This window comes from Arthrobacter sp. MYb213 (assembly GCF_002979915.1).
Lineage (GTDB): Bacteria > Actinomycetota > Actinomycetes > Actinomycetales > Micrococcaceae > Glutamicibacter.
In genome coordinates, this window is the sequence record NZ_PCQA01000006.1 from 1 (window position 1) to 57,671 (window position 57,671).

General features: G+C 56.0%; 51 protein-coding genes, 1 tRNA gene and 1 riboswitch (1 of these 53 running past the window's edge). Of the genes, 28 read left to right on the forward strand and 24 right to left on the reverse strand.

Annotation, left to right across the window (positions count from 1 at the left end; translation table 11 throughout):
• Both CQ011_RS13820 and CQ011_RS13825 read right to left on the reverse strand, forming a co-directional pair.
• The coding region (locus tag CQ011_RS13820) for a DUF222 domain-containing protein (protein ID WP_105678303.1) at positions 1-1,214 on the reverse strand (1,214 nt) is incomplete at its 3' end.
• A gap of 240 nt (positions 1,215-1,454) precedes the next feature.
• Entirely contained in the window at positions 1,455-1,826 is a 372-nt protein-coding gene (locus CQ011_RS13825; protein WP_105678304.1) for an ArsR/SmtB family transcription factor, read from the reverse strand.
• A gap of 142 nt (positions 1,827-1,968) precedes the next feature.
• Here CQ011_RS13825 and arsB point away from each other — a divergent pair, with 142 nt between their 5' ends.
• From arsB to pstS, 4 genes are all read left to right on the forward strand, one after another.
• Positions 1,969-3,021, forward strand: coding sequence for an ACR3 family arsenite efflux transporter (gene arsB, locus CQ011_RS13830; protein ID WP_286161203.1), 1,053 nt, complete (start codon positions 1,969-1,971; stop codon positions 3,019-3,021).
• Positions 3,022-3,031: 10 nt separating this feature from the next.
• Complete coding sequence (locus CQ011_RS13835) at positions 3,032-3,445, forward strand: arsenate reductase ArsC (RefSeq protein WP_105678306.1); 414 nt, start codon at positions 3,032-3,034, stop codon at positions 3,443-3,445.
• 21 nt (positions 3,446-3,466) lie between these two features.
• A complete protein-coding gene (locus CQ011_RS13840) occupies positions 3,467-4,969 on the forward strand; it encodes an NAD(P)-binding domain-containing protein (protein ID WP_105678307.1) in 1,503 nt (500 codons plus the stop codon).
• Between the two features lie 96 nt (positions 4,970-5,065).
• Positions 5,066-6,214 carry a phosphate ABC transporter substrate-binding protein PstS gene (gene pstS, locus CQ011_RS13845; RefSeq protein ID WP_105678308.1) on the forward strand — a complete coding sequence of 383 codons (1,149 nt, stop codon included), beginning with the start codon at positions 5,066-5,068 and terminating at the stop codon, positions 6,212-6,214.
• A 64-nt stretch (positions 6,215-6,278) separates the two neighbouring features.
• Here pstS and CQ011_RS13850 read toward each other — a convergent pair whose 3' ends face one another.
• Complete coding sequence (locus CQ011_RS13850; protein ID WP_286161204.1) at positions 6,279-7,799, reverse strand: SulP family inorganic anion transporter; 1,521 nt, start codon at positions 7,797-7,799, stop codon at positions 6,279-6,281.
• Between the two features lie 184 nt (positions 7,800-7,983).
• On the opposite strand from CQ011_RS13850, the gene CQ011_RS13855 reads away from it, so the two are divergent.
• The 3 genes from CQ011_RS13855 (at position 7,984) to nhaA (ending at position 10,015) form a co-directional block, all read left to right on the forward strand.
• Entirely contained in the window at positions 7,984-8,376 is a 393-nt protein-coding gene (locus tag CQ011_RS13855; RefSeq protein WP_105678310.1) for a MerR family transcriptional regulator, read from the forward strand.
• Between the two features lie 117 nt (positions 8,377-8,493).
• On the forward strand, positions 8,494-8,655 hold the full coding sequence (locus CQ011_RS17875; RefSeq protein ID WP_181148151.1) for a hypothetical protein: 162 nt from the start codon (positions 8,494-8,496) through the stop codon (positions 8,653-8,655).
• Positions 8,656-8,737: 82 nt separating this feature from the next.
• Positions 8,738-10,015, forward strand: a complete 1,278-nt coding sequence (gene nhaA / locus CQ011_RS13860) for a Na+/H+ antiporter NhaA (protein ID WP_105678311.1) — start codon at positions 8,738-8,740, stop codon at positions 10,013-10,015.
• A gap of 288 nt (positions 10,016-10,303) precedes the next feature.
• Here the strand turns inward: nhaA and CQ011_RS13865 are convergent, their stop codons facing one another.
• Positions 10,304-11,671 carry an MFS transporter gene (locus tag CQ011_RS13865; RefSeq protein ID WP_286161205.1) on the reverse strand — a complete coding sequence of 456 codons (1,368 nt, stop codon included), beginning with the start codon at positions 11,669-11,671 and terminating at the stop codon, positions 10,304-10,306.
• A gap of 481 nt (positions 11,672-12,152) precedes the next feature.
• On the opposite strand from CQ011_RS13865, the gene CQ011_RS13870 reads away from it, so the two are divergent.
• Positions 12,153-12,476 (forward strand): CHY zinc finger protein, encoded by a 324-nt coding sequence (locus tag CQ011_RS13870; RefSeq protein WP_105678312.1) that lies wholly within the window; start codon positions 12,153-12,155, stop codon positions 12,474-12,476.
• Here the strand turns inward: CQ011_RS13870 and CQ011_RS13875 are convergent.
• From CQ011_RS13875 to CQ011_RS13885, 3 genes are all read right to left on the reverse strand, one after another.
• Positions 12,473-13,873, reverse strand: coding sequence for a mycothione reductase (locus CQ011_RS13875; protein WP_105678313.1), 1,401 nt, complete (start codon positions 13,871-13,873; stop codon positions 12,473-12,475). The genes CQ011_RS13870 and CQ011_RS13875 overlap by 4 nt on opposite strands.
• Before the next feature lie 61 nt (positions 13,874-13,934).
• Positions 13,935-14,426 (reverse strand): universal stress protein, encoded by a 492-nt coding sequence (locus CQ011_RS13880; protein WP_105678314.1) that lies wholly within the window; start codon positions 14,424-14,426, stop codon positions 13,935-13,937.
• A 211-nt stretch (positions 14,427-14,637) separates the two neighbouring features.
• Complete coding sequence (locus CQ011_RS13885; RefSeq protein WP_146112629.1) at positions 14,638-15,600, reverse strand: GDSL-type esterase/lipase family protein; 963 nt, start codon at positions 15,598-15,600, stop codon at positions 14,638-14,640.
• A 270-nt stretch (positions 15,601-15,870) separates the two neighbouring features.
• Positions 15,871-15,986, forward strand: a riboswitch (SAM riboswitch).
• A gap of 10 nt (positions 15,987-15,996) precedes the next feature.
• Here CQ011_RS13885 and CQ011_RS13890 point away from each other — a divergent pair.
• Complete coding sequence (locus CQ011_RS13890; RefSeq protein ID WP_105678316.1) at positions 15,997-16,512, forward strand: hypothetical protein; 516 nt, start codon at positions 15,997-15,999, stop codon at positions 16,510-16,512.
• A 69-nt stretch (positions 16,513-16,581) separates the two neighbouring features.
• Here CQ011_RS13890 and purU read toward each other — a convergent pair whose 3' ends face one another.
• The 6 genes from purU to glyA all read right to left on the reverse strand — a co-directional run bounded on the left by purU (position 16,582) and on the right by glyA (position 23,939).
• Positions 16,582-17,442: a formyltetrahydrofolate deformylase gene (purU, locus tag CQ011_RS13895; RefSeq protein ID WP_105678317.1), complete on the reverse strand. Its 861-nt coding sequence runs from the start codon at positions 17,440-17,442 to the stop codon at positions 16,582-16,584.
• Positions 17,443-17,571: 129 nt separating this feature from the next.
• Positions 17,572-18,192 (reverse strand): sarcosine oxidase subunit gamma, encoded by a 621-nt coding sequence (locus CQ011_RS13900; RefSeq protein WP_105678318.1) that lies wholly within the window; start codon positions 18,190-18,192, stop codon positions 17,572-17,574.
• On the reverse strand, positions 18,185-21,088 hold the full coding sequence (locus CQ011_RS13905; protein ID WP_105678319.1) for a sarcosine oxidase subunit alpha family protein: 2,904 nt from the start codon (positions 21,086-21,088) through the stop codon (positions 18,185-18,187). The genes CQ011_RS13900 and CQ011_RS13905 overlap by 8 nt, the downstream gene beginning before the upstream one ends.
• Positions 21,085-21,384: a sarcosine oxidase subunit delta gene (locus CQ011_RS13910; RefSeq protein WP_105678320.1), complete on the reverse strand. Its 300-nt coding sequence runs from the start codon at positions 21,382-21,384 to the stop codon at positions 21,085-21,087. Before CQ011_RS13910 ends, CQ011_RS13905 begins: the two co-directional genes overlap by 4 nt.
• Positions 21,385-21,402: 18 nt before the next feature.
• On the reverse strand, positions 21,403-22,620 hold the full coding sequence (locus CQ011_RS13915; protein ID WP_105678321.1) for a sarcosine oxidase subunit beta family protein: 1,218 nt from the start codon (positions 22,618-22,620) through the stop codon (positions 21,403-21,405).
• Between the two features lie 2 nt (positions 22,621-22,622).
• Positions 22,623-23,939 carry a serine hydroxymethyltransferase gene (gene glyA / locus CQ011_RS13920; protein WP_105678322.1) on the reverse strand — a complete coding sequence of 439 codons (1,317 nt, stop codon included), beginning with the start codon at positions 23,937-23,939 and terminating at the stop codon, positions 22,623-22,625.
• Positions 23,940-24,090: 151 nt separating this feature from the next.
• Here glyA and CQ011_RS13925 point away from each other — a divergent pair, with 151 nt between their 5' ends.
• The 7 genes from CQ011_RS13925 (at position 24,091) to CQ011_RS13960 (ending at position 31,925) form a co-directional block, all read left to right on the forward strand.
• Complete coding sequence (locus tag CQ011_RS13925; protein WP_105678323.1) at positions 24,091-24,750, forward strand: GntR family transcriptional regulator; 660 nt, start codon at positions 24,091-24,093, stop codon at positions 24,748-24,750.
• Positions 24,751-25,032: 282 nt separating this feature from the next.
• Positions 25,033-25,827 carry a creatininase gene (locus CQ011_RS13935; protein WP_105678325.1) on the forward strand — a complete coding sequence of 265 codons (795 nt, stop codon included), beginning with the start codon at positions 25,033-25,035 and terminating at the stop codon, positions 25,825-25,827.
• Between the two features lies 1 nt (position 25,828).
• On the forward strand, positions 25,829-27,553 hold the full coding sequence (locus CQ011_RS13940) for a BCCT family transporter (protein WP_105678326.1): 1,725 nt from the start codon (positions 25,829-25,831) through the stop codon (positions 27,551-27,553).
• A gap of 272 nt (positions 27,554-27,825) precedes the next feature.
• Positions 27,826-29,079: an aminopeptidase P family protein gene (locus CQ011_RS13945; protein ID WP_105678327.1), complete on the forward strand. Its 1,254-nt coding sequence runs from the start codon at positions 27,826-27,828 to the stop codon at positions 29,077-29,079.
• Between the two features lie 189 nt (positions 29,080-29,268).
• The gene (locus CQ011_RS13950) at positions 29,269-30,612 is read left to right on the forward strand and encodes an MFS transporter (protein WP_105678328.1); all 1,344 of its coding nucleotides are present in this window, start codon (positions 29,269-29,271) and stop codon (positions 30,610-30,612) included.
• 55 nt (positions 30,613-30,667) lie between these two features.
• The gene (locus CQ011_RS13955; RefSeq protein ID WP_286161206.1) at positions 30,668-31,489 is read left to right on the forward strand and encodes an IclR family transcriptional regulator; all 822 of its coding nucleotides are present in this window, start codon (positions 30,668-30,670) and stop codon (positions 31,487-31,489) included.
• A gap of 25 nt (positions 31,490-31,514) precedes the next feature.
• Complete coding sequence (locus CQ011_RS13960) at positions 31,515-31,925, forward strand: cupin domain-containing protein (protein ID WP_105678329.1); 411 nt, start codon at positions 31,515-31,517, stop codon at positions 31,923-31,925.
• On the opposite strand, the gene CQ011_RS13965 is transcribed toward CQ011_RS13960, so the two are convergent.
• The 3 genes from CQ011_RS13965 to CQ011_RS13975 form a co-directional block, all read right to left on the reverse strand.
• A complete protein-coding gene (locus CQ011_RS13965) occupies positions 31,926-33,389 on the reverse strand; it encodes a hypothetical protein (RefSeq protein WP_286161207.1) in 1,464 nt (487 codons plus the stop codon).
• A gap of 133 nt (positions 33,390-33,522) precedes the next feature.
• On the reverse strand, positions 33,523-34,737 hold the full coding sequence (locus CQ011_RS13970; RefSeq protein ID WP_105678330.1) for an NAD(P)/FAD-dependent oxidoreductase: 1,215 nt from the start codon (positions 34,735-34,737) through the stop codon (positions 33,523-33,525).
• A 196-nt stretch (positions 34,738-34,933) separates the two neighbouring features.
• Complete coding sequence (locus CQ011_RS13975) at positions 34,934-36,817, reverse strand: BCCT family transporter (RefSeq protein ID WP_105678331.1); 1,884 nt, start codon at positions 36,815-36,817, stop codon at positions 34,934-34,936.
• Positions 36,818-37,369: 552 nt separating this feature from the next.
• Here CQ011_RS13975 and CQ011_RS13980 point away from each other — a divergent pair.
• The 3 genes from CQ011_RS13980 to CQ011_RS13990 all read left to right on the forward strand — a co-directional run bounded on the left by CQ011_RS13980 (position 37,370) and on the right by CQ011_RS13990 (position 39,576).
• Complete coding sequence (locus CQ011_RS13980) at positions 37,370-38,575, forward strand: S8 family serine peptidase (protein WP_105678522.1); 1,206 nt, start codon at positions 37,370-37,372, stop codon at positions 38,573-38,575.
• A 2-nt stretch (positions 38,576-38,577) separates the two neighbouring features.
• A complete protein-coding gene (locus CQ011_RS13985) occupies positions 38,578-38,838 on the forward strand; it encodes a hypothetical protein (RefSeq protein WP_105678332.1) in 261 nt (86 codons plus the stop codon).
• A gap of 138 nt (positions 38,839-38,976) precedes the next feature.
• Positions 38,977-39,576: an NADPH-dependent FMN reductase gene (locus CQ011_RS13990; RefSeq protein ID WP_105678333.1), complete on the forward strand. Its 600-nt coding sequence runs from the start codon at positions 38,977-38,979 to the stop codon at positions 39,574-39,576.
• A gap of 220 nt (positions 39,577-39,796) precedes the next feature.
• Here the strand turns inward: CQ011_RS13990 and CQ011_RS13995 are convergent.
• Positions 39,797-39,869: transfer RNA gene (locus tag CQ011_RS13995), tRNA-Ala, on the reverse strand.
• Positions 39,870-40,063: 194 nt separating this feature from the next.
• Here CQ011_RS13995 and CQ011_RS14000 point away from each other — a divergent pair.
• On the forward strand, positions 40,064-40,498 hold the full coding sequence (locus CQ011_RS14000) for a VOC family protein (protein WP_105678523.1): 435 nt from the start codon (positions 40,064-40,066) through the stop codon (positions 40,496-40,498).
• Between the two features lie 69 nt (positions 40,499-40,567).
• Here CQ011_RS14000 and CQ011_RS14005 read toward each other — a convergent pair whose 3' ends face one another.
• Positions 40,568-41,812, reverse strand: a complete 1,245-nt coding sequence (locus tag CQ011_RS14005) for an MFS transporter (RefSeq protein ID WP_105678334.1) — start codon at positions 41,810-41,812, stop codon at positions 40,568-40,570.
• Between the two features lie 168 nt (positions 41,813-41,980).
• Here CQ011_RS14005 and CQ011_RS14010 point away from each other — a divergent pair, with 168 nt between their 5' ends.
• Positions 41,981-42,925, forward strand: coding sequence for an endonuclease/exonuclease/phosphatase family protein (locus CQ011_RS14010; protein WP_105678335.1), 945 nt, complete (start codon positions 41,981-41,983; stop codon positions 42,923-42,925).
• A gap of 4 nt (positions 42,926-42,929) precedes the next feature.
• Here the strand turns inward: CQ011_RS14010 and CQ011_RS14015 are convergent, their stop codons facing one another.
• A complete protein-coding gene (locus CQ011_RS14015; protein WP_105678336.1) occupies positions 42,930-43,598 on the reverse strand; it encodes an alpha-ketoglutarate-dependent dioxygenase AlkB family protein in 669 nt (222 codons plus the stop codon).
• Positions 43,599-43,653: 55 nt separating this feature from the next.
• Positions 43,654-44,376 carry a sirohydrochlorin chelatase gene (locus CQ011_RS14020; protein ID WP_105678337.1) on the reverse strand — a complete coding sequence of 241 codons (723 nt, stop codon included), beginning with the start codon at positions 44,374-44,376 and terminating at the stop codon, positions 43,654-43,656.
• 566 nt (positions 44,377-44,942) lie between these two features.
• On the opposite strand from CQ011_RS14020, the gene cobA reads away from it, so the two are divergent.
• Together cobA and CQ011_RS14030 are read left to right on the forward strand one after the other, a co-directional pair.
• The gene (cobA, locus tag CQ011_RS14025; protein ID WP_105678524.1) at positions 44,943-45,956 is read left to right on the forward strand and encodes a uroporphyrinogen-III C-methyltransferase; all 1,014 of its coding nucleotides are present in this window, start codon (positions 44,943-44,945) and stop codon (positions 45,954-45,956) included.
• Positions 45,953-47,062, forward strand: a complete 1,110-nt coding sequence (locus CQ011_RS14030; RefSeq protein ID WP_181148131.1) for a uroporphyrinogen-III synthase — start codon at positions 45,953-45,955, stop codon at positions 47,060-47,062. Before cobA ends, CQ011_RS14030 begins: the two co-directional genes overlap by 4 nt.
• A 105-nt stretch (positions 47,063-47,167) precedes the next feature.
• Here CQ011_RS14030 and CQ011_RS17695 read toward each other — a convergent pair whose 3' ends face one another.
• The gene (locus tag CQ011_RS17695) at positions 47,168-47,374 is read right to left on the reverse strand and encodes a hypothetical protein (RefSeq protein WP_146112630.1); all 207 of its coding nucleotides are present in this window, start codon (positions 47,372-47,374) and stop codon (positions 47,168-47,170) included.
• Positions 47,375-47,547: 173 nt separating this feature from the next.
• Here CQ011_RS17695 and CQ011_RS14035 point away from each other — a divergent pair, with 173 nt between their 5' ends.
• The 3 genes from CQ011_RS14035 to hutU all read left to right on the forward strand — a co-directional run bounded on the left by CQ011_RS14035 (position 47,548) and on the right by hutU (position 51,094).
• A complete protein-coding gene (locus CQ011_RS14035; protein WP_105678339.1) occupies positions 47,548-48,462 on the forward strand; it encodes a carbohydrate kinase family protein in 915 nt (304 codons plus the stop codon).
• 72 nt (positions 48,463-48,534) lie between these two features.
• A complete protein-coding gene (locus CQ011_RS14040) occupies positions 48,535-49,323 on the forward strand; it encodes an IclR family transcriptional regulator (RefSeq protein ID WP_105678340.1) in 789 nt (262 codons plus the stop codon).
• A gap of 100 nt (positions 49,324-49,423) precedes the next feature.
• The gene (gene hutU / locus CQ011_RS14045; protein WP_105678341.1) at positions 49,424-51,094 is read left to right on the forward strand and encodes a urocanate hydratase; all 1,671 of its coding nucleotides are present in this window, start codon (positions 49,424-49,426) and stop codon (positions 51,092-51,094) included.
• Positions 51,095-51,470: 376 nt separating this feature from the next.
• Here the strand turns inward: hutU and CQ011_RS17700 are convergent, their stop codons facing one another.
• Positions 51,471-51,722: a hypothetical protein gene (locus tag CQ011_RS17700; protein ID WP_146112631.1), complete on the reverse strand. Its 252-nt coding sequence runs from the start codon at positions 51,720-51,722 to the stop codon at positions 51,471-51,473.
• A 424-nt stretch (positions 51,723-52,146) separates the two neighbouring features.
• Positions 52,147-54,882, reverse strand: a complete 2,736-nt coding sequence (locus CQ011_RS14055) for an aminotransferase class I/II-fold pyridoxal phosphate-dependent enzyme (protein WP_286161208.1) — start codon at positions 54,880-54,882, stop codon at positions 52,147-52,149.
• A gap of 388 nt (positions 54,883-55,270) precedes the next feature.
• On the opposite strand from CQ011_RS14055, the gene hutH reads away from it, so the two are divergent.
• Positions 55,271-56,815: a histidine ammonia-lyase gene (gene hutH / locus CQ011_RS14060; protein ID WP_105678344.1), complete on the forward strand. Its 1,545-nt coding sequence runs from the start codon at positions 55,271-55,273 to the stop codon at positions 56,813-56,815.
• A 72-nt stretch (positions 56,816-56,887) separates the two neighbouring features.
• Positions 56,888-57,310 (forward strand): aspartate 1-decarboxylase, encoded by a 423-nt coding sequence (panD, locus tag CQ011_RS14065; RefSeq protein WP_105678345.1) that lies wholly within the window; start codon positions 56,888-56,890, stop codon positions 57,308-57,310.
• On the opposite strand, the gene uvrA is transcribed toward panD, so the two are convergent.
• On the reverse strand, positions 57,311-57,671 hold the final stretch of the coding sequence (gene uvrA, locus CQ011_RS14070) for an excinuclease ABC subunit UvrA (protein ID WP_105678346.1). The gene runs 2,105 nt beyond the window's last position; only the last 361 of its 2,466 coding nucleotides appear in the window; the start codon falls outside the window, past its right edge; its stop codon occupies positions 57,311-57,313.

Genomic DNA, 57,671 nt, shown 5'->3' on the forward strand with positions numbered 1-57,671 from the left:
CACCCCGGAAAACGGCAACACTGGTCACGGACCAACAACAAATCTTTTAACGCTGCCGACGGACGATACTTCGCACGTCCCACATCAATAGCCGCCCCAGTCCACGGATCAGTGAGCACCCGCACCATCGAGGGAGCATCCTGAGCTAACTTCAACGCCACTCCCATCGGGATGGGACCGTACCCTTCAAGGTCAGCTAGCCCCCGGCGAGGATTCACCAGTGCTTCCACCGCCGGGATAGTCACCACTACTCGCGGTTTCAACGGTGTCCCATTGGTAGTGGGCCATCCGTCTAAGAGCGCGTCACGCAGAATATCTGCGTGACGTTGTGCTTGGGTCCGAGTATCGTCTGGGTCTACGTCTTGCTGGGCAAAATATTTCACCGTGTTATAAATCGAGTACACGTCCTGCGCTGGTGCGTAAAGCTTCAACGCGGCCATCCCATCAGGCTCATCCCACACGGTCACACACCGTGCCTCCTTCGCAGATTCGTGACGATCAGCAGCCGAGACGGGATCTAATTTACGGTGCAACCGGCGGGCACGCTGACTAAAACTAGCGTCACTGGCGGTCTTCGCAACCGGTAAGAGTGAGTGCTCCATGCGGCGGATATCCTCTGGGGCAAGGTCTTGTGCTTGCTTCACCATCTCTTGGGCGGCTTTAGTGGTGATCAGCCCGCGGGACAACGCGTTCAACGTCTCAGGACATAGGTAGCGTAGTCCTTTGGCGGTGAACAGTTTCGACCGTGTTTTCTCGACCGTTTCACGCAAGGCGACGGCCGCTTCCGCGACGAAGCTGGAGGTGATGATCTGGTCGCTGGCGGGGTCCACCCCGTAGTAGTGTGCGCTGATGCGTTGGTCGCGTTGCTTTTCTGTTTCACCTGCAGGGGCGGTGCTGGTGGTGTCGGCAGTGTATTCGGCGGCTGCGTGGGCGACCAGTTCGATGCTGTCGGTGAGGATCACTGCTTCGGCTGCGTCTAGGGCACGGCGTAGGTGGGCGATGGCTTGGAGTTCGGTGAGTCCTTGGCTGGGGTTGGTGCGTGCCGGTCCGTGGTAGAGGGTGGAGGCGAGTTCTAGGACTTGCGCGAATTCGTTTTCGTGTTCAATCGCGCTAGTGAGTGGTCCGTCGAGGTGGGAGATGTTCCTGGTTCCTGGCGGGTTCAGCGGTAGACGGTGTTCGTCGTCGTCGTTGGTGAATGCATGCTGAATGCTCATAGTCTATTTTCCCGCGTGGTACCGACATTTTGGTGGGGTTTTCACGGGTTGTGGACTGCTCAGAAAAGAACTTTTGCCATCTTGGATTACTCTATTTTTGGTCCAAAGCTAAAACGATGATCTTAGCTAGATACGAAAGAAAACCATCGGCTTTGAACTATGCCAAGCCTGAGCATTTTCATATTGCCTGTTAGTAAGTGACTGAAAAATTGCGTCACTCGCCAAAGGCTGGGCCGACGTTTAGTTCTTGGGCAATAAGCTCGAGGCCAAGGATTCTAAAGCCCCGGGAACTACAGAAAAGTATGCCCACACCCCACGCTTTTCGCGATGCAGGATGCCCGCGTCAACCAGGATCTTCAAATGGTGGGAGACCGTGGGTTGTTTCAACCCCAGCGGCTCAGATAAGTCACAGACGCAGGTTTCCAACTCTTCGCTTGACGACACGATGGAAAGAATCCGCAGTCGGTTGGGATCGCTCAAGGCTTTGAAGCGCGCGGCGAGCAGCTCGGCTTCCGTGAGCTGCAAAACCTTGTCACCAGAAGCTGGAACACAGCACGTCTCATCGGTTATCTGTAGACCCAACTCAACAGTATCTGTGGTGGTTGCACTCATGTGGACGGCCCTTTTCTACACTCTTTACAGAGATTGACAAACGTCGATATAGACAACCATACTCGAGACATCGACATTCGTCGATGTCTACTTTTGGAGCGATGCCTGCGTGACACCTACGACCGCGCCTGACACGGCCCCCGTGTCGGTAAAACTTTCTTTCCTTGACCGATATCTCGCGCTATGGATCCTGCTAGCTATGGGCGTCGGTCTGGGATTAGGGCGTATCTTCCCGCAAATTGGCGCGCTCCTAGATCGTTTCACCATCGCTGGGGTTTCGGTGCCGATCGCTATCGGCCTGCTAGTGATGATGTATCCGGTCCTTGCGAAGGTCCGTTACAACGAAACTGGTCGGGTGTTGGCCGATAAGAAACTTATGATCACTTCACTAGTGATCAACTGGGTATTGGCTCCGGCGTTCATGTTCGTCTTGGCCTGGGTGTTCCTTGCAGACCTTCCCGAATACCGCACCGGTCTGATCATCGTAGGCCTTGCTCGTTGTATTGCCATGGTTTTCATCTGGAACGATCTGGCATGCGGTGACCGTGAAGCTGCTGCGGTATTGGTCGCTATCAACTCCGTCTTCCAGGTGTTTGCCTTCGGCGCTCTGGGCTGGTTCTACCTACAGCTCCTTCCATCTTGGCTCGGATTGGAAACCACTAGCGCAGAATTCTCCATCGCCGCGATCACGCTTTCGGTCTTAGTCTTCCTGGGCATTCCACTACTCACCGGATTCCTCACGCGAACCTTCGGTGAAAAGATCAAGGGACGCGACTGGTACGAGAATAAATTCTTGCCAAAAATCGGACCATGGGCGCTATACGGACTGCTGTTCACCATTGTGTTGCTCTTCGCGTTGCAAGGCGACAACATCATCTCCAAGCCACTGGACGTAGTGCGCATGGCGATTCCGCTATTGATCTACTTCGTTGTGGTTTTCGGAGCCGGAATGCTTATCGGCCACGCGCTAAAGCTCGGCTACCCACGCACCACCACGCTGGCATTCACCGCTGCTGGCAATAACTTTGAGCTAGCCATCGCCGTGGCTATCGCAACCTTCGGAGCTACCAGTGGACAGGCTCTGGCAGGCGTAGTCGGCCCGCTAATTGAGGTACCAATCCTCGTTGCATTGGTCTCCGTAGCCTTGTGGGCCAGAAAATTCTTCCCCACCACTTCGACAACTATTTCTTCCTAGGAGATCATCCATGAGCACCATTGAAAAGCCATCAGTATTATTCGTTTGTGTCCACAATGCCGGCCGTTCGCAGATGGCCGCAGCATTCCTCTCACACCTCTCCGAAGGTCGTATCGAGGTACGCTCAGCAGGTTCGGCGCCGGCCAACACGGTCAACCCGGCCGCGGTTGAAGCTATGAACGAGTTGGGCATCGATATGTCCGCCGAAACTCCGAAGATCCTAACCACTGAGGCCGTCAAAGACTCAGACGTCGTGATCACTATGGGTTGCGGCGATACGTGCCCAATCTTCCCAGGCAAGCGGTACGAGGACTGGAAGCTTGATGACCCGGCTGGCCAGGGTGTCGATGCTGTTCGCCCGATCCGCGATGACATTCGTGGACGTATTCAGACGCTCATCGCAGAGCTTCTACCCACCGCGTAAATCCGTCTTTTAGGAGTCAAAATGACCACGAACTATCCCGTAGTTGTCATTGGCGCCGGACCAACCGGTCTGGCAGCCGCCGCACACCTGATCGAACAGGACCAAGAAGTTCTAGTTCTCGAAGCAGGAGCAAGCGTTGGCGCCGCCATTGAGCAGTGGAAGCACATTAAGTTGTTCTCCCCCTGGCGCTTCAACATCGATGCCGCCGCGCGACGCTTGCTGGAAAACACCAGCGACTGGGCAGCCCCACGGGAAACCAAGTTGCCTACCGGCGCTGAACTACTGGAGCAATACCTCGAGCCTCTGGCAAATCACCCCAAGCTAGCCTCACAGATCAAATACGGTCACCGAGTGACCAAGATCAGTCGCTTGCATCAGGATGGTCGAGGCATTGATAAGGCACGCACCGCAGACCGCGATGAGTCGTTGTTCTTGATCCGCACCGAAACCACGCAGGGCACTGTAGACCTTCAGGCACGCGCAGTCATTGATGCCACCGGCACCTGGAACCAGCCAAACCCGGTAGGACGTTCCGGTATCGAGGCAATTGGCGAGGCCGAAGCCCGCGCCGCAGGCTTCATCACGTCCCCCTTGCCAGATCCATTGGGTGCAGACAGCGAAGATCTTGCTGACAAAACCATCCTGGTACTTGGCGCCGGCCACTCGGCGGCGAACACCATCATCTCGCTGGGCCGTTTGCAGAAAGAACACCCTGACACCAAGGTGTTGTGGGGCTTGCGCGGTCAGGCAAACCCGATTCGTCTTTACGGCGGCGGAGCAGCAGATGAGCTTCCCGCACGCGGGCAGCTGGGCACTTCGCTTCGTCGACTGGTAGAAAATGAGCACGTCAACCTAGTAGAAAACGTGTCCGTTAGTTCCCTGACGGTCGGCGAGAAGTTGAGCGTGAAGCTAGCTGACGGCCGAGTGCTGGAAGTGGACCGAATCGTTCCGGCCACCGGCTTCCGTCCGGATCTGAGCATGCTCTCAGAACTGCGTTTGGATCTTGACCAGACCGTTGAAGCACCCAGTGCCTTGGGTCCTTTGATCGATCCAGAATTCCACAGCTGCGGCACCGTCAGCGCCCACGGCGAGAAGGAGCTTTCCCACCCGGAGAAGAACTTCTACATCGTTGGCATGAAGAGCTACGGACGCGCACCTACCTTCCTGATGGCCACCGGTTACGAGCAGGTTCGCTCCATCGCCGCTCACCTATCCGGAGATCACGAGGCTGCCCGCAGAGTTGAACTGGACCTCCCTGAGACCGGAGTATGTTCTACCGATCTAGGTGGCTCCTGCGACGCGCCAGCGGCGGCTTCATCCTGCTCCAGCGAACCAGCACCTGTTGCCGATTCATGCTGCGGGTCAACCGTTGAGGCTGCTCCGGCCACTGATTGCTGTGGGACCGAAGCTCCGAATAAACAGGCCAACGACTCGCAGGATTCTTGCTGCGGGTCGGCGGAACCGCTGACCATCGGTTTTGCAACTGGCACATTGCATGGCAATGTCGAACTAGCAGAAAAATAACCCTCCGGTGTCACGGTGGCTGTTCGCAGCTGCCGTGACACCACTGCTAACTTTTCTTCCCCCCTCCCTGACTCTCCCAGCACCTCAGGAGCCCTGATGCGCCCAACTAATCCACCTCGACGTTTCGCTCTTCGATCCCCGAGTTCCGTCGCGGCACTCGGACTTGGAATCACCGTGTTACTAACCGGGTGCGGCTCCGACTATCCGCTCGGTGAGGCGCAGAAGGAGGCCGCTAAGGCAAATACCTCCGACTTGCGTGGCACCTTGACCGGTGGTGGCTCCACTGCACAGAACGCTGCCATGAACGCGTGGACTACCGGTTTCTCTGTCCTGCATCCCAAGGTACAGGTGCAGTATGCCTCGGTTGGCTCCGGCGCCGGACGCGAAGGCCTGCTGGCCTCAGCTACAGAATTCGCTGGCTCAGATGCGTACCTCAAAGACGAAGAGGTCAAGCGCTCGCAACAGACTTGCGGACCGGGTGGTGCCATCAACATCCCCGCCTATATCTCCCCTATAGCCATCACGTTCAACCTGCCAGGTATCAATGAATTGAACCTTGACGCGGACACCATCGCCGGTATCTTCAACCGGGACATCCGCTCTTGGCAAGATCCTGCGATCGCCAAGCTCAACCCAGGGGTAGAACTGCCCGATGTCCCGATGACGGTAGTGGCACGCTCCGATGATTCAGGCACCACCGAAAACTTCACCGAATATCTGCATAGCGCCGCGCCGAAGGTCTGGAAGTACGAGCCCGATGGTAGCTGGCCTAACGATATTTCCTTGGAAAAAGCGCAGGGTAACGCCGGCGTCGTAACCACCGTGGCACGCACCGAAGGCACCATCGCTTACGCCGACGATTCACTCGTTGACGCAACCTTGGGCAAGGTAAAGCTCAAGGTTGGTGACGAGTTTGTCGAGGTTAGCGGAGAGGCAGCTGCCCTAGCAGTAGCGGAATCTAAACGCGTCGAAGGCCGAGATACCCACGATATTGCCCTTGAACTAGACCGGAAGACCACAGCACCCGGAGCATATCCGTTGGTACTGGTCTCCTACTTGCTGTTCTGCAGTTCATACGAGGATCCGCAGACCGTGGAGCTGATCAAAACCTTCGGTCACTACGTAGTCAGCGATGAAGGCCAAAAGATCGCCGCTGATTCCGCAAAGAGTGCACCAATGCCAGAACGTTTAGCTAAGGATGCAAACGCCGCGATCGACTCGATTGACGTGCTCGGCGCAAACTAGAAGATTTCTTATTCAAAAGGTGGCGACGGGTTTGATTCCGTCGCCACTTTTTATTCCACTTCGCTTAGTGACCGCCGAGCTTTCCACGCATGCGTTCACGCATATTGGTACTGGCCAGGTTCAGACCTGAAACTTCCACATTTTTCCCATACTTTTCGTACTTGTCCGTAATGGAATCTAAAGCCGCTATGGTCGAGGCATCCCACAGATGTGATTGATGCATATCAATGACGACGTTCTCAGGATCCTCAGCGTAGTTGAACTGCGTGTACAAGTCATTGGACGAAGCGAAGAATAACTCTCCATTGACCACATACTTCGCAATTTCCTGATCAAAATGTTCTTCCACCGTGCGGGTCACCGTCACGAAGTGTGCCACGCGGTTTGCGAAGAGCACCATCGCGGTCAATACACCGGCGCCGACGCCGATTGCGAGGTTGTGGGTGGCAACGGTGAAGATCACGGTCACCAGCATGACGGTGGTTTCGCTCTTAGGCATCATACGCAGAGTGGAGGGCTTGATACTGTGCCAGTCGAAGGTTGCAATCGATACAAAGATCATCACGGCAACCAGAGCGGCCATCGGGATCAGCGCAACAATATCGCCTAAGACGACCACCAAGATCAGCAGGAAGACACCGGCAAGGAAGGTGGAAATTCGTGTACGCGCGCCGGAAGCTTTCACGTTGATCATGGTTTGCCCGATCATCGCGCAACCACCCATGCCGCCAAAGAAACCGGTAATAATATTTGCGGCGCCCTGTCCCCAAGACTCGCGGGTCTTGTTCGAGTGCGTGTCGGTGACATCATCTACCAACTTGGCAGTCATTAGTGATTCAAGAAGTCCCACGAAGGCCATAGCCAGGGCGTAGGGGAAAATAATCTGCAACGACTCAAGGTTCAACGGAATATCCGGGAAGAACAGCGCCGGCAGAGATTCAGGTAGGTCTCCCTTGTCCCCTACCGTAGGAACAGCCAGGGACGCAAAAACGGTGATGAGGGTCAAGACGGCGATGGCGACCAGCGGAGCTGGGATCGCGGTAGTAAGTTTCGGTAGGCCGAACACGATCAACAGTCCCAGCGCGGTCAGTGGGTAGACCAGCCAAGGGACACCTAGTAGTTCTGGGACCTGGGACATGAAAATCAGGATCGCCAGCGCATTGACGAAGCCAACCATCACCTGACGCGGAATGAACCGCATCAGTTTGGCAACTCCTAAGACCGCAAGAAGAACCTGGAAAATGCCGGCCATAATTACTGCGGCGATGAAGTAGTCAATACCGTGACTTTCCACCAACGGTGCGATCACTAGGGCGATGGCACCGGTAGCGGCGGAAATCATGGCGGGACGTCCGCCAAGGAAGGCGATTGAGACCGCCATGGTAAAGGACGCAAAGAGACCAATGCGTGGGTCAACTCCGGCGATGATGGAGAAGGCGATGGCCTCTGGAATGAGGGCCAGCGCGACGACCAGTCCGGCGAGTACTTCGGTTTTAAGTAGACGCGGAGACTTCAAGGTTCGTAGCACCGATTGCCGCTCCACGGGTGTGAGAGCTTGGTGTTCTACGGGTGCTTGTGTGCTCACGAATGAGACTCCATTCATTGATGGATTTAGGGCATAAGCCCTTGGGATTGCATAGAATTCTTGGTAGCGCGTCGTTGCGCTCAGTAGGAGTCAAGGGCTACCTCTTCGGTAGGGCTTGCAAAATCTAGTTCAACTCTAACCTAACGTGAGGGTAGGGTTGTAATTGACGATCACGGAGGATCCCATGACTGAACCCGAACCAATAGCCACCAACACGCGCACCCTACACATTGGTGACATGGTCGAGGCCACAGGACTCTCACACCGCACCATCCGTCACTACGATGAGGTGGGACTCCTGCCGGCCAGTACCCGTAGCGAGGGCGGATTTCGCTTATATACCGAATCAGATTTACAGCGCATGCTGGTCATCCGTTCTATGAAGCCACTGGGTTTCACCTTGGAAGAGATGGGCGAACTGCTAGATACAGTAGACATTTTGGACGCTGAACCGGGCAACAAAACCGCACGTGTTAAGCTCGACGAATACACCGAACGAGCCATCACCAAGCGCAATAAGTTGGCACTAAATCTTGAACGAGCCGAATCATTCATCGCTGACCTGCATACCAAATGAGTGAGCACTGCTCGCGCATTCAGACCATTTCGGGGACATTTTCTAGCTACCAATAGCAGGAAGTAGCGGACAAAAACCGCATTAGGGGCCAGTGGCCCGACACTATAGAGTTGAAGTATGTCCTACTTGGTTATCACGCATGTGCAGCGCTTGACCGCTGCCGTTTTTCCTAAGGGGAAACTGCTGACCAAGCGTGCCAGTGGCACCAACGGGTGGATGAGTTCCTGGGGAACGAACGCGCACGGCGAAATCGCTGGCTGCCCACCACCGCGCTACTAATCGCGCGCCCCACACACTTTTATTAGGTACCTTTCGCGCGCCTTCGCGCCATTTTCCCTTTCTCTAAGAAGGACACCTTATTTTGTCGCACCCATCTTCTGACGCAACCCGTCAAGCACCGCATGCCATCTGGCGCGGAATCAATCAGACGCTCAAACAAGATTCCATGGGTGGCCTGTTGTTGCTTTGCGCGACAATTGCCGCTCTGATTCTCGCCAATTCTCCGGCCGCACCCTGGTATGAGAATCTGCGAGATTTCACCTTTGGTCCCGAATCACTGCACCTGAATCTTTCCGTCGGAGCCTGGGCCGCTGACGGCCTGCTAGCCATCTTCTTCTTTGTGGTGGGCCTGGAGCTTAAAGAGGAGTTCGTAGTTGGCAAACTGCGCAACCCGCGCACCGCGCTAGTCCCCATCGCCGCTGCCGTTGGTGGCGTCGCGCTACCCGCAGTGTTTTACACCCTCGTCATCACCACTTCCGGCAGCAGCGCAATCAATGGATGGGCGATTCCGGCGGCGACCGATATCGCCTTCGCCGTAGCCGTGATTGCGGTGGTCGGAAAATTCCTACCCCCGGCCCTGCGCACCTTCTTGCTGACGTTGGCGGTAGTAGATGATCTGCTCGCCATTTCGATCATCGCCATCTTCTACACCGATGATCTGGCGTGGCTCCCACTGCTCATTGCACTACTTCCGCTAGCACTCTTTACTATTGCAGTGCAGCGCGGAGTCCGTGCGTGGTGGATCCTCATACCTCTGGGAGTGAGCGTGTGGGCGTTAGTTCATGCTTCGGGTATTCATGCCACTGTTGCCGGAGTGCTTTTGGGCTTCATGGTGCCCGTTATCGCTTCTAAGCGTGCACGAGTCAACGTTGGAAAGAACAAAGACGGGGAACCAGTCTACGAAGGATTAGCAGCTCATTTTGCTGACCGTTGGAGCATTGCCTCCTCGATCATCGCCATCCCAATTTTCGCTTTCTTCGCCGCCGGCGTTGCTATCGGTGGTTTTGCGGGACTGCGCGAATCCTTGCTCAGCCCCGTTGCACTAGGCATCATCGCGGGCCTGATCCTGGGCAAATCTATAGGCATTACCACCGCGACCTTCTTGGTCACCAAGCTTCCCGGTATCGAGTTAGACCGCAGCATCAAGTGGATCGACTTGCTCGGTATGTCATTTATCGCCGGCATCGGTTTCACCGTTTCACTACTGGTCGGAGAACTAGCCTTCGGCGCGCAAGGTGAAGAAGCCCAATATGTGAAGGTCGGTGTGCTGTGCGGCTCGCTGCTGGCAGCATTCATCGGCGCACTTATTCTTGGTGCGCGCAACCGCACATACCGTGCACTACAGGCGGACATGAAGTAGGCCTATTTCTTTCGCGTAACAGATCGTGAGTCCCCGTCATGCTAAGTCGTCTTGCATCTTTGCGTGGGTCTTTCACGCAAAGGTGTTCACGATGACGGAGGAGTTCCTAGCCCTGAAATCACTGCAATTTTGCGGCCAGCGGTATCACTTCTGGAGAGTCCTTGTTGAGACCATCTAAAGCGCCAACATTTCAAAAGTTCAGTGCTTGAGAAACCAGCAATGCCAGCTTGATAAACCATAAGGCAAAAGGTCGGTCCCGCGGGACCGACCTTTTGCTCATGCTGCTAGTTATTTGACCTTGGCTGCCTCCTTGAGCAGCCCGGTCTGGATTCGGTCCTGCTCATCGATGTCGGCAAGGCTGATGCCCTTGGTTTCCTTCATGAAGTACACCGCCACCATCGTGACTATCGCGGCAAACACGATGTAGCCGGCCACGGGCACCCAGGATCCGTAGACCTTCAACAGGAAAGTTGCGATGATCGGTGCCATCGAACCTGCCACGATCGAGGTGACCTGGTAACCCAGTGATACACCGGAATAACGCATCCGAGTGGGGAACATTTCGGCCATAATGGCAGGCTGCCCGGCATACATCAATGCGTGCACCGCCAAGCCACCGGTGATAGTCAGCAAGATGATGAAGTCATTGGAAGTGTTGAACAGTGGGAAAGCGATGACTCCCCAGACTGCCATCAGGATCACTCCGGTTGCGTAGACCGGGCGGCGTCCACGGGTGTCGGTCATCCGGCCCACCAGTGGAACGACGATTGCGTGGAATATATGTGCCAGCAGCATCAACCCAAGGATCTCGGAGGTATCCATTTTCAGTTGGGTGGCCATATAGGTAATCGAGAAGGTGACGACCATGTAGTACATGATATTTTCACCAAATCGCAGTCCCATGGCGGTAAATACGCCTCGTGGGTAACGTTTGAAGACCTCTTTGACGCCGTAACCGGCTGCCGCGTTTTCTTCCAGTTCTGCTTTGGCTTCTTGGAAGATCGGGGCATCTGAAACTCGGGTGCGGATGTAGTAGCCGACGATCACGATGATCACCGAAAGCCAGAAACCTACACGCCAGCCCCAAGCCAAGAAAGCTTCTTCGCTCAGTGTCGATGAGAGCACAAGCAGCACGACGGTGGCCAACAGGTTACCGATAGGAACCGCAGCCTGTGGCCAAGACGCCCAGAATCCGCGCTCCTTATTTGGTGCGTGTTCGGCGACAAGCAGCACCGCTCCACCCCATTCGCCACCGACGGCGAAGCCCTGCAGGAAGCGCAAGACGATCAGCAAGATCGGAGCCGCATAGCCAATGGAGTCGAATGTTGGGAGGCAACCCATGAGGAAGGTGGTGGCACCAACAAGTACGATGGCGATCTGTAGCAGGTGCTTGCGACCGTATTTATCACCAAAGTGGCCGAAGACGATGCCGCCAATAGGGCGGGCGATGAAGCCGACCGCGTAAGTCAGGAAGGCTTTGATGATGTTGTCTAGCTCGTTGCCCGCGTCGGGAAAGAAGATCTTGTTGAAGACCAATGTGGCGGCGGTGGCGTAGAGGAAAAATTCGTACCATTCCACGACGGTGCCGGCCATGGAGGCGGAGACGACCCGGCGTAAGCCTTTACGTTCGGCCTTGGTTGAGGTTTCGGATACCAATGGTTTTCCTTCCAGCGTGAGGGTCCGAACCCGAACCCACCAGTGATGACTAAGAATGAGTATGTCCTAGGTCACAGTGTGATGGTAGGTAAAAACGTCCCAAACCAGTAGCCTCTTTCGCACATCAAGGGTGCACCAGTGCACAGCATGCGTCAGGTTGTTAGCGAAAATTCGCTGCACTCCATAAGACACTCAGTCGGTGGTGCAGCTGCGCAGTGTTCAATAAGCGGAGCCGGTGGGCCGGTGAGTTATGGTCAGGATTGACGAAATCAGCGAAAACTTATGCCGACATCTCTTCGCGGTCATCTGAACGCTAAGAGCCACACAGCTTGAAAGCACGCCCACCACGCGTCGGCAGCTCGTCGAATGTCCGAGATCGCGTGCTGCGTCTAAACAGCGAGTTGTCCTCCGTCGAGGCAACGTAAAATTTGGCTCCTGGACTTCAGCGACAAGTAGTCTCGGTGTAGGGACAGGAGAACTCATGAGTGAAAAACCTGAGGTTTATGGGGTTGACGTAGATGCGCAGACTCGGTGCGCGCACTACCGCCAAGACATCGACGTCATTGCGATCAAGCATTACTGCTGCGGTAAGTACTACCCATGCCACCTATGCCATGAAGAAACTGCCGGGCATCCGGTAGTGCTGTGGCCAGCCGAGAAATTTACAGACCCCGCAGTACTCTGCGGGGTCTGCTCACTGCAGCTAAGCGTCAACGAATACCTCAAGACGAACACTTGCCCAGCCTGTGATGCGCTATTCAATCCAGGGTGCAAGCTACATCTTAAGCTGTATTTTGAGGTCTAAAGCAAGCCCGAGTCAGGGACGTCCAACCCGAGAAGCGCGTTCTCCACAACTTCCATCAGCGCCGGGTGAATCCAGTACTGACCGGTGGCCGCGGTGTGCGCGTCAATATCCAGGTTCATCGCCATGATGACCGGCTGGATCAGGTTGGAAGATTCAGGACCCATCGCGTGGGCACCAACCAGCTTGCCGGTGCGCTTGTCAGCCAACACCTTAAACAATCCGGTCTGTTCTTCCATCGCCCAACCGTAAGCAGTATCCCCGAACTTCTGCGTCTTCACCGTAAGGTTTTCCGCGCCAAGCTGTTCACGTGCTTCATCTTCGGTGAGCCCAATGATTGCGATCTCCGGGTGAGTGAACACCGCAGCCGGTACCGCTCGGTTTGAGTTTTTACGCAAAGATCCTGGGTGTTCTAGGTTGTAGGCGACCAGGCGTGCCTCGTAGTTGGCCACATGCTTCAGCTGCGATGCGGAGCTAATGTCACCGAGTGCGTACAGACCGGTGACAGGTTCACCTGCGCGTAGCACCCGTTGGTATTCGTCAACCTTGAGTCGGCCGTCTTGGTGGAGGTCCAGCCCGGCTTGTTTGGCACCAATCTTATCGGTGTTAGGGATTCGCCCAATAGCGACCAATACCGCGTCGGTGCGCAGAGTTTCATCACCCAAAACCACATCCAGACCGGAATCTGTTTGACGAATTGCCTGCGCCTCGGTGTGATAACGAACCGTCCAGTGAGCGGCGGCTTCCTTGTTGTAGGCTTCGGAAATTTCGGTGTCTAGCTGGCGCATCAACGCACCAGAGCGCACCAGCTGGGTGACCTTGGTGCCGAGCCCGGAGAACATGGCGGCGAACTCGCAGGCAATGTAACCGCCGCCGACAATCACCAGAGACTCTGGCAGTTTGTCCAGACGCATCACGCTATCCGAGGTATGCACCGCGTCAAGGTCGATACCTTCGATATCAGGCATGCTTGGGCGGGAGCCGGAAGCAATGACGACCTGCTTAGCGGTGACGGTGGTGCCGTCCTGAGCGGTCAGCGTATTGTCTTGCCCTAAGGTGACGTACTGGGAGATGAGTTCAACGTTTTCTAACCGTTCACGGTAGTCCTCACCGCCCGAAGATATCGCATCAATTCGGCCAAAGATCCGGTCACGCATGGCTGGCCAGTCAACATTGTTTACCGACATTTTCACGCCGAGACGTGCAGCCTCTTCCACACCGCGCGCCAGATGGGCCGGGCGAACGAACATCTTCGTCGGGATACACCCAACGTTCAGGCAGGTACCGCCGAAGGTCGAGCCTTCGGCGATAGCCACCTTCTTGTCATCCCAGTAATTGGTAATTAGCGAGTTGCCCGAACCCGAGCCAATAATAGCGAGATCTACGTTGTGCGAAGTCATGGACTCATCGTAATTCAGCGCGAGACGTTGGACCGAGTTTTCGCCTCGAAGCGAAGCTAGGTTACTTCGCTTCGGCCGGGATATCAGATAGTTGCGGGCTTTGCGGCACTACCAGGACCGGACGGCTTTGTTTGTGGCTCAGCGCGACAGCGATTGACCCGTCCATGAGCTCTTCCATGCGGCTACGTATCCCCGGTCGCCGGGTGCCAATGGCTATTAGCTGGGCGTCGAGCTGTTTGGCAACGCGAGCCAATGCCTTGGCCGGATCTCCAGCGACGCTGCGAGCTTCCCAGCGCACGTTGTGGCCTTCGAAGGACGCGGTGAGTTGTGCAGCCAGGTCTGGAGAGAAATCCTGTGGGATCTGTTCTTCGCCGTCGAAAGTGGTGTCGGCGATGATTTCTCCGGTGGGTAGCCGCTCGGTGACAAAACGTCCGGAATCTACGTAGATGCACATAATTTTTGTGTCCGTCGGCGCTGCCAGTCCAATGACGGCTTCCAGCACCGAAGGCGACTGTCCAGGCTCAACACCAACGAGAAAAATACGCTCGGTCATCTGTACTCCCACTGATCAGGCCGAGTTGATCTTCGGCTTCACTCACGACTTACTTTCGCCGTTAAACCCATTATGACAGGGAGTTTCTACGTTGTCTGCAAAAGTCTGGAAACCTCTAGAGCGGCCTAACCGGACTAGACTACACCGGCTTAAAGTCATGGTGTTGGGGTCCCGGACATTCTCCGGAACCCCAACATGCTCGCGCTCGATTTTAGCCGTGATGGCCCGAGTGTGAATTCTTCTGCTCGTGCTGATACCGGTCGTGATGTGCCAATTTTTTCAGGTTAATGTGGCGTTTGACCGCGGGGTAGTATCCGTGGAGATAACCGGTGGAGGTTGGGTGCAAGTTGAACGGGTCTTCAAGGTTGGCCAGGTTAAAACTGATCCAAGGTTGGGTGGCACCCAGTCCATGGTTCATAAACGCTCCGGTTACCGAAACGAAGGAGCTGTCCGTGTCTCTAGTGGCAGCCTTGATATTTCGGTTAAGCGCGTCTCCTAGCTTATTCAGTGCCCGTGCATTCTTGGCCGTAATCAAAGGCTGGTCACCGTGAGAACTGGTGAACAGTTGCGGATATCCCAGCACAAGGATCTTCGCACTGGTAGCCGCATCGATCTGCTTGAGCGTGGATCGTACATCCGCACGCAGCGCCGGCATGGACGCGTAGCCGCTCGCCAGCATCGCCTGGCACGCCTCGGCGGTGCTCCCGTTGGCACAGGCCGCGACGGTTTCACCCCACTTCAGATTATTTCCGCCCAAGGTCAGGGTCACCAGATCTGCTTCCGCCAGTTCTGGTGCTATCAAGGAGGCGGCCTGTGCAATCAGTGCAGTGTTAAACCCTGCGCAGGACACGTCCGCGGTGAGTTCTACGCCGGGCAACTGATCGATTTTGGTCACGTGTGATGGGCCGGTGGCTTGGAAACAACTGTCTAAGGGACCTGGTTTGATAGATCCCGAGCCGAAGCCGGCAGAATACGAATCACCCAAATTTACGTAGTTGATGACCCCGTCGCTATGGCTTCGCGTGGTTGGAGTAAGTGCCGTGGCCGGTGCCATGCCGGCCACCATGAGGCCGGCACTAGCGATGCCGGCGGTGATGAGCGTCAATAATCTGGACTTCTTGATGCCGTTCATTGGATTGTCCCCTGTTTCCAGCGTGCGCAGTGTCTGGAACACGGCGCGAATTGCCCGTACGGCCGGGCCACCATCATGGGATTATGCCTTAGGGTGCGAATTCCCGAAGCCCTTGATCCCCACGATCTAAGGCCACCACCGGGCAAAAACAGCACCGGATGACACACACGCAACCAGATAAAGACCCATGGCTACGTTTGCCATATCCTACGCCGAATCTTCATGCCGGTGAAGATCAATACCGAGTTCCATGGGCGCGACAAAAACCGATCAAGCTAAAGTGTCGGTGCACTAGCTTAGGATGTTTATCAGGTTCAAGAGCCGTAGTCGTAAGTACCTGGCTGACTACGCGGCAACCCTCCTCCATCAGTGGGGTGCCCCAGGGGAAGAACCGGTCCGCGGTGAACATTCGAGGACAAGTTGATGAAAGGAACCACCATGTCTAATTCAGAGCTAATTGACGCATATGGATTGCCACAAACCGAGCTAGCAGCTAAAAATTCCAGGCTGGCCTGGGAGCGCCGGTGGACCGCGGTGCTACTAGAGCACAACTACACTCCGGCGGGACCCTACGACAATAAGTTTTCCCAGTTTATGGGTCTGAACAGTGTCAGTCGCGGTTTGCTTCATGGAACCTCGGCACTGCGTTCTGAGCTCTGGCGCGACTATGCGCAGCGGTGGGAAAAAGTTGGGGTGAACCCAGAATTGTTCGCCTTGATTCTTTCGCTGCTGCCAGGTGCGGTGGACACCGCCTTGCAAGACGCTACGGATCTGGCCAGTGAGTTCGCACTGCATGACCGGCTGCGAACACTGAATATCGACGGCGGGCTGTGGGGTTCAGACAGCCAACAGCTGATCCCCGAACAGTGGTCCGACTTCGCATATCTGGTTCAGAAGGTCGGTCCGACCCGTGCGTTGAGGCGTTTCCTCAACACCGGCGGCGACCAGAAATAGCTACGTAAGACGTTAACCCAAAACTTGATGCCCGGCACTATGTGCCGGGCATCAAATTCTGACCAGTATTTAGCGCAGCACTACGGTGCGGTTGCCCCAGAGGAACACGCGTCCTTCACAGTGCCACTTCACCGCATTGGACAGCGCCTTGGCCTCGGTATCGCGCCCGGCGATCACCAAATCTTCGGCGGTGTAGGTGTGGTCCACCTCTTGGACCTGCTGGGCAATAATCGGTCCCTCGTCCAGTTCTGCGTTCACGTAGTGCGCCGTAGCACCCACGGTTTTCACTCCGCGGTCCCAAGCCTGGTGATACGGCTTGGCTCCCTTAAAGGAAGGCAGGAAGGAGTGGTGGATGTTAATGGTGCGCCCCGAAAGCTTGGTGGATAGCTCGTCAGAGAAGATCTGCATATAGCGTGCGAGCACCACCAGTTCGGTGCCGGTCGCGTCGATGATCTCTTCCAACTTCGCTTCGGCTTCAGGCTTGGTGTCCTTAGTAACCGGGATGTGGTGGAAAGGTACCTTGTGCCATTCCACCAGCGAACGGTGATCCGGGTGGTTTGAGACCACACCAACGATGTCAATAGGCAGCGATCCGGTGTGCGCCCGGTGCAACAGGTCGTTGAGGCAGTGCTCAAATTTAGAGACCATGATGAGCACCTGGGTTCGTTGTCCGCGCTCACGTAGCTGCCATTCCATCTGGCGCTCTGCGGCGATCGGCCCAAATTCTTCGCGCATCTTTTCCAGCAGCCCAGGGACGTCGTCCCCGGCGAAGTCCACACGCATGAAAAGGCGCTGGGAGGACATATCGTCATACTGTTTCAGCTCAACGATGGTGCGTTCGTGTTCTACTAAAAAGCCGGTGACATCGTGTGCGATGCCCATGCCCTCGGGGCACTGCAACGTTAGTACGTGTCGGATCTGGTCGCCCATCAAGGTCCTTCCATGGTTCGTCATTGAAACCTAGTGCAAGCAACTATTGGGTCGGCCCAGCGTGTGGACCGACCCAACGGTTGCAACCATTCTCCCAAGCGGGCTTGGGAGGTGGTGGTCGTTCTGTGGCTAGATTACCGGTTCCGAAGCAAACTCGTTCATTGCGTCGACCAGCCAATGCACCACATGCTCGGTGAATGATGCGCGTGGCATCAGGTACCAACCATTTTCGGTGGTGCGCCAGAGCAAGATGGGCACGTTAGCCAGCGTGGTGGTGATGGCTTGGTTGACCGCAAAACTGCGTGGGTGCAGGTCTGCCGGGCAACTCTTGCGGAGCACCAAGGATGCTGCCTGCCCGGTGAGCTCAAGCACCGTACGGTTTGCCGACAGGTCGGTGACTTGGCCTTCATGCTCAGCCAAGGCAGCTTCCAAGGTGGGGCTCAGATCTTCGCCGGCGGCGTTGAAGACCGAAAATTCATCCGGTCCCAACCAGAGCACCGCGGTGCCTGACACCTCTCCGGCTACCTGGCCTACCTTTTCCGGCAAGCCCACACCGGTAGCCTGTGCCAACGCTTGATGGCCAGCACTGCCCGGAACCGCACGCAGCGAGACTTGGGTAGCGAAAGCAATCTCGCGTAATGCGACGGCACGTGCTCCGGTAACGGTGGCTGCGGCCATGAGCTGGTCGAGGTGCGCTGCCGGTGAGCGGCGTAGCTCGGTGGTTGATTCGATAACACTGTGCTTAGCCATCTCGGCGGCTGCCTTCCGGATCGTAGAGGACGGTTTCTGAGACCACCACGTCGACCAGCTGGCCGCCGTATGGGGTTTTGAGCACTTCGCCGATGCGATTGCGCCCGTTCTTGATCAGTGCCAGGCCAAAGGTGCGGCCCAGTGCTGGGGAGTTGTAGGAGCTGGTGACCCAGCCTTCCATCGGGGTGATCCCGTTTTCGCTCAGCGCCTGCGCGGACACGAGGGCCGCGCCTTCTGGCAATCGCAGGGACTTGTCCACCGGCAACACGGAGACCAACTGCTTGCGGTCCTCGCGCTGATTATCTTGGCGGCTAAAGGAACGATTACCAATGAAGTCCTTGAGCTTGGAAACAACCCATTCCATGCCGGCATCCTGCGGGGTCACCGTGCCGTCGGTGTCCTGCCCGACGATGATGAAACCCTTCTCGGCGCGCAGCACGTGCATGGTTTCGGTGCCGTACGGGGTGATGTTGAATTCCTGACCGGCGGCGTACACCGCTTCCCAGGTGCGCAATCCGTACCAGCTTGGCACCGCGATTTCGAAGGCTAATTCACCGGAGAAGGAGATTCGGCTGACCCGGGCCGGGGTGCCGTTCTCCAAGGTGGTGTCCACAAAGGCCATGAATTTGAATGCCTCGTTGGAGACGTCCAGGTTCGGGGCCAGCTTGGCGATCACCTTGCGGGAGTTCGGGCCAACCACCGCAACGGTGGCCAGTTGCTCGGTGACCGAGGTGAAGACGACATCTAGTTCAGGCCATTCGGTCTGCGCCCATTCTTCCATCCAGTCCAGCACGTCTGCGGCGCCACCGGTGGTGGTGTGCAGCAAGAAACGGTCCTCGGCCAGACGCAGGGTCACCCCGTCGTCGAAGATCATGCCGTCGGCCTTGCACATGACACCGTAGCGGCCCATGCCAACCTTCAGCTTGGAGTAGCCGTTGGTGTAGATGCGGTTGAGGAATTCTGCTGCGTCCTTGCCCCGGATCTCAATTTTGCCCAGTGTGCTGGCGTCGAGCATGCCCACCGATTCGCGTACCGCGGCGCATTCACGGTACACCGCTTCATCCATGGTTTCACCGGCCTGTGGGTAGTACCAGGGGCGCTTCCACTGACCCACATCTTCAAATTCTGCGCCCTGGTCAAGGTGCCAGGAGTGCATCGCGGTGATGCGAGCAGGGTCGAGCAGTTGACCGCGGTTACGCCCGGCAAGTGCCACGAAGGACACCGGGGTGTAGGGGGCGCGGAAGGTGGTGGTGCCGATTTCTGCAGGGTTTTCGATACCTAGTACCGCGGCGATCACGCCGATCGCTGCCACGCCGGAGGTTTTGCCCTGGTCGTTAGCGGTGGAGATCGAGGTGTAACGCTTCACGTGTTCTACCGAGCGCATGCCGGCCCCGGTGGAGCGCAGCACCTCGGCGACGGTCTGGTCGCGTTGCAGGTCCACGAAGTGGAATTTGTAGTGCACCGCGTCTTCGCCGTGGCGTGAGGCGATCAGCCACACCGGGCGGGTTTCACCGAGTGTTTCCTCGATGGCTTGGGGAATACGCGCGACGGTGTCAAAACCTGCTTTGCTAGCTGCCGCCGCACCGGCGCTGGCACCGGTAGATAGTGCGCCGGCGGTATCGAAGCGTCCGGTGAGTGAACCGGCTAGGTGCTGGTTAGCCACCGCGGTATCCGGGAGGAAGGCGTGCACGGTGGTATCCCAGACGAGCTTGCCCTGACGCTGGGAGTGCAGGTGCACTACCGGGTTGAAGCCGCCGGAAATCGCTAGGGTATCGGCTTCGAAGCGGGTAGCCTCACCGATGTTGTTCTGTGCATCCAGGCTTGCCACCCAGGCGGCGGACAGTTCGCCGTTACTTCCGGCGTCGGTGTCCACGATGACCGATCCGGTGAGCACTCGCACGCCGGCGCCAACCGCTTCCGCGGCGGCAACCGAGACGTTTTCACGGGCATCGATGACCGCAACCACCGAACCGCTGGAAGCCAACTCGGTCACCAGTGGGTATACCGAGTCATTGGTGGTGGCCACCAAGATCTGCTGGCCAACCCGGACACCGTAACGGTTCAGGTAGGAACGCACCGAACCGGCAAGCATAATGCCTGGGCGGTCGTTGTTCTCAAAGACCATCGGGCGTTCGTGTGCGCCGGTGGCGAGCACGATTTGGCCTGCGCGAATATGCCAGACGCGTTCACGTGACACACCGTCGGCGGCAGCCGCATCGAGGTGTGCGGTACGGCGCTGCACGGCGATCACGTAGTTCGCATCATAGCTACCCAGTACGGTGGTGTGCTGCAGGTGAGTGGTCTCTTCGGCCGCCGCTAGTTCTGCGGTGGTCTGCACAACCCAGTCCCGAGCATCCATGCCGTCGATCCGCTCATCAGCCGCATCAAGTAACCGGCCGCCGGCTTCGTGACGCTCGTCGAGCAGCATCACTCGGGCTCCGCTACGCGATGCTTCGCGGGCTGCGGCTAGGCCGGCCGGGCCTGAGCCCACAACGAGCACATCGGTGTGCACATGTACGTGGTCGTAGTAGGCCTCATCCTTGCGTGGATCCATGGTGCCCAAGCCAGACAGTGTGCGGGCGCTGAGCCCATTAACCGCGGTGACCACGGGAGCTGCCAGCATCGATTCGCCGACGTCCTTGGCGTGACGGGCGTTCACGTGGACCAGCGCGTTTGGCTCTTCCACCCCAGCTGCAAAGATGCCACGTGGGCGCTTGAGGTAGAGCGAGTCCCCCACCCGGCGGATGCCGGAGGCGAGCATGGCGCTAGCTAGGCTGTCACCACGTAGCGCTGCCAGTGGCTGTTCGTTGAGGGTGACGTCGAGTTTTTCCTCGAAGTTCACTCGGGCGCCGGCAGCCTGCGCGGCGTCCAAGCGGTATGAACCGGTGTTGCTCATCGGGTGCCTCCGTCGGTGCTTTGTAGTGCCGGGCGTTCTTCGCCGGCTCGGTAAATGGCTTTGAATTCATAGGTGACGGTGTCGCGCAGGGCGTTGAACCACTTGCGGCAACCCATTGCGTGAACCCACCGTTCGGCGTTGATGCCCTTGGGATTCTTGCGGTAGAACAGGAACTGAGCCCATTCCTTATCGCTGAGCGCATGGGGGTCCGCCGGGTAGGCGACGTGCGCCTGTCCCCCGAACTTAAATTCTGTTTCATTGCGTGGCCCGCAGTTTGGGCAGTCAATCAGCATCATGAGTTGGTTCCCCTATTCTTAGTGGGCCACGGCTGCGGCGCCGTGTTCGTCGATGAGGTGGCCGGTTTCGAAGCGTTCCAGCGCGAACGGTGCGTTCAGCTTGTGTGGCTCGTCGTTGGCGATGGTGTGAGCGAAGGTCCAACCGGCACCCGGGGTGCCCTTGAACCCGCCGGTGCCCCAACCGCAGTTGACGTAGAGGTTCTCAACCGGGGTCTTGGAAATAATCGGCGAGGCATCCATGGTGGTGTCCACAATGCCGCCCCAGGTGCGTAGTACGTGGGCTCGGGCGAAGATCGGGAAGAGCTCGACGGAAGCTGCCATCTGCTCTTCGATCACGTGGAACGCGCCGCGCTGGCCGTAACCGTTGTAGGAGTCGATGCCCGCACCCATAACTAGTTCTCCCTTATGTGCTTGGGAAACGTAGACGTGAATGTGGTTGGACATGACCACCGTAGGGTGGACCGGTTCGAAGAGTTCGGAGACCAGTGCCTGCAGTGGGTGGGACTGGATCGGAAGATCCACGCCGGCCATCTCTGCCACCACCGAGGAGTGGCCTGCACTGGCCAAGGCGACCTTGCCGGCCAGGATGGTGCCACGGTTGGTTTTCACCCCGGTGACCTTATTGCCGTCCTTGATAATTCCAGTGACTTCACAGTTCTGGATCAGGTCTACGCCCATCTCGTTGCATTTACGAGCGAAGGCCCAAGCCACGTGGTCGTGCTTGGCAATGCCCGCACGTGGCTGCCAGGTGGCACCCATGACCGGGTAACGGATATCGTCACTGGTATTGATGATCGGGCAAGCTTCCTTGACCTGATCTGGGGTCAGCCATTCGGCGTCGACACCGTTGAGCTGGTTCGCTTCAACCCGGCGCACCGACTCGCGGACGTCTCCGAGGGTGTGGGCCAAATTCATTACTCCGCGCTGGGAGAAGAGGAAGTCGTACTCCAGCTCTTCGGGTAGCTGCTCCCAGAGCTTCAGAGAGTGCTCGTAAATACCTGCCGATTCATCCCACAGGTAGTTCGAACGAATGATGGTGGTGTTGCGGGCCATGTTGCCGCCAGCCAGCCAGCCTTTTTCCAACACGGCAATGTTGGTCATGCCGTGGTTCTTGGCTAGGTAGTAAGCGGTGGCCAGTCCATGTCCGCCACCGCCAACAATCACAGCGTCATAGGATTTTTTCGGGTCCGGATTGTTCCAGAGGAATTCTGGGTGTTCAGGTAGCAAGTCAGCCATGATTATTCTCCGATCTTCGGCAGATTTGGGTAGAGCGGGTGAGCGTCAGCCAGAGCGGTGACGCGAGATTTGAGGGCCGGAAGTGCGGCGGTATTGCCATCAGCGCCAGCAATCAAGGTCTGCGCAATAATCTCCGCAACCTCAACAAACGCAGCCTCAGAAAAACCACGAGTCGCCAACGCCGGAGTACCAATACGCAAACCCGAAGTAGTCATCGGCGGACGAGGATCAAACGGCACCGAATTACGATTCACCGTAATCTCCACCTGAGCCAACAAATCCTCACCCTGCTGACCATCAAGCTCCGAGTTACGCAGATCAACCAACACCAGGTGCACATCAGTACCACCGGTCAACACACTAATACCCTTAGCCGCAACATCCGCCTGAGTCAGACGCTCAGCAAGAATCTTTGCACCAGCCAAGGTGCGCTCCTGGCGCTCCTTAAACTCCGGAGTACCAGCAATCTTGAACGCCACAGCCTTACCAGCGATCACATGCTCCAACGGACCACCCTGCTGACCAGGGAACACCGCAGAATTCAACTTCTTCGCAATATCCGCATCATTGGACAAGATAATGCCGCCACGAGGACCAGCAAGAGTCTTATGCGTAGTGGAAGTGACCACATGCGCATGTGGTACTGGCGAAGGATGCAACCCTGCTGCGACCAGACCAGCGAAGTGCGCCATATCCACGAACAAGTACGCGCCGACCTTGTCAGCGATCTCGCGGAAGCGCTTGAAGTCCAACTGGCGTGGGTAAGCAGACCAACCAGCAACGATCATCTTCGGCTGGTGCTCCACTGCGAGGCGTTCCACCTCATCCATGTCCACCTCATAGGTGTTCTCATCCACACCATAAGGAACGATGTTGAACAAGCGCCCCGAGAAGTTCAGCTTCATCCCGTGAGTCAAGTGACCACCATGAGCCAGGTTCAAACCCAGCACGGTATCGCCCGGACGGACCAATGCGTGATACACCGACGCGTTAGCCTGGGCACCGGAGTGAGGCTGCACGTTAGCGAACTTCGCACCAAACAGGTCCTTCAGACGCTCAATAGCCAACGTCTCAACAACGTCAACTTCCTCGCAGCCGCCGTAGTAACGGCGGCCTGGGTAACCCTCGGCATACTTATTAGTCAGTACCGAACCTTGGGCCTGCATTACTGCCTGCGCCGTGTGGTTCTCCGAAGCGATCATTTCCAGACCACGCTGCTGACGAGCCAACTCGGCATCGATACGCTGCGCAATCTCAGGATCTAAGGTCCCAAGGTCCTCGGTCAGCGATGTCGCTGCAAGAGAGGTAGCTAAAGTCATGACTCATTCCTAAATGTATGAATTGCCGACAACTGATATATCAATCTGCTTCTCACTGTATGATGGAAGTCACAGCCCGGTCAATGAGTTAGTCGAAATTACTTCGACAGGTAACAAACGGACAGAATAAAGCAAAGGCAGCAGACACGTAATGACCACGACAGCACAGCTCGTTAGCAGTAGTGAATCTCTGGCCGAACGCGCATACCTTGTCCTTCGTGATCGTCTGATCATGATGGACATCGCCCCTGGCGAACCCATCAATGAGGGGCAACTAGTTGATGAACTGGGCATCGGACGCACGCCACTTCGCGAGGCGCTCAAGCGGCTAGAAGTAGATCACCTGGTGCAGTCTTACCCGCGACGAGGCACCTTTGCGACCCGAGTGGACATCACCGAATTGGCCGCCATTACCGAAGTTCGCAAGGCGTTAGAGCCACTCGCTGCGCAGAAAGCTGCGAATCTTCGCGGCGGAATCGTTCGCGCCGAAATACAAACAACAGTTGATGCCGTCGGATCATTGGGTTCACACACCGCGCGCCGAGAACTCATGGAAAACGATCTTGAAGTACACCGACTCATCTACCGCGCGGCCGGCAACCACCATCTAGAAGAGACGCTGATCCGTCTAGACAATCTGGCTACAAGAATTTGGTGCATGGCACTTGATCGTTTGCCGACGGTAGAAGAACATATTTCAGAACACGCTAGCTTGCTTCAGGTAATCCTGGATGGGGATGCGCACGCAGCTAAAGAGTTAGCACTGGAGCACATCGTGCATTTTGAAGAGTCGGTGCGCGCGGTTCTCTAAAGAGCGAATCTCCAACTCCCCAAGGGACTCACCTCCATGAGGTGGGTCCCTTGCCGTTTGTGACCACCCGCCTCAGCGTGCACAGTGAGAAGCGCTGATCCCGGCCGCGCAGCCATGCCGACCCAGTGGACCTTAGTCTTATTGCCTAAAAGCTTGACTGTGACCGACGCCACTGTCATGATTCATTGCAACAGTGTTGCAGGTAACGCAACCATCACTCCGGAATAAGACCACACACGCCTCGCTGGCACTACCTGTGCTCCACGGGCCTAGGAGATCTCAATGCATTCAGTATTCATCGACGAAATTGATGCCCAAACTTACGCCGAGCACGTGGCCCGAGCCGGATCGACAATTATCATCCCTGCGGGAGCCACCGAACAACACGGCCCCCACATGCCACTAGGCGTCGACGCGATGCTTTCACGGTCTATTGCCGGCGCCGTCGCCGAGAAGACCGGCGCACTTGTCGCGCCGGCACTGAGTTACGGATACAAATCTCAGCCGCGTTCCGGTGGTGGAAACCATCGCATTGGAACCACCAGCCTCGGCGGAAATTCGCTCAGCCAAATGGTTGATGATGTGGTCGCCTCATTTATCGCCCAGGGGTTCGAGAACGTTGTCATCCTTAACGGCCACTTCGAAAACTACCAATTCATCTACGAGGGCCTAGACAATGCGGTCGCTCGAAGCAGGGCCTCCGGCTCCTCAGCTCGCGCAGTCCTTCTTTCCTATTGGGACTTCGTCGATGAGGACACGCTTTCCAAGGTTTTCCCCGACGGGTTCCTCGGATGGGATATAGAGCACGGCGGAATTCTAGAAACTTCGCTCATGCTGTTACTGCATCCAACGTTGGTCAACATGGATCGAGTCATCGATCATCCCCCTGCACAACTAACCACCTACGATGTCTTCCCCGAAGATCCCTCGCGTACCCCACCCAGTGGCTGCCTCTCATCTGCTAAAGGTGCCACCGCCGAACGTGGTGAATTGCTTTTCACGACGGTGACCACGCAGGTTGCCGATGCGCTCAAGAGCGAATTGTTGCTTGGCGATATCACCTTGGAGGTGAACTAACATGTCATTGGACAAAGCAACTCCCCAAGGCGTCGATAACGCCAAGTCCCAGGAAGAGCCGGTAGAACTTCCACGTTTCATGGGACGGCATATTCCGCCGATAGATCGTTTACTGATCCGGGTTATTCCACCGGTACTCATCGTTGCCGTCATGATCTGGGTACTTGGTAACCCAGAGGCTGCTTCCGCCACAATCTCGAAGATGCGCACTTTTGTGACCGGTAAATTTACCTGGCTATTCGTCCTCTACTCGGTATTTACGGTTGGCGTATGCGTCTGGTTATCCGTCAGTCGCGTAGGAAAGATTCGCCTTGGCGGACCCAAAGCAAAACCACAGCACAGCAAATTCGCCTGGTATTCAATGCTCTTCGCCTGCGGACAGGGAATTGGACTGATCTTCTGGTCAGTTGCCGAACCAATCATGTTGCGCGATGAAAATCCCGTCATCCCCGCGGGAGCCAACGGTGGCGGAGAAGAAGGCGCCATCGTATGGACCTACTTCCACTGGGGTCTGACCGCTTGGGCGATGTACTGTGCGGTGGCCGTATGCCTGGCCTACTCACACCACAACCTAGGTAAGACTCTGACTTTCCGTGAGGCTACGGTTGACATTCTTCCGCGATGGTCCCGCCGCGGGGCCGGTGTTGTGGTCGAGCTACTGGCGATTATCGCCACGGTACTTGGCCTGGCAACATCCTTCGGCTTTGCGGCCATGCAATTCTCTTCGGGGCTCTCTTCCTTTACCGGGCTGAGCGCTAGCCCCATGATGTGGTTCATGGTGATCTTGATCTTCGCCGGCATCACCTCCATCTCCGCCATCGTTGGAATCAATAAAGGCATGGCAAGAATTAGTGGGCTGAACTCAATTTTGAGTATTGTCTTGCTCGCCGCCGTGCTGATCTTCGGACCGTCGCTGTACATTATCTCGAATATGTCGCAGACCTTTGGAAGCTTCTTCACGAACTTTGCAAGTATGAGTTTGTGGACCGATTCAGGCCTGGCAGCGACCACCATAGATAGCTGGCAAGATAGCTGGAATGGCTGGTGGACGGTATTTATCTGGTGCTGGGTCATCGCGTTCTCACCATTCGTTGCCGGCTTCATTGCCCGAATTTCGCGCGGCCGCACCATCCGCGAATTCGTCCTGGGCGTCACCATCATCCCTTCTTTGATCGTCATGGTCTGGGTAGCCATCATTGGCTCGGCTGCCATCTACTACGATGACCAGTCCAACCGCTCAATTAGTGATGCGGTAGCAGCGGATACTTCCTCAGGATTATTCGTCATGCTCGATTCGGTGCCGGTTATCGGCACCATCTTGCTAGTGATTGCCACGATCTTGGTTGCCACCTATTACGTCACCTCGCTGGACTCCGGAATTTATGCACTGAGCGAGTTCGTCTCCGCACCGGGTAAATCAGGCCCTGTCTTCCGCGTAGTCCTGGTACTTTCCGTGGCGACGGTGACCACCGTGTTGCTGACCATGGGAGGAACTGCGGTAGTCGATACCGTGCAAACCGGAACGATCATCGGCGCGTTCCCGTTCTCCTTCGTGATCATCTTGATGATCATCAACTTGATTCGCCGGCTACTTAAACGCGACAAGGCGATCAGGCAACTAGAGAAGGACATTAACAATCCAGATCCGTCCCTGGTCTTTGTCCCGGATCCCGATGGTGAGGGGGCAATCCGCAAGACGGATCAGCATCCCGAAGCACAGTCCTAGTACTTCGACACCCAAATAGATGAAGGCCGTGGCGCTTGAAAAACCGAGCTCCACGGCCTTTGTCGGCTTAGTTCATTTTGAACTCGCAGCAATATTTCACTAAATCGACCTCACCTCTTGACAGTGAGCTGAGACACACATAATCTATTTGCAACGGCGTTGCAGTCAGCGCAACACGTATATTCTTCTCCGGCGATTCCCATGAATCCTCGCAATCCTTCTGATTGGGCCGGCTTCCCTTGACACTTCATTTACTCCAAGGAGCCAACACCATGACCGCCTCAAACATCGCCACTAACGTTTCTGAACTGGCACGCCTGAAGACCCTACACAACGGCGTGAAGCAGCAGCTCACTTTCTCGGACGCAGAGTTCGAGCGTCGCTTGTCCGGCCTGCGCCGGATCATGGCAGCAAAGTCCCTAGACGCTGTCATCCTGACCAGCTACCACGGCATCAAGTACTACTCGGATTTCCTGTACACCACCTTCGGTCGTAACTACGCACTGGTGGTCACCCAGTCCAACTCCACCACCGTCACCGCGAATATCGACGCCGGCATGCCATGGCGCACCAGCTACGGCGAGAACATCGTGTACACCGACTGGAAGCGTGACAACTTCTTCTACGGACTGCAGGAAGCACTGAAGCGCGACGGGGTGAAGGCATCACGCATCGGCGTGGAAGATGACTTCCTGCCAGGCCTGACCCGTCAGCAGATCCAGGCAACCTTTGACGGTGCCACCCTGGTTGATGTCTCGCAGGACGCTATGCGCCAGCGCATGATCAAGTCGTCCGAGGAAATCGAGGTCATCAAGCATGGTGCGCGCATCGGTGACCTCGGCGGTGAAGCCATCAAGGCTGCGATCCGCGAGGGTATCTCCGAATATGAGGTCGCACTGATCGGTACCGAAGCTATGGTGCATGAGATCGCTAAGACCTTCCCGCACCGCGAAGTGCGCGACACCTGGGTCTGGTTCCAGTCCGGCATCAACACCGACGGCGCCCACAACTGGGCCACCACCCGCAAGCTTGAGCGCGGCGACATCCTCTCACTGAACTGCTTCCCCATGACCAGTGGCTACTACACCGCGTTGGAGCGCACCTTGTTCCTCGGTGAACCAGATGCACGCAGCTTGGAATTGTGGAACGTCAACGTCGAGGTGCACAAGCGTGGTCTGGAACTGATCAAGCCGGGTGCAGTGTGCAAGGACATCGCCGCGGAGCTGAATGAAATCTTCATCGGCCACGGCCTGCTGCCTAACCGCACCTTCGGTTACGGACACTCCTTCGGCGTTCTCTCGCACTACTACGGCCGCGAAGCCGGACTGGAACTGCGCGAAGACATCGACACCGTGTTGGAGCCAGGCATGGTCGTTTCAATGGAACCAATGATCACCGTCGCCGACGGCGAGCCAGGTGCCGGCGGTTACCGCGAGCACGACATCTTGGTCATCGGCGAAGACGGCGGAGTCGAGAACATCACCAAGTTCGGCTTCGGTCCGGAAAACAACATCATCGACGCGTAACCGCGTGCGGTAGCCGTGGGGTGGGTCTGGTGTCTTCGACCCACCCCACGGGCATTCTTTTAGTAGTCTCGCAGCAAGCACGGGCGCTGCCCCAAAGTCCTTACGCCCCAGACGTTTGGACACTCCGTATCCCTTCAGCGGCAACGTAGCCAAGAGCCCGAGCCGCTTCCCTTACCGAGGCGATTTCTGATGACCCAGCCCAATGAATTGACATCATCGACAACACCGGCAGCCCTGAATAAAGGTGCATCAGCAGCCGACACCATAGATCCTCAAATCCGACGCAAGGTCGTAGCGGCCAGCTTCATCGGAAACTTTGTGGAATGGTTCGACTACGCGGCCTACGGGTATCTGGCAGTAACCATCGCAGCAGTGTTCTTCCCCGAGTCGGCCCCTCAAACAGCGTTACTACTGACTTTTGGCTTGTTCGCTATTTCCTTCTTAGTCCGCCCACTGGGCGGGTTCGTCTGGGGCCACATCGGTGACCGTATTGGTCGACGCGAGGCACTGAGCTGGTCAATCCTACTGATGTCTGGCGCGACCTTCGCAATTGCACTGTTGCCTGGATATCTCACCATAGGCGTTGCAGCTCCCCTGCTGTTGCTTGCGTTGCGACTGATCCAAGGCTTCTCTGCTTCTGGCGAATATGCCGGAGCTTCCGCTTTCCTCGTCGAATATGCTCCAGCCAACCGCCGCGGACTTTATGCGGCTGTTGTACCCGCGAGTACGGCGGCAGGGTTGCTTCTAGGCTCACTCATGGCAGCATTGCTTACCGGACTTTTGGATCCGGAACAGATGCAGAGTTGGGGTTGGCGCATCCCGTTCTTGCTGGCCGCACCAATGGGTCTGATTGGCCGCTACATACGAACCAAGCTAGAAGATTCGCCGGTATTCCTAGAACTTTCTGAGGATGAGAGCGCGTCAAAGACTCCAGTTTCTTCGCTTTTCCGTAACCACTGGAAACAGCTTCTCCTAGCCGCTGGCGCAGTTCTTCTTAATGCGGTGGGGTTCTACGTCATTCTCAGCTACATGCCCACCTATCTTTCCCAAGAGCTGGGCCTAGCTAGCTCTTTGGCCTATCTCGCCACGACGGTAGCGTTGGCAACCTATATCGGATTCATCTTTATCACCGGGATGTTATCTGACCGTTTTGGTAGGCGTCGTGTACTCATGACTGCATCGGTTCTTTTCATCCTGTTTACGGTTCCGGCATTTATGTTGCTCGAAACGGAAAACTTCGCGATGATCCTGCTCGTGCAAGTTCTACTGGGAGCGATGTTGACGCTCAATGACGGAACTTTGCCAAGCTTCCTCGCAGAGATGTTCCCAACCCGTGTCCGCTACTCGGGATTCGCAGTCTCTTTCAATCTATCCAATGCACTGTTTGGTGGCACCGCTCCATTTGTCGCAACTTTGCTCATCGCTACCTCCGGTAGCGTGCTCGCGCCGGGCTGGTATTTGATGGCCGCAGCTATCGTGTCACTCGTTGCAGTTGCGCTCTCCGTCGAAACCAGTAAGAAGCCGCTGACCTAGAAATTCTTGCGACTAGGATAAACAGGAACGCCACCGGTCAGTAAAGAAGGAAATAATGACTGCATCACAAGACACCGAAGACGACATGCCACGCGGGGAACAAGAGCGAACCGCCGATAATCGCGGCGCTTCGGTCATCGTTAATGTCATCGATGTGTTGCGATGCTTCACCGTCGAGCGGCAACTAGTAGGTGTCACCGAAATCGCGGCCGAAGTGGGACTACACAAATCAAGCGTGTCGCGGATTCTTGCCACCTTGGTGCAAGAACGGGTGGTGGAGCGTGATGAGCCGACACGTAAGTTCCGACTTGGGCTCGGCTTGATCGCTATTGCCGGACCGCTTCTAGCCAATCTGAATGTGCGTCAAGCCGCTTACCCACCGCTGAAATACTTGGCCGAGAAAACCCAGGAGACCGCGGTACTCAACATTTGGGACGGCAATGAATCCGTCTCGGTAGAACAGATCCCTTCTCCTCGACCGGTCAAACACACCTCTGCGATGGGAAGTCGGTACGACACCGGGTTGAGCGCCACAGTCCAATTATTCTTAGCCTACGAATCCCCCGAGCGTACGCGCGAGCTAATCGCGTCGGGAAATATTCAACTGCCCGAGCAACTCGGTGCTGAGCAATTCCTCGAACGTATCAGTGTGGCTCGTACTCAGGGCTACGCGGTGAACTACGGCGAAACTTCTACCGAAGAGGTCGGCGTCGCGGCTCCGGTCTTTGATCATCGCGGAAACTTGGTGGCCTGCGTACTTATCGCCGCTCCGTTCTATCGAATCACTCCTAAGATTCTTGAGGAACTCATCGACTCGTGTGTAAAAACCGCACAGAAAATTTCCTTGCGCATGGGCTACGCACATCAGCCTGCCTAGCGCCTGCCAAACCGGGAGAACAGCAATGCTTGAGAAACGTGATGCCCACGGCTTCACCTACCGCTTACACGAGGGTAGCCAAATGGTGATGCACCATCATTTTGCTGGCCAGACCGGGATGCCAGTTGCAATTCAAACGTGGGTCATCCCGCCCGGTGGTTTTGAAGGTTCGCACCAACACGGCGAAGACGCACAGTTGGTCGAGTTTTATCAGGTTCTGGAAGGTACCGGACGCATGCACGTTGGCGCACAGACCTACGAGGTAGGTCCTGGAGATTCGGTGCTCGCTGGCCCCCAAGACGTACATGAGCTGATAAATACCGGCAACACCGACCTTCGGGTACTGGTGGTGTGGGGCCCGCCGGGCGAAACAGACTTATCGCCCTACGGGTCCCACCAGATTTCACAGCGACTGCGTGCTGAACTACCCGAATAATTACTGGGCGGGAATTCGGTTGTGCAATTCCTTCACGATGGCCTCATGCAGGCTCTTGAGCTCATCGTTGCTTAGCGTTGAGGGGTCTAAGAGGTCCCCTGATTGCTCACCTTCTTGTTCGGATCCCGAGTTCTGCCCGGCGTCGGAGGAGCACCGAAGCTTCTCACCTGCTGCGGTCAATAAGCATGAAGATCCGTCGGCGTTCAGCTGGACACGATAATTTACGTTCTGCTTCTGACCGATACTCGCATGCCACACCCCTTCGCCACCCGGAACGATCTCCATAACGGTCATACCGGTGGCCCAATCGCTGAGTGAGGAATAGTCGGCCTTGATCTTGTCTGCGGTCGCCGCATTTGATTGCCGAGGAGTTTTTAGCGTGTGCAGCGTGACGTTCGCGTTGCTTCCGGCGCTGACTTGCGAGCTATCCAAGACCGCCACCTGATCGATGGTGCGTGAGGAAGCACGAGAGGTAAAGGGTGAGAAGAAACCGTAGTGTTGCTCCCCGTAGCTCAGACTGAAGTTTGAGTGACTACCCAAATTTGTGTCGTCTTCATCCTTGGGCTCATCGGTAATGCCTGTGGACTTCAAAATTTTGGTGGTCCACCAATTTCCGTTCAGTGTCTCCAATGACTTGTTCACGCGTCGTGATTGCGAAATTGAGATGGCAGGACCAGGTAGTTCCCCGGTAGCCACATCCTTCCTATATTCCAAGGCATTGGTTTTTCCGTCATAGATCACCACTCCTGCAGGAACATCATAAGGAGCTAACCAATTGGTGAGCTTGGTGACCGGAACGACGATTTGCGGGCTCCCCGCTTCGCAGTATGCCCAGACATCGTCTTTTTTGGCGATGAGCCCACTGTCGATTGAAGCAATGGCCCGCGTCAGGCTATTGCCGAAGATACCGTCTATCCGTTTATTAGCTTCGGGATTAAAATCGCAACGTTCGCCTTTAGCCTGTCCGGTGAGCGCGAGTTTCTGCACGATGGCAGTCTCATATCCGGGGCGGAAAATCCCGCGACGTTCGACAAGAGTCGAGTAGCTGTTATCCCCTGCCAAATAGGTGGTTCCGCTAATGTCACCCACGGTGCCGGAGCTATTGGACGATGCTTGGCGTTCAGCAACTAGATAAGGTGCACGCAGTCCGGTCTGCGGAAGCAGCTCTTCTTCGGGCGCAACTTCTTTCACCGAATCGCGTAAGGCAACCTGCGAAGACCAATTCGCGGCGAACGCCACCGGAATAGCCAACAGCGCAATGACCACCCCGAGCTTCAGAAGCCATTTTTTCGTCCCAAGGCCAATCAGGATCAGCAAAATGCCGACCGCGGCTAGGGCTAGTTTCAGTCCACCGCCGAAGATGATCCCGGTGAACAACCTCGCCCTGGTCAGCGGGTCCAATAGTGGAAGGGCCAAGATGGCCAGGACAATAATGCCGAAGAGCAGCGACAGTGCGCGTTTCACTGAAAATATTCCTTACGACTGGACAAAAGAAGTGTCTCAGCAATAGTTCCACAAGCCACAGCGCAAACGGTAATGTGCTAACTCTTTAATAAAAGCAGTTCCGCCCGCAACTAAAGGTTGCGGGCGACTGCATTTAGAGATCGGTTAAGTCCACCGACTGATCGGTGAGCCGCTCGTGACCAATGCTCCGACCAAGCAACCCACGCAGGGTGTCGTTCACATCCCAAATATTCACGTTCATCGCCGCGGTGACCTTGCCTTCGCTCAACCAGAAAACAATGAACTCCCCCGTCTCGGTATCGCCGCGAACCACGCTGATATCCTCGGGTGCTGAATAGCCCACGTATTCCATACCCAGATCAAATTGATCGGTAAAGAAATACGGCGCCCAATCATAATTTTGGTCTTGGCCGAGAAGGGTTGCGGCGGCAAGTTTGCCCTGCCGGATCGCGTTATCCCAGTGTTCTACCCGAAGCTGGCGACGCAGGGAGGTATTGAAGGCTTCGGCGATATCCCCAATGGCTAAGATCTTTGGATCAGAACTGCGCAATGAAGCATCAACGATTACCCCACGCTCCGTTTTAAGTCCTGCTTCGTGGGCTAGCTCGATATTAGGTACTGCTCCAATGGCTAGCAACACCACATCGGCGCGACTAGTTCCGGCGCTACTGACCACTTCCAGATGACCATCGGTTTCTTGGATCGAATCAACTCGAGTAGCAGTGCGCACATCTACCCCATTACGTTGATGCAATTCGAGCAGGTGATGTCCGAACCGGTCGCCAAAAACCTTGGCTAGCGGAACCTCGTCCGGGGAATATACGGTGACTCGTGCACCACGCGAACGTGCGCTGGCGGCTACTTCCATACCAATCCAGCCCGAACCGATTACCGCTAGTTGGGTATCTTCGCTCAAGGTTTCGCGTAGTGCCTTAGCTTGTTCCACGGTACGCAACAGGTGGACACCGGGCAGATCATGGCCTTCGAAAGGCTGCTTTCCACCAAGATTTGGGCGGGCTCCGGTGGCCAAAACCAGTTGGTCATAGTCCACGGTGCTTCCATCGCTCAGGCTTACCTGCTGGTTTTCGCGGTCTATTTTTTCGGCACGTACCCCGAGGTGTAATTGCACGTTGTGCTCTTGGTACCACGACGCCGGATTGACCGTAAAGTCCTCAAGCTTGTCGTTGCCTTGCAAGTACCCCTTAGATAGCGGAGGTCTTTCATAAGGAAGTTCTTGTTCCTGGCCGATCAGCGAAATCGTTCCCGTATGCCCTTGCTCGCGCAGTTCATTCACGGTCGTAGCGGCGGCAAGGCCCCCACCAACGATGACTATTGAATCCTGTCCCATTGAACACCCCTTAGCTTCTGTCAGTGGTCAATAGCTCGCCCCTGACAGTGATTAGTGCTGTCACCTCGATCTTCACACCCGGATGCCACTGTTGGCAAGATCAGTCCATCTCAGGTGCCCCAAATGACAAAACCGGCGAACCGCGCGCTCAATGCGCGCAGCTCGCCGGTTGGGCAGGGCCTACCCCTTCGGGGTGTTACTGTTCGTCACCTCGTTTACGGAATGTCTTGGCGCCGTTTTCATCGCGGCGGCCAAAAACTCCCTTGGTACGCGAAACCCGGTAGTCGATGCGGTCATCAACGTAGCGGCGAAGTTCTGGCTGATCCTCCAAGGTGCCCCAGAGCTCGTCGGAGATGTGTTCGGTAACCCGATCCAACCTGACCTTCTGCTCACTGAGCTCTAGCGCGCGGTTTTCGTAGCGCAGTCCCTTAATCGTGGCCACCGCCATCAAAATCAAGATGATGCTGAATGGCAATGCCGTGGCCAGAGAGCCAGCTTGCAGTGTCTGGAGACCACCGGCGATCAACAAGGCCGCGGCCAGAACGCCTTCAAGCGCCGCCCACAAAATTCGTGACCAAGTTGGCGGGTTCGGGTGTCCGCCGGAGGCGAGCATATCGACGACCAACGAGCCGGAGTCTGAAGAAGTAATGAAGAAGATTGCGACCAAGATGATTGCCATGACGGACAAGATTGTTCCGAACGGCAGATCCCCCAAAATCTGGAACAAGGATCCTTCGGCGGAGACTGCGCCGTCCTGAACCATGTCGCCGGCTCCAAAGAACTGGCGGAACAGACCTGATCCGCCCATTACGGAGAACCAAAGGAACCCCACAATGGTCGGTACCAGCAGCACTCCGGTGACGAACTGACGCACGGTGCGTCCGCGTGAAATACGGGCGATGAAGATACCGACGAATGGGGCCCAGGCGATCCACCAACCCCAGTAGAAGACCGTCCAGCTGGAGAACCAGGTTTGCGATTCTTCGCCCTGCTGGAATGCTCCTACGTCGAAGGTCATGCTCATTAAGTTAGCTAGGTACACGCCGAAGGACTGGACGAAGTTCTGGAACAAGAACAAAGTTGGGCCCAGCAACAGCACACTAATCATCAGCAAGCCTGCCATGGATAGATTGATATTCGACAGCCACTTGATGCCTGCACCAAGACCACTGACCACGCTCATGGTGGCCAGGAATGTGATGACCACGATCAATATGACAAGCAGCGTATTATCTACCGAATCCACCAACCCTATGGCTTTCATACCCGAGCTGATCTGTTGCACGCCCAAACCCAGTGAGGTGGCCACACCGAAGACGGTGCCAAAAATGGCAAGCACATCGATTACATCGCCCAGCCAGCCCTTGACCCGATCGCCGAGCAACGGTTCCAGTGCCCAACGGATGGAGACCGGACGGCCACGACGGTGGATTGCATAGGCTAAGGCGAGCCCGATGACCGCGTAGATGGCCCAAGGATGCAGTCCCCAGTGAATGAAGGTCTGAGCCATGGCCAGTCCCGCGAGTTCTGATTCGGTGCCTTCCCAACCTGGTTTGGGGTCCACGGTTGCGTACATCAGCGGTTCCCCGACACCGTAAAACACCAGACCAATGCCCATGCCGGCGGCGAAGAGCATAGCGAACCAGCTGAACAGACCGTATTCGGGCTTCTCACCATCGTTGCCTAAGGTAATCCGTCCTAGTTTGGAGAATCCGATTGCGATCACCAGCGCCACGAAGCCACCGACGATCAACATGTAGTACCAGCCCAGATTCGTCACAATCCAGTTCTGGACCGCATTGAAGACTGTATCGGCCACGTTAGGAAAGATTATGGCGAAGGCCGCCACGGCGACAATTACGATCAGTGCTGGCCAGAAAACCGCCGGGGCGATCCCACCCTTGCCCAGACGCACACCTTGTCGGCGGAGCTTAGCCGTAATTTCTGCGTCGGTATCATCCTCCGCAATATGCATGTGCACCGGGATCGGCGCAGTGTGTGGTGAGTCCTCCAGCGGCTCGTCCATGCCTTGCACATCATTCGTTCCGGGAGGTTCAACCTCGTCTATATTCTTTGTCATCCTCATCATTCCCTCGCTACGACTGCTGCACTTATTTCAATACCCTTGCCTGCATCCGATGCAGAAACAAGGGGCTTCTTGGTACTTAGGTCCCATCGACGGCACCGGATTCGCTGAACCGGCAGATACTTTACTTACCGACTCACAGGCTCGTATGCATTACATCAGATCTCCATCCTACTGATCCCAAGTGAAAGATGACTTGGCGCTTTGTTAATATTCGGAATCAGGGGCGGCCATCTTCTCACCTTCCACGGTACGCAATTTCAGCGCCGCCCACACACCTTTCGACGAATTTGAACATCAGAATATTGAGCATAAATTTATTCAACTGCTCGATGCGATCCGCGATATATGGTCCAGCAAACGGACGCGATTCTCCGGCCCATGGCGGCTACACGTTGCTGCGAAGGAAGACCGAAAATTTCCAAACTAAAACATGGTGGCGCAGACCCAATGGCCGGTACAGTGCTAAGTACCCACAGCTTCGGCAATGGTTTTTGCGGTAGTTCCTCGGAGCTGGAAGATGACCCGATCTCGAAGGAGTCGACCATGTTCACCCCAGAGGTTCCTTTTCTCCGTTCTGGTGCCACTGCTATCCCCGGCCGTTACGTGCTGGTCTTTGATTCGCCCGAGCACCTCGATTCACCGTCTATGAGAATCCGTACGTTGACCGAAGATGTGCCACAGATCCTCGAATCCCAAGGTTATGGTGTCACCGAATACTTCCCACGTCTTGGTATCGCCGTGGTGAGCAGCGAAAATGATCAGCTTGACGAATTTCAGGCGCGTTGTACCAGTGAGCGGATGCCAGCGCGGGTGGTTCCGGAGATGATTTACTACGCGTTGACTGACCAGCCGGTAGCACCGTTGCCAACGACTTATGAAGACACCGACAAGTTCACCTGGGGCTTGCAGGCAGTACGCGCAGCCGATTCCAAATACACCGGCGCCGGTATCAAGGTTGCCGTGTTGGACACCGGATTCGATTTGGCTCACCCAGATTTTGCCGAACGCACGGTGGTCTCTAAGTCTTTTGTTGATGGCGAGGATGCTCAGGATGGGCATGGCCACGGTACCCACTGCATAGGTACCTCTTGTGGCCCGCGCACCGTGGCGGATGGCCGCGGTTATGGCGTGGCCTCGGGTGCAGAAATCTACGCTGGCAAAGTGCTCGGGTCCAATGGGTCCGGTTCCGACGCGACTATTCTGGCAGGAATCGATTGGGCTCTGGAAAACGAATGCCAAGTCATCTCAATGTCTCTTGGCGCCGATGTGCAGCAAGTTCACCCTCCCTATGTGACCGCCGGGCGCCGAGCCTTGGAACTTGGTTCACTGATTATCGCGGCGGCAGGTAATAACGCCCAGCGTTCCCAAGGCAATCCGGGATTCGTCGGGGCCCCGGCAAACAGTCCCTATATTATGGCCGTCGGCGCCTTGGACAACACCTTAGACATCGCAGATTTTTCTGCTCGTACTCTGCCCGGTCGTGGTGGCCAGGTCGATACTTCCGGTCCTGGCGTGAACATTTACTCTTCGTGGCCGGGAGCCGAACGCTACAACACCATCAGTGGCACTTCGATGGCTACTCCACATGTGGCAGGCATTGCCGCGCTGCTCGCAGAAGCTACCGGCTTCCGCGCCCGCGAGCTCTGGGCCGAGCTGGTTCAGGAAGGCCGTCGCTTGGAGTTATTCTCCGTGGACGTGGGCTCCGGGCTCACCCAAGCACCTCCACCAGCCGCGGACGCAGGAGCCTAACCATGAATCAGGCCTCACCGGATTCGGTATCGCATACCTATATCGTGACGGTCACCGCGACCTACACCGCCCAGATGGCGCAAGTAGTCAGCTCGCTTGAATCCTCAGGACTGCGGGTAAATAAAGTGCTCAATACTTTGGGCCAGGTGATCGGGCACGGCAATGAACAGTTGCGCGGCCAGCTCGAACAAATCGAAGGAGTGCAGTCGGTAGATGAGGATAAAGTTTATCGTCTGCCTTCCCCCAAAGACCCACTACAGTAGGCATTGACCTGAGCATTTCCAGCATGACGCGCACCGGTGGTGCGCGTCGCTGAGTTGCGCTTCAGGGCAAGTCAAGGCCACCTTGCACCTGCATGAAAGTCCTAGACGTGGACGCGGATCGGTGCTGAACTAAGAGCTATGAGACAGTACAACATTGGCTATTTTGTCGGTTCGCTAGCCACGAAATCCATCAACCGTACGTTGTCCAAGGCCCTGATCAAATTGGCCCCGGAAAACCTGAGCTTCACCGAGATCCCGATTAAGGATCTACCGCTGTACAGCTACGACTATGACGAAGATTTCCCTGCCGTAGGTAAGGAACTCAAAAGCGCCATCGAAGCTTCAGACGGGCTGCTCTTCATTTCCCCAGAATACAATCGCTCCATTCCAGGCGCATTGAAAAATGCTATCGATTGGGCGTCACGTCCATGGGGTACAAATTCGTTCGCCGGTAAACCCAGCGGACTTGTCGGTGCCTCCATGGGAGCCATTGGCACCGCCGTCATGCAGTCCTCAATGCGTAGCGTGCTCAGTTTCTTGGATTCACCTCAGCTGAACTCCCCCGAGGTCTATCTAGCCTTTAATCAAGAAGACTTTGATGTTGAAGGCAATGTACTGAATAAATCCACCTCGGATTTTTTGAAGCACTATATGGGTGAGTATGCCGGGTTCGTAGCCCGCGTGCTCGATGCAAATGCCGAAGGACATATCGGGGATCTCAATCCACAGCACGGATAAGTAGGTTCACCGCGAACCATGGGTTAGTCTACATCGGTAGTACGAGCAACGTGGATCCTTCTCTACCTGCTAGTCAAACCGTGCAGAGTCCAGCTTATCCAACGAACTCTTTTGAAAGATAGCGATCAGTGTTAGATCTGCTGAGCTTCAATCACGAGCTACTGGTGAAACGAGAAAATCCCAACATCACTCGCAAAAGTGATGCCGGGATTTTAATCTGTGGAGGTAAGGGGATTCGAACCCCTGACCTTCTGCATGCCATGCAGACGCGCTACCAACTGCGCCATACCCCCAGATGAAGGTTTGATTCCCGCGATCTTTTGGACCGGTGAACCGAGATATAACTCTACCGGAGCTTGTTGAAGAATTCCAAATCGGACCATAGAGAGGCCAGTCATAGCAACTCTTCCCATAGCTGGTTCCCGGTGGAAGAATGTGCATGGTGGACTTATCGGTCCAACAAACTTCGGCGAAAGGCATTGCCCCAATGACTACTGCTATGACTCCTTACTTGGTATTTGGTGGTGTCGCCCGAGAAGCGATGGAGCATTACCATTCGATTTTTGGTGGCGAATATTCCGCCATGACCTTTCAAGAAGGCATGAATGACGGCAACCCTGCCACCGCCGACCTAATCATGCATTCTTCATTATTCGTCGACCGTGGATTGCATCTGATGGGCTCCGACGCCCCCATTGAAATGAACGTGACCGGCAACGGCACCATCGCACTCAGCAGTGATGCCACCGACCCTGCCGACGAAGCAAAACTCACCGGATGGTGGGAAAAGCTCTCGGTTGATTCGCGTATTGATGAACCACTGGCCAAGGCTCCATGGGGAGATTCCTTTGGGATGCTCACCGACAAGTTTGGGGTGCGCTGGATGTTCAACATCAGTGCGGTGCGAAGCGAAGAAGGCTAACTAGCAGCTCAGGTAATGCGAGGGGCGAGGATCCTTTGATCCTCGCCCCTCGCATTACCTGCTGCATGACTATTTTTCTGCCGGTCCGTCGATTCGTTCCAGCACCGCGTCAGCACCGATAACTAGGCCGATTTTTTGTGCTCGACGCTGGGTGATCCACGCGATGAGCAATCCAAGTGCTGCCAGAATCGCGCCCACTATGGACGGTGCACGATAGCTGAAGCCTGCGGTAATCACCATGGCGCCTAAGGCAGCGCCCAGGGCGTTGGCCACATTCAATGCTGAGTGGTTCAGCGAAGCCGCCAACGACTGCGCGTGCGGGGCAGAGTCCATCAATAGCGTCTGCAAGCTCGGAATGAGCAATGATCCGACGGCTCCGAGGACAAACACCATAATCAAGGTCGGGATTACCCACGAGGCAACCGCGGCGAAAGTCAGCATACTGAAAACCATCAACACGCTGGCAAGCTTGATCGCGCCGAAGATGGACCAGTCGGCAAGCCGGCCTCCGATGAGTGAACCGACCACCATGCCTACACCGTAGAGTCCCAAGGCCAGCGGCACGAGGGCGATATCCAGCCCGGTTTCGTCGGTAAGTGTGGGCGAGATATAAGAATAAACCGCGAAGAAACCGCCGAAGCCAACAATGCCTGTAGCCATGGCCAACCACACCTGCACGCTCTTGAGAGCTGAAAGTTCCCGGCGCATGCTGGCACCTTGGGTAGCTTTACGCATTGGCACAAAGAGGCTAATCAAGACAAAGGTCAGTACGCCCACCGCGGCGACCACGAGGAACATTGAGCGCCAACCGGTTGCCTGACCAAGCAGAGTCACCAAGGGAACACCGGCAACGTTCGCCACAGACAGGCCAAGCATGACCCAGGCAATGGCTCGGCCACGCATACTTGCCGGGACAATGTTTCCAGCCAGCACACCGGCCAGACCGAAGTAAGCACCGTGCGGTAAGCCGGAGAGGAAACGAGTAAACAACATGGTGTTGTAGTCCGCAGCAAAGAACGAGGTAAGGTTTGCGACGGCGAAGAGCAGGATCAGAATTTGCACCGCTCGTTTTTTGGAGATTTTTGCAGCGAGGGCCGTCAGTAGCGGAGCGCCAACCACCACTCCGATGGCGTAGGTACTAATCACTAGGCCCATCTGTGAGTTGCTCACACCTAGATCGGTGGCACCTTCTTGCAACAAACCCATCATGGCAAACTCGGTGACACCAATGCCAAAGCCACCCATGCCTAAGGCGATAATCGCGAAGAGCAGGGCTCTGCCTTCTAAATATCGTGGTGGCGTTAATTGATTCATGGTGCCTCTAACTTTGCTGCGAATGGATTTTGCACTTCGTACGACAACGTTGGCGCCAGTAACAATCGTAATGACTTTCTCTCTAGCTTGCCCAACGCATAACTCGATATCAGTATTCCGCGGTCAATCCATGGCTCTGCCAGCAACGTGTGGCAATCTGGAATCCTCATGTCCAATGCAGCCCAACATCGTCTGACCGCCGGCCGGCTGGCCGGGAGGTTATTGATAGTTCTCTTGTCCCTAGCACTCACGGTAGTGCTTGTAGCCCATCGAAGCTTTCCAGAGCGCGCTGGGCTTGGCTTGTTCCTCGACAATTTGACCCCGTGGCTCGGCTTTGGGATACCTGTGCTGCTACTTTTAGCCATGCTGGTGCGTGGCCGGATCACCTTCCTAATCTTGTTATTACCCGCCATCGCGTGGGCATGGATCTTTGGTGCAGCTTTCATTCCCGCAAACCCGCCGGAACCTGTAGATAAATTCACGGTGGCCACACAAAACGTGCATCAAGATGGAGCGGCTGCCTCCGCTCAAGGATTAGTGGCTGAGGGTGCAGATTTAATCAGCCTGCAAGAACTTGGTGAGGGACAAGCCGAACAGGTGGGACAGCTCTTAACTGATTCTCACCCACATCAGTTCTCGGTAGGAACCGTAGGCGTCTACAGCAAGTATCCAATCCTGGATCAGCAGCCTTTGGATCTTGGCTTGGGCTGGTCGCGAGCTGCGAAGTTGCGCATACAAACGGAAACTGAACAGGTGACCGTATATGCGGTTCATGCGGCGTCGGCACGCCCCTTGGACCATGAAGAGCGAGATACGATGCTCAGGAATTTGGGGCAAATCATGGCTCGCGACCGTAGCTCAAAAATCATTGCGCTCGGCGATTTTAATGCGACCAGCACCGACAGGCATTTCACTCCGATCTCTGACCAGCTCGAAGAAGTTCCACACGAATCCTGGGGATTCGGCATGACCTGGCCAAATCGCCCGGTGCCCGTGCTGAAAATTGATCATGTAATGGTTCGTGGCCTTGATACGGGATCGGCTAGTACACTGTCGCTCGGCGATTCTGATCATCGAGCAGTGTTTGCCACCCTCGATTTGGCGTCGTCCTGACGACCTAGCTCAACCCTGTTTCGCGCAGGGTGATGTTGATTCGTCCGCCACCCAGTTTCCAGTGTGCAGGCCCGGTGCCCGGATAAATCTTGGTCACCGCGTGAAAGGCCCAGCGGGCGGGACCTTCAAAAACAAAAAGATCTCCTGAAGCCAACCTCACATCCTGATAGGGCTTGGTCCGCGTTTCATTGTTTCCTAGACGGAAATTTGCACTGTCCCCAATAGACAGTGAAACGATAGGTGCATTGACCTTCTCCTGCGCGTCCTGATGCATTCCCATGGTTGAACCGGGCGGATAATAATTGATGATCGCCACATCTGGGTTGTATGCCTGTGCGTTAACCGGATCTGCGGTGGCCTCGGCCACCGCGCGCCGACCTAGTGCAACAAGCCAGTCTGGCATTGGCGGGACTGGCGCCCCGTTGAGGTCCTCGGCGGTACGGGTGTATTGATAGTTGCCCCAATGCCATCCAAGGCACACGGTTTTGACCTTCATAGGATGCCCGTTGACTAAGGTGGAATGCGGCGGCACTGGCCCTTGTCCCCAGCTAAGAAACTGCTCGGTGATCCAATCTTGTTGCTCGGCTGTGAGCCATCCGGGTACATGTACTGCGCCGGGCCTCAGGGTCTGCGGCTCGCGGCCGAAAGCACCGTCGTCAAAGAGGGACTGCATAGCTCCACTGTGCCGTGTTTTGGCTTCGGCAGGCAACTACCGGCGCAATCCGGGGTTACTCGCAGGCGGCGGTAAAACGTTCTAGTACCAGATTCACTAGTTCCCTCGGCGCTTGCTCATCTGCTGCCAGTAACGGCCCACTGACCAGCTCGGCGCCGCAACGCTCGATCAAGGATTGAAAATATCCGGGCGCCAGCAGGTAGCTGGCCACCACCACGCGGCGCTGCGGCGCAGCGTCCCGTGCCGTGGCAACGGCTTGTCCTAGTGCAGGTTCGGCCGCCGCAACGAAAGCTGCACTCACCGGCACTCCTAAACGCTCGGCTAAAAGCGCCGCGGCTTGGTGGCAGTCCTGTGTACCTTGGCCCAGACGAGTTCCGGCCCCGGCGAGAATTACGGGTTCACCAGGTAACCAACCGGCCTGCACAAGTCGGTGCTCGATTACCTGAGCGAGCAACTTGTGCGGACCGAGAGCTGCGGCCACGCGAGTAGCCGGTCTAAGGACGGCCGCCTCGGTAAGGTCTTGGTCGACGTGTACCCCACGCGAGATTAGCAGCGGAACGAGAACCGATGACTGGTTTCCCTCCGGTAATCCGTGAAGCAGTGCGCCTACTCGGGGTTCTTGCACGTCAACAAACGCCTGATGTACCTGGAAGTCGGCTACGCGGCGCACTTGCGCAACAAGGGCGCTGACGGCACGCTGGCCTGCCGGATCATTTGTGCCGTGTGAGACCGCGACCAAAGAACATTGCCGAGTTAAGGTTGCACTTGCAGCGCTCATGCGGTTCTACCGGTATCGGCCATCTTTGGAGCCATGCTGCGTGTATGGCTTAGCGATAAGCCCCGACTGTCTATTGGTTCGTGGTTTTTGCATGGGTTCACAACTCGTCCCTTCGCTAGCTACGGCCTGTGCGGTACGAGCCGATGTGCTCAGCCTACGAGGCATGTGTTTCAGTCAAAGGCTTCGATTGTTTCACCGGGGTAAAACGATTTTCACCCCTGCGGCAGTCCATCCAGTCCGCAAGAAAATTTCCAAAGTGGTCTGCCTTCACCCACGTCAACTTTATAAATGAATTATTCCAATGGAAACAATTGGGAAATTTCAGGGTAAACCCCGCCCTATAGTCTTTTTGACATCAAGCCACACCCACCCAAGTGGAGATGAATTCCCATGTCAAGCCATGCACCTGAAAAAATATCGCATAAAACTAAGGTCCGCTTATCCACGCATCAATGGATAGAAGCAACACAGGGACAGATGATTTTACACGTCGGAACACCGTTATTCGCCCCGCTATCTAGCGCTGTAGGAAGCGCCGGATACGAGTTGGCAATCGAGCTACGACGATGAGCAATGAAAACTTTGACATCCAGGGGTGCACGATTCTGCTCGCCGGGGATCCTGTGGGCCTAGGCAAGGCCAACGCGCACTACTGCGCACGCGGAGCCCGCGTGCTTTGCGCTTCTAGCCCGGAGAACGGACTTTCGCAGCTGAACACGTGCACCTTGCTCGTCATTTGCGACGCATCCCCCGAAAGATTCACCGCGTTACGGAAGGCCGCCCGCGAACGCGGACTACCGGTGATCACCCGTAGGCCTGTCGCTGATACCGGCCAGATCACGCTGATCGGTGGCGGACCCGGTGCACTAGACCTGCTGACCGTGCGCGCAGTGAATGCACTGGGCGACGCAGACCTAATCTTCGTTGATCGGCTGGGTCCCGCGGCCCGGGTGCAAGAGCTTGCTCCGCAAGCACTGCTCGTAGATGTAGGTAAACGCCCTGGCCACCACAAAGTTACCCAAGCCCAAATTGAACAGCAAATGCTTTCCGCGGCTCTCGCCGGATCAAATGTGGTCAGGCTCAAGGGTGGAGATCCTTTCGTTTTCGGCCGTGGCTTCGAAGAGCTCACAGCAGCGACCAAGGCAGGCGTCGCGGTGAGCGTCGTTCCAGGGCTTAGCTCCTGCATCACCGTTCCCGCCGCTGCCGGGATTCCCGTCACCGCGCGCGGGGTAAACACAGTGTTCTCCGTAATCTCGGCTCATGACCCGCTTCAAGAACAACAGTTTAAACACCTGACAGGTCTGGACGGCACCATTGTCATTCTGATGGGCATGGCCACCTTGGAGCACACGGCTTCCGGGTTCCAGCACCATGGCATGTCCCCTACGATGCCCTGCGCGATCATCGAATCCGGCACCACCGGCGACCAACGTACCACCCATGCAACGCTTGGAACCTTGGCGCAGGTTTCGCGGGCCGAACGATGCGCCAACCCGGCGGTGATCGTCATCGGCGAAGTAGCGGCGCTACCGCAACGCCTACTGTCCGAGGAACTTGCCGGATTGCGGGCCAACGCATGAGCCCGCAATTAGCGCTGCCATTGTCAGGATTTCGAATCGCAGTAACCAGCAACCGGCGATCCGAGGAGCTGGTCGAGGCGCTGGAACGCCGTGGAGCCGAAGTCACCCACGCACCCCTGCTGAAGCTTGCCCCGTTAGATGATGAGGCGGTGCTGGTGGAACAGACTAAGAAGTTGATCGAGTTACGCCCCGAAACCGTCATTATTTCCACGGCATACGGGCTGCGACGCTGGTTCGATTCTGCCGAGGCTGCCGGGCTCGGACATGAGCTTTGCCAATGTTTGAACTCGGCGAAGCTCTATGTGCGCGGGGCGAAGGCTCACGGTGCGGTCCGTGCTCTGGGCTTTCACGCCACCGCGGTAGCCAAGGACGGAACCACCGCCGGGTTGCTAGACCAACTGGCGAATGAAATTACCGGTCAGACCGTGGCAGTACAGCTACATGCAGACAGCGATCATGGGTTGCAGTTGGCGCTGCGTGAACTCGGCGCAGCGCGAGTGCTCAAGGTGGAACCGTACCGGTGGCTCGATACCAGTTCAGAACAGCACCTCTCCAACTTGGTCGAGGGTATTTGTGCCGCCCATTTTGACGCGATCACCTTCACTAGCGCACCGAGCGTGCACGCCTTACTCGCCGCCGCCCGCTCGCGCAATCGTACTGCGGCGCTGATTCGTTCGTTAAGTGAACGAGTCGTCGTTGCTACCGTTGGTCCGGTCACCGCTGCTCCCTTGGAAGCTGCCGGAGTGACCGGCACATTGGTTCCCGAGCGCCACCGTATGGGTGCGATGATCCTGCAGTTGGTCGGTCATCTCAGTGAATTAGGCACGTTGAGCACTTCGACGGTATTTGGCGACTGCGCCCTGCGTGGCCGCACGCTAAGCCTGAATGGTGAACGTTGCGAACTTTCCCCGGCACAGACCGAGATTCTGCGCCGGCTCATGGAAGCCAGCGGCTCGGTGGTAACCCGAGAAGAGCTTGTCTCGGTGTTGCCCTCCACATCTTCGAATCACGCGTTGGATATGACGCTAAGCCGCTTGCGGCGCACGCTGCCGCACCCGGACCTGATCACTACCGTCATCAAACGTGGTTACCGGATAAACGTGTAACTAAGCGTTATGACAAGCAGTTGGCCCACTGACCGATAAGGGCATTTTTTCGGTCAGTGGGCCGACTGTCTTGTGTTTCGCTGCTTCCAGCGGATCAGCGCCAGATTAGAAATGCATCGTAGCGCCGATGTCATTAGGGCACCGCCGGCCACCGAGTACCGGAAATTGATGCCAGCCCAAACGTTGAGCCGCATTCGCGTTACTAGTTTTTGCCGTGCCTACTGTGGTCGCCGTGTCGATTACAAGATGTGGCTTGGCGTAGGACTTCGGGCGCCTTGCTTCGCCATCGATACGGTCTGTATCCCACCGCATTACTCTTATTTTTCGAGCCTCATTTGGTGATTTTTTGGGGCCATTGCGCCCCAATGCCCCTTTGGGTAACCGATTGTTCTTTCACCGGCGGTGCCGGTGTGAGGTGCCCAGCCACACACCTTGGTTCGAGAGTCGATTGTGGCTATCTAAGTGATTATCCGTAGTATCGAGTCATGGCACAGATACAGGTGGTTGGCGAAGCTCTAGCCGATATCGTTGATGGCGTAGCACATCCAGGTGGTTCCCCGATGAATGTCGCGGTGGGGCTAGGCCGTTTGGGCCATGAGGTCACCTTGACTACCGACCTTGGCGATGATGAGCATGGAGCATTAATTTCAGCGCATCTAGCCGATTCCTCGGTAAAACTTGCGGCCGACTCTTACTCTCAAGAGTCCACCAGTTACGCAACCGTCTCCGTAGACGGAGTGGGCGATGCGACCTACGAATTTAGTTTGTCTTGGGACTTGCCCCAGGGAGTGGCCTCCTCCGAGGCACAACTTTTACACACCGGGTCCATCGCTGGATGGCTGGCGCCAGGTTGCGAAAAAGTCCTTGAAGCCTTTGAAGCGTCACCTGCAGATCAGTTGCGCAGTTACGACCCCAATGTGCGCCCCCAGCTCATCCGCAAGCGTTCCACTGCGGTGAAGCAAATCGAAAAGATGATGAGTCTGTCCCATGTCGTCAAGCTCAGCGATGATGACGCCCTGTGGCTATATCCAGGATGGGATTGCCAGCGGATCCTTGACCATATTTTGGAACGTGGCGCGAAACTCGCGGTCATGACCTTCGGCGCGCGCGGCGCCACGGCCCGCGCGAAAAACACCGAGGTGATGGTTCATTCACGTCCGGTAAAGATTGTCGACACTATCGGTGCCGGTGATGCTTTTATGTCTGGGTTGCTTCATGGGCTGCTTAATAGCTCTTTGGCTCAGGCGCTGACCGCCAAGGGTGCCGCTCTAGATCAGAGTGAATTGGAGTTCGCGTTGACTCAGGCGACTCGTTGCTCCGAGCTCACCGTGCTCACTTCTGGTGCTAACCCACCGCGACTTGAAGCACTCAACGAGTCCCTGCAGGCACAGATTTCATAGTCCCATCCGGCAGTTGACGCTCAGTGTTGCTAGAGTTCCCTAGCAGGTATGCATTTCGACTAAGGGGTAATCATGGGCAGCAAGGTACCGGCAGCTGAAAACACGCTGCGCGTCTTGCGTTTACTGGCAAGCAGGAAATCGCCGACCCCCGCAGCAATGATCGCTAAACTGCTGGAGTTACCGCGCTCGAGTGTCTACCAGCTACTCAACGTCATGCTCGAACAGGGCTTTATCGCCCACTACCCCGAGGAGAAAGCCTACGGGCTGGGGGTTTCCTCATTTGAGCTTTCCAGCGCCTACACGCGTCAGGAACCCTTAGCGCGCTTCGGCGCTCCTTTGATTGCGCAGCTGGTTGACAAGGTGGGCGAAAGCGCCCATCTTGCGGTCCTACACGGCGCGGATGTGCTTTACATTGTGGAGGAACGAGCCAAGGGACGGCCCTCATTGGTGACCGAAGTCGGGGTGCGTTTACCTTCGCATTTGACCGCCTCGGGGCGGGCCATTCTTGCTGCACTCCCAAAATCTCAGGTGCGTGCGTTGTATCCGGGGTCCGCAAGTTTCAGTAGCCGGGCTCAAGACAGCGGGATAAATTCTTATCAGCAGTTGCGCCGCGAATTAGACCAGACCGCCACACGTGGTTTCGCGGTAGAGCGTGAAGATGTGACCGCAGATTTCCATTCGCTCGCGGTTGAGATATTAGATGCCAATGGTTGGCCGGTTGCAGCGGTCGCCGTCACCTTCCTTGGGGACCGAGTTCCGGAAGATCAATGGGATCCGCTACTAGAACAAATACGCCAAACCGCCGCGCAGCTGACCTCGCGGATTCAAGGTCGGCGCAACAGCCCCGCACCCGCAGTCTGAAATTCCGGACAGCACCGTGAAAACCCCCGTGTGCTAGATGCGCCCTATGGCCAATGATGGAAGCAGTTAGTTACTTCACTTACCGCTAAAGGAGTCCATCGTGAGCCATGAACCACGAGTCGTCCGCGCCCCCCGTGGCACAAAGCTCAACGCCAAATCTTGGGCTACCGAAGCCCCGCTACGGATGCTGATGAACAACCTCGACCCAGAGGTTGCCGAACGCCCGGAAGATCTAGTCGTTTACGGTGGCACCGGCAAGGCAGCACGCTCATGGGAGGCCTTTGACGCCATCCTTGAGACGCTCAAGGATCTGGAAGAAAACGAAACCCTACTCATCCAGTCCGGTAAGCCAGTGGGCGTATTCCGTACCAACAAGTGGGCACCGCGTGTATTGATCGCTAACTCAAACTTGGTTGGAGACTGGGCGAACTGGGAGCACTTCCGCAAACTCGAGGCCGAAGGCCTGATGATGTACGGACAGATGACTGCAGGCTCCTGGATTTACATTGGCACCCAAGGAATCTTGCAGGGTACCTATGAAACCTTTGCCGCCATCGGGCGCAAACGATACAGCGGTACGTTGGCAAACACGCTCACCTTGACCGGTGGTTGTGGTGGCATGGGTGGGGCTCAACCACTGGCGGTCACGCTGAATAATGGTGCATGCCTGATCGTTGACGTCGATGAAACACGGCTCCGTCGGCGCGTATCCAAGCGCTACCTCGACGAGGTAGAACTAGACCTAGACAAGGCGCTGGCCAAGGTCTGTGCAGCGAAGGCTGAAGGCCGCGGACATTCCGTTGGGTACGTCGGCAACGCCGCCGAGGTCTTCCCCGAGCTGTTACGACGCCATAAGTCCGGCGAAGTGGCTTTCGATATCGTCACCGACCAGACCAGCGCACACGATCCACTGAGCTACCTACCAGTGGAATACACCTTGGAGCAGTGGTCCGAAGCTGCGGCCACCGACGCCGCAGATTTCACCCACAAGGCACAGGCTTCGATGGCCAAACATGTTCAGGCAATGGTTGAATTTCAGGATCTTGGCGTTGAGGTATTTGATTACGGAAACTCGATCCGCGACGAAGCCCGAAAGGGTGGCTACGATCGGGCGTTTGAATTCCCAGGCTTCGTTCCTGCATATATTCGACCACTATTCTGTGAGGGACTTGGCCCATTCCGTTGGGTAGCGTTATCCGGTGATCCAGAAGATATCCGCGTTACCGATCAAGCATTAAAAGAACTGTTCCCAGAAAACGAACACCTGCACCGTTGGTTGGATGCCGCCGCGGAACGCGTGGAGTTTGAAGGACTACCAGCACGTATCTGCTGGTTGGGCTACGGCGAACGTGCCAAGGCAGGGTTGCTCTTCAATCAGTTAGTTGCCGAGGGCAAGGTTTCGGCACCAATCGTCATCGGCCGTGATCATCTAGATTCCGGTTCCGTTGCTTCTCCTTACCGTGAGACCGAGGCTATGGCTGACGGTTCCGATGCGGTAGCCGATTGGCCACTACTGAACGCACTCACGGCAACGAGCTCGGGGGCTTCTTGGGTTTCCATCCACCATGGTGGCGGTGTGGGCATGGGCCGCTCCATCCATGCAGGTCAGGTCTCCTTGGCTGATGGTAGCGAGATGGCTGCCGCCAAACTAGAAGCACTGCTAACCAATGATCCAGGTATGGGCGTCATCCGCCACGTTGATGCCGGGTACGACCGCGCAATCGAGGTCGCTGCGGAACGCGGTGTGCGAATCCCGATGCAGGGCAAGTAGCGAGAACCGGTCAACAGGCGCGGGCCGTGGAAGTTTAGCAGTAGCACTGCAGGCTTTTGTGGCCCGCGTTTTGTGCGCGTGAGAAAGCACCGGCCAAGTCAGGATCTCGTATCCGAGTAACTACTATGGAGTAGTTTGGGAATTTTGGCTGGCTCACCTAGGTCCATCAGGTTGTTGGCAACCTAGGGAAACTCGCGGATTTGGACCTCAGCGTTGAATCCTTGAAGTTACAGAATAGTTCCTCACGCTACGTACGCCGAGCTCGTTACAGCAGTGGCCCGCCACTTCGTTAATTGAAGCGACGGGTCATTGGAGTACAACTAGATGATCTGAACCTTGGCATGCGAACTGGCCAGATGGGGTGCGCTAACTCCTCTTAGGAACCAGCATTGGTGCCACCATTAAAATGATCTAGTCGGCTGGGTCCTGCAATCATTCGGAATATACCCCAGCACATGAGCATTGTTCCCCAGGCAACGATGATCCATAAAGGATTCATACTAGGGACCACTCCCATAGGCACCCAAAATATGGCTACCGAGAACATGATCGCGAACAGGGCCCCACCTGCGGCTAATCCCAAGCCTAAGTGGGTATTGAGTTGAGACGCTCCGTGAATCGTTGGCATGGCGTCACTCCATTTCTGCCCGGGAATTCCGGGATAGAATCGGCTTTCTTCCATTGAACTGACGGCAATGAAACTTGTCCGCCAGTAAAGCGAAGTGGACTGTTGTCTATTCGCCTGTGCTTTTGCGTGATTCCATATTCTGGTCCCTTCCAGAAGACTTTTCGCCCAGTAGCCGGCTAGTGCAACGATGCTCTCGCCTATAGCCACTGCTTCTCACCATACGCCGGAATTACACTCATGGCGCAGCTTCATACCAAACATTCAGGGGACGGGAAATAACCTCTGCGACCGGTTGTTCTCAGCCACCGGCGCTATCTAATTTGCCGCGCAGATTCCTACTAGCTCGCGGGCTGATTAGGAACGTGCCAACGGGAAATGATGTGACCAGTGTAGGAGCCTGCAAGCAGACTCCTACACTGAAGACCTATAGTCGCTTTGCGGCTACACTGGCCAACGCTTCGGAAGTGAAGACCTGATATCCGAAGTCACCGTGGTATCCGTGAATCTCTCGAGTATCCAGAACATCCATGTAGTCAAGAATTTCAGTTGAGACTACCTGACCCGGAACCAGCACGGGGAAGCCTGGCGGGTATGGTGTCACGAAGGCAGCAGAAACTATTTGTTCCCCACTTTGAATTCGTTGACGGATCTCAGGCGAAAACATGAAGTGCGTGGCCGGGTCTTGGTACGTCAGGTAGTAGGCCGAACGCATATCACCACTTCCACCGCCGCCACTAAATTCGTCGGCGAAATAGCTGAAGTCAGGCATCGGCACTTCAGTTGCAGGAACCTTCTTGCCGTCACCCATGGCACGCCCATCGAGGCGGCGCTCGTGCTCCAGCTCCTCGGCGATCTTCACTAACACTTCAATCAAGTGCGCAACTGCCGAACGGTTGGTACCAATGTTTGTCATCAGCAACACCGAGGTACGGCTGGTCTTATTCACCTGAATTGAGTGACCATCCATCAGGTAGGTGTGCTTAAAGGTGTCTCCGTCGACTCCAGTGCGACTGATGTCTAAGGTCAGTCGTGACGGGTCGACAACAAACTCATCTTCGGCCCATGACCGGTCCCAAACTTCCAGCCCGTCGCGTACCGGACTAGCGGTATCACTGCACCGATATGCACCAGGGATTAGCTCTTGAGTATCAAGCACACGGAAATATTTGCGCAATAGTTTATTGCGTGTCATGGCTCGGACGATTGACTGCGCCAAATCGACTTGTCGCTGCACCAGCGCGTAGCCCTCAAGTTCCGCCTGACGTCGTCCAATATCCAAAGATGCGAGGATCTGATAGTTCGGGGACGTAGAGGTGTGAGTCATATAGGCTTCGCGGAAGGTATTACGGTTACGCTCGGCAAAATCCTGATCATGAATATGAATCATTGAACCCTGGCGCAATGAGGTCAGGGTCTTATGCGTCGATTGCGTCGAATAGACTCGCAATCGAGTCTTTGCAGGATCCGCCAGCAGGCGTGTTTTTATCCAAGCATCGTCATTGGACGGATCATCCAGGGTTCCGGGCTCGGGCAATACTGCCTGTTGAGCGGCAAAACGCTCGCGGTAGTCTTTGGTCTCGAACGTGGTTCGGATTCGCTCGGCCGCGGCCATACCTGTGCGCTGACGATAAATCGGGTGGAAACCAGCAAAAGCGAACCATGCTTCGTCCCAAAGGAAGACTAGGTCAGGCTTGATTGCCAAGCACTCTTCCATGACCCGGCGTGGATCATAAATAATTCCGTCAAAGGTGCAGTTAGTCAGCGTCAACATTTTGACCTTGTGCAACAAACCTTCACGACGCAGTTGCAGCAGGCGACCCTTGATCTCTTCCAGAGATACTGCCCCATACATTGAGTGTTCGTTCAGCGGGTAAGCCTCTAGGTAACTGACGTTTGCCCCTGCAAGCACCAGTGAGTAGTGGTGCGATTTGTGGCAGTTTCGGTCAACGAGCACAATATCGCCTGGAGCCAGAATTGACTGGTGGACAATCTTGTTTGCGGTGGAGGTGCCGTTCGTAACGAAATAGGTCCGGTGGCTGTTGAACGCGCGAGCCGCTAGTTCATGAGCTTCCTTAATGGAGCTCTGCGGATCAAGTAGTGAATCGAGGCCACCGGAGGTGGCCGAGGTTTCAGCCAGCAAAAGGTTTTTCCCATAGAAATCTACGAGGTCACGTGCCCACGGTGAATTTTGCACCGAACCCGCACGGGAAATCGGCATCGCATGGAATACTCCACCCGGACGCTTGGCATAGGTCTGCAAGGCGTGGAAAAAGGGAGTGTTGTACCGTTCCAAAACTTCGGCGATCAATGACAGGTGTAGGTCCATGCCATCGTTGCGGGAGAAGATGCGCTTGAAGCGTCCGGTAATCTCGTGCGCAATAGACTCCAGTGCAACCCCGGCGATCAGGTATACCGGGATCTCAGGCCGGAGCAGATCGATGATTGCTTCCAGATCCAAAATCCGGTCGATTTGTCGCATCGTTTTGAAGCGTCCGGCAGTATGTCTGGAAACGTAGTTACCCAATGTGGCGCTTAGACGTCGGCGAGTTTCCAATTCAAAACGGGCGGTGAGCACGACCGCTTGAATTGTCGGATTAATGACGATCGCGGTCAGCGCATCTTCGACGCTGGGAACTACGACAAAACTGTAGACGAACGAATCGGTTCGCTGGCGTTGCTCCAGCATCTCTACCTTGAAACGTTCAATTTCGTCAGCCGGCCCATTATCAACGAGCAGTATTTCAACCTTAGGGGTGAATTTCCGCTGACTAGGGCGAGTCTCATTGCCACGTAAATCGTTGCTCTGCGCGGCAGCTTCGCTTTCCTCGGCGTCAATATCGTGGCCTTCGCCATCAATGTATTGCGTCTGGGTGCGGAAAGACTGATTAGCCTGGTAAACCTTACTCAAGGCATCACGAAAGTGGCCTTCGTTCATCAGGGTTTCAACTTCGTTAAAGTAATCGATTCCCGGTGAGGCCCAGTATGGTTCGATAGCCGAAAGTAGGCTCAGTAGTTGCCGTGCATCGTGCTCGTGCTGCTCTCCGGCAACTTTGTCATCGAGGCCTCGAATGATCTCACCTAGGACATATCCGAGGTGTTCCCATGCATCTTTGCGCTTTCGCCAAGCGCTTTCTGGTGTCGCTGTTACTTGTTGTTTCATTGTGGTCAACCTTGCGCTCACGGTTGCCGGTCCTTCGCTCGTTCTTCAATGTTTTGATAACCGATGTGTTGTCAAAACCGCGCCACGGCGTTGTGGCTTGGTCTCCAGAGCCTACGTCAGTCTCCACGGAATTCTGGTATTCGTGAAGACAATTTACGAATTTCACGTAACGACAGGAAGTAAGTTCTTTGATCCAAGAATATATACGAAATGCGACATTTAATTAGTGACCTTTCGATGAATTTTTCCGAAATATACAAAACTAACTAAGAGCTTCACATCCTGTCCGAAATAACAGACAGATTAGGGTGGAGCAAGCGAAATACAGGCTGACTCTGGCGAAGAATGGACGTTAGAGACAGCTTCACTTACGAACGGAAGACCCTTCATGAATACCTCGCCTACTTCGGTAACGCTTCATCTGACCAACACGACGGCACAGGACGTCCTACACGTTGCTCGCCATGATATTCAGGTTGATATCTCGGCCGAAGTGAGCGAGAAATTAGCCGAAGTCCGCACACATATTGATGCACTGGCAGCTTCTGAAACTCCGGTTTATGGCATCTCCACTGGTTTTGGCGCTTTAGCTACACGACATATCGCTCCGGCAGACCGCGCCAAGTTACAACGCTCACTGATCCGCTCACATGCCGCAGGCATGGGTGCCCCGGTAGAGCGTGAAGTAGTCCGCGCACTGATGTTCCTCCGCGCGAAGACGCTAGCCAGTGGACGTACCGGGGTGCGCCCGGTAGTGCTTGAAACCATGGTCGCCCTGCTCAACGCGGGGATCACCCCGGTCGTGCGCGAATACGGTTCGCTTGGCTGCTCCGGTGACCTCGCACCACTTTCGCATTGCGCGTTAGTTCTTATGGGTGAGGGTGAAGCGACCGACAAGCACGGAGTAAATCGCCCAGTTCCCGAGCTACTTGCAGAGGCTGGAATCACCGCCTTAGAGCTGGCTGAAAAAGAAGGTCTTGCGCTGGTCAACGGAACCGATGGCATGCTGGGCATGCTCTTGATGGCGTTGGCTGACCTTGATGATCTAGCCGATATCGCGGATGTCAGCGCAGCCATGAGTGTGGAAGCCCAATTCGGTACGGATCAGGTGTTCCGCCCCGAACTTCACGAACCATTGCGTCCACATCCAGGCCAGGCGCTTAGCGCGGCCAACATGTTTGGCGCACTTCAGGGTTCACAAGTTGTGGCTTCACACCGTGAAGGTGATGGACGAGTCCAGGACGCGTACTCATTACGTTGTTCCCCACAGGTCACCGGGGCCGTGCGAGACACCATCACCCATGCGCGGATGGTTGCGACCCGGGAGCTAGCTGCGGCAATCGATAACCCCGTAGTGCTTCCCTCCGGAGAGGTCTCTTCCAACGGAAACTTCCATGGGGCACCGGTCGCCTACGTCTTAGATTTCTTGGCAATCGCCGTGGCTGATCTTGGCTCTATTGCCGAACGACGCACCGACCGCATGCTTGACCCAGCACGTTCACGAGATCTTCCTGCGTTCCTTGCCGATGATCCCGGCGTGGATTCCGGAATGATGATCGCGCAGTACACACAGGCCGGACTAGTGGCAGAAAATAAGCGTCTGGCCGTACCTGCCAGCGTTGATTCCATTCCCTCCTCGGCAATGCAGGAAGATCATGTGTCCCTCGGATGGCATGCAGCCCGCAAGCTACGCACCGCGGTGGATAACCTGCGCCGCGTATTGACTATCGAATTAGTCGTTGCCTCCCGCGCCTTAGACTTGCGAAAGCCACTAACTCCGGCACCCATCACAGGCGCCGTCCACGAGGTAATCCGCAGCAAGGTAGCCGGCCCCGGCGAGGACCGATTCCTCTCCGCTGAGCTGGAGGCAGCCTACGAACTGCTGGCCGACGGGACCGTAATTTCGGCGTTACATCGCGCGCAGGGCAAGTAGTACACAGACGGTTAGCCATGCTAGGTAGTAAGCTGGCACGGCTAACCGTCTTGAAGATTGGGAACTCGTTCCATGCAACGCACCATGTTTAAGTCCAAAATCCACCGCGCAACCGTCACCCAGGCTGACTTGCACTACGTCGGCTCCATCACGATCGATTCTGATCTGTTGGCAGCCTCGGATATTTTGCCTGGTGAGCTAGTCAGCATCGTGGACGTTACCAATGGTGCACGGTTGGAAACCTACACTATTGCCGGTGAGCCGGGCAGTGGTGTCATCGGAATCAACGGCGCAGCCGCACACCTAGTGCACCCCGGAGACTTGGTGATCATCATCAGTTACGCGCAGATGCAAGACGCTGAAGCCCGCGCGTACGTGCCAAGCGTGGTCCATGTTGATGACGAGAATAGAATGATCCATCTCGGTGATGATCCCGCCGAGGCTGTCGTTGCGGGAGTCCACACCCCGCCCTTTGCACAGCTTCGTAATAGCTAATTATTTTTGTTCTCCGGCCAGTCGACGCGCAAGAAATTCCGCGGTTCGGCTGGCCGGATTCTGTGCGACCTGCTGCGGGGTTCCCGTAGCGACAATTTGTCCACCGCCGTCTCCGCCAGCTGGACCCAAATCGATGACCCAGTCGCTGGCTGCCACCACATCCATATGATGTTCCACCACTATCACCGTATTTCCTTGATCTACGAGTTGGTGTAGTTGAGCGACCAATAGTTGAACATCTGCTGGGTGCAGTCCGGTGGTCGGCTCGTCGAGCAGATACAGCGTGTGGCCACGTCGTTGGCGTTGTAACTCGGTAGCCAGTTTGATGCGTTGCGCCTCGCCACCGGACATCTCTGTAGCT

Bases quoted from the DNA above. Each gene is read 5' to 3' on its own strand.
- CQ011_RS13985 (WP_105678332.1), top strand. From the start codon at position 38,578: ATGAATCAGGCCTCACCGGATTCGGTATCGCATACCTATATCGTGACG.
- CQ011_RS14020 (WP_105678337.1), bottom strand. From the start codon at position 44,376: ATGAGCGCTGCAAGTGCAACCTTAACTCGGCAATGTTCTTTGGTCGCG.
- pstS (WP_105678308.1), top strand. From the start codon at position 5,066: ATGCGCCCAACTAATCCACCTCGACGTTTCGCTCTTCGATCCCCGAGT.
- CQ011_RS13975 (WP_105678331.1), bottom strand. From the start codon at position 36,817: ATGACAAAGAATATAGACGAGGTTGAACCTCCCGGAACGAATGATGTG.
- CQ011_RS13950 (WP_105678328.1), top strand. From the start codon at position 29,269: ATGACCCAGCCCAATGAATTGACATCATCGACAACACCGGCAGCCCTG.
- glyA (WP_105678322.1), bottom strand. From the start codon at position 23,939: ATGACTTTAGCTACCTCTCTTGCAGCGACATCGCTGACCGAGGACCTT.
- CQ011_RS13945 (WP_105678327.1), top strand. From the start codon at position 27,826: ATGACCGCCTCAAACATCGCCACTAACGTTTCTGAACTGGCACGCCTG.
- CQ011_RS13955 (WP_286161206.1), top strand. From the start codon at position 30,668: ATGACTGCATCACAAGACACCGAAGACGACATGCCACGCGGGGAACAA.
- CQ011_RS13900 (WP_105678318.1), bottom strand. From the start codon at position 18,192: ATGGCTAAGCACAGTGTTATCGAATCAACCACCGAGCTACGCCGCTCA.
- CQ011_RS13960 (WP_105678329.1), top strand. From the start codon at position 31,515: ATGCTTGAGAAACGTGATGCCCACGGCTTCACCTACCGCTTACACGAG.
- CQ011_RS14030 (WP_181148131.1), top strand. From the start codon at position 45,953: ATGAGCCCGCAATTAGCGCTGCCATTGTCAGGATTTCGAATCGCAGTA.
- purU (WP_105678317.1), bottom strand. From the start codon at position 17,442: ATGGGCGACCAGATCCGACACGTACTAACGTTGCAGTGCCCCGAGGGC.
- CQ011_RS17700 (WP_146112631.1), bottom strand. From the start codon at position 51,722: ATGCCAACGATTCACGGAGCGTCTCAACTCAATACCCACTTAGGCTTG.
- CQ011_RS13825 (WP_105678304.1), bottom strand. From the start codon at position 1,826: ATGAGTGCAACCACCACAGATACTGTTGAGTTGGGTCTACAGATAACC.
- hutH (WP_105678344.1), top strand. From the start codon at position 55,271: ATGAATACCTCGCCTACTTCGGTAACGCTTCATCTGACCAACACGACG.
- CQ011_RS13970 (WP_105678330.1), bottom strand. From the start codon at position 34,737: ATGGGACAGGATTCAATAGTCATCGTTGGTGGGGGCCTTGCCGCCGCT.
- CQ011_RS13990 (WP_105678333.1), top strand. From the start codon at position 38,977: ATGAGACAGTACAACATTGGCTATTTTGTCGGTTCGCTAGCCACGAAA.
- CQ011_RS14000 (WP_105678523.1), top strand. From the start codon at position 40,064: ATGACTACTGCTATGACTCCTTACTTGGTATTTGGTGGTGTCGCCCGA.
- CQ011_RS14040 (WP_105678340.1), top strand. From the start codon at position 48,535: ATGGGCAGCAAGGTACCGGCAGCTGAAAACACGCTGCGCGTCTTGCGT.
- CQ011_RS13875 (WP_105678313.1), bottom strand. From the start codon at position 13,873: ATGACTTCGCACAACGTAGATCTCGCTATTATTGGCTCGGGTTCGGGC.
- CQ011_RS17875 (WP_181148151.1), top strand. From the start codon at position 8,494: ATGTCCTACTTGGTTATCACGCATGTGCAGCGCTTGACCGCTGCCGTT.
- CQ011_RS13870 (WP_105678312.1), top strand. From the start codon at position 12,153: ATGAGTGAAAAACCTGAGGTTTATGGGGTTGACGTAGATGCGCAGACT.
- cobA (WP_105678524.1), top strand. From the start codon at position 44,943: ATGAGCAATGAAAACTTTGACATCCAGGGGTGCACGATTCTGCTCGCC.
- CQ011_RS13915 (WP_105678321.1), bottom strand. From the start codon at position 22,620: ATGGCTGACTTGCTACCTGAACACCCAGAATTCCTCTGGAACAATCCG.
- CQ011_RS13840 (WP_105678307.1), top strand. From the start codon at position 3,467: ATGACCACGAACTATCCCGTAGTTGTCATTGGCGCCGGACCAACCGGT.
- CQ011_RS14010 (WP_105678335.1), top strand. From the start codon at position 41,981: ATGTCCAATGCAGCCCAACATCGTCTGACCGCCGGCCGGCTGGCCGGG.
- CQ011_RS14005 (WP_105678334.1), bottom strand. From the start codon at position 41,812: ATGAATCAATTAACGCCACCACGATATTTAGAAGGCAGAGCCCTGCTC.
- CQ011_RS13835 (WP_105678306.1), top strand. From the start codon at position 3,032: ATGAGCACCATTGAAAAGCCATCAGTATTATTCGTTTGTGTCCACAAT.
- CQ011_RS13940 (WP_105678326.1), top strand. From the start codon at position 25,829: ATGTCATTGGACAAAGCAACTCCCCAAGGCGTCGATAACGCCAAGTCC.
- CQ011_RS13905 (WP_105678319.1), bottom strand. From the start codon at position 21,088: ATGAGCAACACCGGTTCATACCGCTTGGACGCCGCGCAGGCTGCCGGC.
- CQ011_RS13980 (WP_105678522.1), top strand. From the start codon at position 37,370: ATGTTCACCCCAGAGGTTCCTTTTCTCCGTTCTGGTGCCACTGCTATC.
- CQ011_RS13925 (WP_105678323.1), top strand. From the start codon at position 24,091: ATGACCACGACAGCACAGCTCGTTAGCAGTAGTGAATCTCTGGCCGAA.
- CQ011_RS13880 (WP_105678314.1), bottom strand. From the start codon at position 14,426: ATGACCGAGCGTATTTTTCTCGTTGGTGTTGAGCCTGGACAGTCGCCT.
- CQ011_RS13910 (WP_105678320.1), bottom strand. From the start codon at position 21,384: ATGATGCTGATTGACTGCCCAAACTGCGGGCCACGCAATGAAACAGAA.
- panD (WP_105678345.1), top strand. From the start codon at position 56,888: ATGCAACGCACCATGTTTAAGTCCAAAATCCACCGCGCAACCGTCACC.
- CQ011_RS13890 (WP_105678316.1), top strand. From the start codon at position 15,997: ATGTCTAATTCAGAGCTAATTGACGCATATGGATTGCCACAAACCGAG.
- CQ011_RS13935 (WP_105678325.1), top strand. From the start codon at position 25,033: ATGCATTCAGTATTCATCGACGAAATTGATGCCCAAACTTACGCCGAG.
- CQ011_RS14055 (WP_286161208.1), bottom strand. From the start codon at position 54,882: ATGAAACAACAAGTAACAGCGACACCAGAAAGCGCTTGGCGAAAGCGC.
- CQ011_RS14015 (WP_105678336.1), bottom strand. From the start codon at position 43,598: ATGCAGTCCCTCTTTGACGACGGTGCTTTCGGCCGCGAGCCGCAGACC.
- CQ011_RS13855 (WP_105678310.1), top strand. From the start codon at position 7,984: ATGACTGAACCCGAACCAATAGCCACCAACACGCGCACCCTACACATT.
- CQ011_RS14035 (WP_105678339.1), top strand. From the start codon at position 47,548: ATGGCACAGATACAGGTGGTTGGCGAAGCTCTAGCCGATATCGTTGAT.
- CQ011_RS17695 (WP_146112630.1), bottom strand. From the start codon at position 47,374: ATGCGGTGGGATACAGACCGTATCGATGGCGAAGCAAGGCGCCCGAAG.